The following is a 56,656-nucleotide window of genomic DNA, read 5'->3' on the forward strand; positions in this document are numbered from 1 at the left end:
CAGCCCGACGCCGTCAATTCCGCGATCTGCTGCAACGTCGCACCGACGTCCGACGTACGGGTCGTGGTCATCGACTGCACCGACACCGGCGCATCCCCACCGACCGCCACCGACCCGACCTGGATGCGCCGCGAGGGGCGGCGCATCGCGAGCGGCCGGGCCGGCAGCTCGGGGAGACCCAGAGCGACTGGTTCTCCAGCGGTCATGACGTCACCGGTTCCCGGAGACGGTTTCCCGCGCGGCGCGCAAGGATTCCTTCAGCGACCCCATCGTGGCGAGGACCGCGGTCGGCTCGTAGCCGCAGTGCGCCATGCAGTTGGCGCAGCGCGGGTCCTTGCCGCGGCCGTACTTGTCCCAGTCGGTGTCCTCGATGAGTTCCCGGTACGTCGGGACGTACCCGTCGCTCATCAGATAGCACGGTCGCTGCCAGCCGAAGAGCGAGTAGTTGGGGATCGCCCAGGCTGTACACGGGAAGTCTGCCTTGCCCTCCAGGAAGTCCAGGAAGAGCGGCGAGTGGTTCAGCCGCCAGCGGGCCCGGTTGCCGCCCGCGAAGGACTTCTTGAAGAGCTCGCGGGTCTGCTCGACGCCGAGGAAATGCTCCTGGTCGGGCGCCTTCTCGTACGCGTAGGCGGGCGAGATCATCATCTCGTCGACCTTGAGATCGTCATTGAGGTAGTTGAGGACCTCGATGACGGTCTGCGGGGTGTCGGTGTTGAAGAACGTGGAGTTCGTGGTGACCCGGAAGCCGCGACGCTTGGCCTCCTTGATCGCCGCCACCGCCTCGTCGAACACGCCTTCCTTGGCGACCGATTCGTCGTGCCGATCGCGCAGGCCGTCGATGTGCACGGCGAAGGCGAAATACGGCGAGGGGGTGAATTTCTCGATCTTCTTGCGGAGCAGCATCGCGTTGGTGCAGAGGAAGACGTACTTCCTCCGTGCCACCAGTTGCCGCACGATTTCGTCGATCTGAGGGTGCATCAGGGGTTCGCCCCCCGCGATGGAAACCATCGGGGCACCCGATTCCAGCACCGCGCCGACGGCCTGGGCCACCGGCATACGCTGCTTCAGGACTCCGGCCGGATGCTGGATCTTTCCGCAGCCCTCGCACGCCAGATTGCAGGCGAACAAAGGCTCCAGCTCGACAATCAGCGGGAACTTTTCCCGCTTGCGGAGCTTTTGTTCAATGAGGTACGTCGCAACCTTGATGGTCTGACGGAGCGGCATGGCCATCTAGCTCACCTCCTGGGGAGCAGCAAAGATCGGTGCCATTCATAGAAAGCCGGCAGGACGGCACGAAGAACACGGAAGGCTGATATTCCCCCGCGTACCGTGCCGATGCGGACGAGCTCATGCTCCGGGGCGTCCACGACCACCCGTACAGCCGCAACCGGGCGCGGCCCGGTGCGCAGGGCGGTGCGAAGAGTGGCGGCGGACTCCATGTCCACCGCGATTGCCCCGGTGGCCCGCAGGTCGGCCCGCTCATGTCCGCGTACGACATGGCCGGAACCGGTGAGCGGACCGGTGTGGACGGTGCGGCCCGGCACCGCCCTGGCGAGGGCCTCGGCGAGCAGACCCGCGCCGGTACAGGCCGTCGAGTCCCCGGTGTCCCGGGTCTCGTCGGCGACCACCAGGTCCCCGGGGTGCATGTCGGGTGCGAGCCCGGCACAGAACCCGGAGGCGATGACCGCGGAGCTGTGCGCCCGGTCCTGGGCCAGCGCGCGTTCCACGGCCGTCTCGGCGGCTTTCGGACCCATGCCCGTACGGAGCACGGTCACCGGGCCCGGGGCATCGCCGGCCTTTCCTCTGCCGCTGCGCAGGGCGAGTTGCTCGATACCGAGCGCGCAGGCGATCAGCAGAGGCACTGCGAAGCCGGACGGTCCCGGGGCATCGCCCATCAGGCCCCCTCGCGGGTGGCCGTGCGGCCGGCGAACGGGTCACCGTACACGTACCGCCCGAGCGCGGTGAGAGGGAAGACCTGGCGGTAGAGGTGGTAGTTGATGGAGAAGTCCCAGGGGAACCCGGTGCCGGTGAAGTACGGCTCGTCCCAGGATCCGTCGGCCTGCTGGTTCTCGGTCAGCCAGGCGATGCCGCGGGCCGCCGCCGTGCTGTCCCGCCGGTCGGCGGCGAGGAGGGCGAGAAGGGCCCACGCGGTCTGGGAGGCGGTGGACGAGCCGTGCCCGATCCACTTCTCCTCCCGGTACGAGCGCAGATCCTCGCCCCAGCCGCCGTCGTCGTTCTGCACGGACTCCAGCCAGCCGACCGCCCGGCGGATCGCCGGATGGACAGTGGGCAGCCCGGCAGCGACCAGGGCGGGCACCACCGACCCTGTTCCGTAGACGTAGTTGACGCCCCAGCGGCCGAACCAGGCACCGCTCGCCTCCTGTTCGGCGAGCAGCCACTCGATGCCGCGCCGGGCGGCGGGGTGGTCGGACCGCCCCTCCATGGCGAGCATCTCCACCACGTGTCCGGTGACATCGGCGGACGGCGGGTCGATGACCTCTCCGAAGTCGCAGAACGGCAGCCGATTGGGGAACGGGCTGGTGTTGTCGGCATCGAATGCGCCCCAGGCACCGTTGCGGGACTGCATGCCGAGGTTCCAACGCACCCCGCGTTCGATGGCGGCCTCGATACTGGCCGGGTTGGGGTGCCGGACCCGGCGCAGCGCGAGGACCACCTCGGCGGTGTCGTCGATGTCCGGGTAGTTGTCGTTGTGGAACTCGAACGCCCATCCGCCCGGGTCCAGTCGAGGTCGACGCACGGACCAGTCGCCGGGCCTGACGATCTCCTCGCCGAGCATCCAGTCCGCCGCTTTCACGAGCGCGGGATGGTCGGGTCTGACTCCGGCGTCGGCGAGCGCGATGGTGGCGAGGCAGGTGTCCCAGACCGGTGACTGGCAGGCCTCGATCATGCGGGCGCCGTCCTCGCGCCAGACGGCGAACCGGTTCAGCGAATCCAGACCGGCCCGCATCACCGGGTGGTCGAGGTCATAGCCGAGGAGGTGCAGGGCGATGACGGAGTACACGGCGGGCGGCTGGATGCCGCCCCAGCAGCCGTCGTTCTCCTGGCGTTCGATGATCCAGCGGGCCGCCGCGTTCATGGCGATGCGGCGCAGTCGGCGCGGGGCCACCTTGTGGTAGACGTGCAACGCCTTGTCGAGGCGCTGGAAGACGCCGTCCCAACTGGCCGCCGGAGCGGGGCGCTTGAGCGGGTTCGGGACGAGCGGGTCGGTGTGCAGTTCGTCGAGGGCGAAGGGCGCGGGCCGTACCGGCCGCTTCGCCGAGACGACGGTCAGCGGCACAATGGTCTGCCGGGCCCAGCAGCCGAAGTCGTAGATGTTGAGCGGGAGCCACTTCGGAAAGAACATCAGCTCCGGTGGGAGCTCCGGCAGGTCGTCCCACTTCCACCAGCCGAAAAGGGCCAGCCAGATGCGGGTGAAGACGCGGCTCTCCGCGATGCCGCCCTGCTCCCGGATCCATCCGGAGGCGCGGGACATGTGCGGCTCGTCCGGCCGGTCTCCGGCCAGCCGCAGCGCGACGTAGGCCTCAATGGTGGCGGAGAGGTCTCCCGGGCCGCCGTAGAAGGTGGCCCAGGTGCCGTCGACGAGCTGCTCGCCGCGGATGAAAAGTCCGGCCGCCTCGACAGTGGCCGGGTCCTGAATGCCGAGGAACTGACGGAGCAGCAGGTCCTCGGCGTCCATCGTGACGTTGGTGGCGAGGTCGCCCTTCCACCAGCCCTGGGCGTCCTGCCTGCCGAGGAGATGCTCCACCGAGCGTTCCGCGGCCCGCCGCGCGGCGGCGAGCACGTCGTCCGCGGCGGTGGTTGATTCGGTCGGTTCGCTGGCCGAGGCTGCGCGGGGGTTCACAGCCCCGGTGCTTCCGTCGGTCGTCGCTGTCATGGCTTCCCCTTCGTGCAGTTGGTCCTCTGCTGTGCTGGGGTCTCCGTCGGCCGGCGCCCGGTACGGGCACCGGCCGGCGACTGCGAGTCATATGCGGATGGTGATCATCTCTTTCGTACGACGACGAAGTCCGCGAGCGCCGTGAGCTGCGCCCGCGCGGTTTCCGGCATGGCGACAGCGTGCAGCGCCTCGATGGCGACCGCATGCTGCCGACGGGCCTCCTGGGCGGTCCACTCCCGGCCGCCCGCCTCCTCGATGAGCGCCGCCCGGGCGGCGAACTCCTCCTCGGAGAAACTGTCGAAGTCGCTGCTCTTGGCGTCCGCGGCGAGCAGTTCGCCGAGGCGCTCCGAGGCCGGTCCGCCCGCGGCGAGCGCGGCGACGACCGGCAGGGACTTCTTGCGCTGACGCAGATCGCTCCAGGTCTGCTTGCCGGTGGACTCCGGGTCGCCCCAGATACCGAGCAGATCATCGACGGCCTGGAAGGCGAGACCGAGGTGGTGGCCGTAGGCCTCCAGAGTGTCGGCGGTGCGGTCGTCGGCGCCGCCGAGCACCGCGCCGATGGACACGGCGCAGGCAAGCAGGGCACCCGTCTTGTTGCCCTCCATCTCCAGGCACTCCTCGACGGTGACCCGCTCGCGGTGCTCGTAGGAGATGTCCTGGGCCTGCCCGTCGATGAGCTTGCGACTGGCGGTGGTCAACCGGCGGGCCGCGCGGCCCGCCTCGACCGTGCCGAGCTCCAGCAGGATCTCGTTGGCCAGCGCGAAGAGCGCGTCGCCGACCAGGATCGCCTGGGCGGGGCCGTGCACCTTCCACACGGTGTCGCGGTGACGGCGCTGCTCGTCGCCGTCCATCAGGTCGTCGTGCAGCAGCGAGAAGTTGTGCACGAGTTCGACGGCGACGGCGCCGGGGATGCCGGCCTCGGCTGCGGCGCCCGCCGCCTCCGCGGACAGCAGGGCGAGCGCGGGGCGGACGGCCTTGCCGCCGTCGCCGTCGGCGGGGCGGCCCTGAGCGTCGATCCAGCCGAAGTGGTAGGCGGCGACGGTGTCCATGGGCGGTGCGAGCCGGTCAACGGCGGCCCGGAGCACCGGAGCGGACATGGCCCGTCCGCGCTCCAGAAGCGCGGTGACGTCCGCGGTGTCTGCCACGGTGTCGAAAGCCGGATTCGCCGGGGTCACTGACTCTCCTCTTGTTCCGGTGATACTGCTCATGCCGCCTCCTGCAGCGGATGTTCATGGGTGCGGCCGAGCGAGGAGAGCGCGGCGCCGGCGGCGCTGAACCCGCTGCGGACAGCGCCCTCCATCGTCGCGGGCCAGCCCGTGGCCGTCCATGCTCCGGCCAGATGGAGGCCGGGCAAACGAGTGCGGGTTCCGGGGCGCAGCCGGCCGACGCCGGGTGCGGGGGCGAAGGTTGCCGTCCGCTCCCGGGTGACGAAGAAGTCCCTGATGCCGGCTCCGCGGGCGGCGGGGAGCAGCCGCTCCAGTTCGGGCAGGTAGCGGCTGCGCAGTTCGGCGACGGGCAGGTCGATCTCGTCGTCGGCCGCGGACTGGGAGACCGCGAGGTACTGTCCGGGCCCGGTGAGCCCGGAGGCGTCCGTGCGGTCGAAGACCCACTGGACCGGGGAGCCGAGTGCGGCGAAGAACGGGCGGCGCAGCACCTTGCGGTCGTAGACGACGTGCACATTCAGGATCGGCGAGGTGCCGATGTCGAGCAGCCTGTCCGGCGCGTCGAGTGCGCCCTCGGGCAGCAGGCCGTGGGTCTCGCGCTGCGGGACGGCGAGGACGACGGTGTCCGCCTGGATCCGTTCGGCGCCCGTGTCGACGATCCAGCGTCCGTCGTCGGTACGGGAGAGGCTGTCGGCCTTGGTGCGCAGCTCGGTCCGTACACCTGCGGAGTCGAGCGCCTTGCGGGCCAGCGTGTCGTGGACCTCGCCGAGCGGCACGCTCGCCCAGCCGATGTCGGCGGCGCCGGGCCCGGAGAGAAGTCCGGTCTTGAAGACCTTCGCGGCGAGGGCCAGCGAGGAGTTCGGTGCGGTGGCGTTGAGTGTGGCGACGCCGACCAGGTCCCAGAGGGCCTCGATGGTGCGCGGGGACTGTCCGTGCCGGGCCAGCCAGCTGCCGAAGTCGATGGTGTCGAGCGCCGGGTCGTCCGGGTCGAGGCGGCCGAGTGCCAGCGCGGCGCGCCCGACGGACGCCCGTTCGGCTAGCGAGAGGTGCGGATAGCCGGCGAGGCCGGCGGCGAGGTGGAACGGGACCGGAAGCGCATTGCGGCGCAGCCGTCCGAGCCGGGGCCCCGAGGGGCGTCCGACATCGAGAACGGGCACGTCCAAACGGTTTTGCAGGGGTGCCAGACGGGCACCGTCGACCCGGTCCAGGAACCAGCGGTAGGCGGTGCAGCAGCGCAGATAGACATGCTGTCCGTTGTCGACCGTCAGTTCACCGCGGCGGAAGGAGAAGGCGAGTCCGCCGAGCCGGGGCCGTCCTTCGAGCAGGGTCACGTCAAGCCCGGTGTCGGCGAGACGGAGGGCCGCGGTGATGCCGGCGAGTCCGCCGCCGATCACGACGGCGCGGGAGGAGCGCAGGGCCTCGTCGGTCATGCGTCCCCCCTCCGTTTCCGCCGGGTCGAACCGGCTGGGCTGGTCATGTCGGTCAGGCACGTCGTTTCAGTCAGGGACGCGTCATCCCGTCGGGTGGTTGCCCGCCGAAGAGACCGATGGTCCGTGTTACGCGAGTTGTCCGCGATACGCATCAGACACGCCCCCGGGCCGTCCGGCGCGAAATGTACCGCGCGTCCAGACCCGACAGTCCACGCACCGCGACGTACGCCTTCTCGTGACCCGGCAGCGAGACCCGGCCGCGCAGCACCGCCTCGGGGTCGCGCTCGATCCGGTCGAGCAACCGCCGGTAGATACCAGCCATGGCGGCGACGCAGGCGCCGCTGCGGCGGTCCAGCATCGGCAGCAGCCGGTAGCCCTCGGCGAAGAGGGCGCGGGCGCGCCGGACCTCGAAGTGGACCAGGCCCGCGAAGTCGGAGCCCGGCGGCGGTGTGGCCCGGTGGAAACCGGCGGAACAGCCGAACTTGGCGAGGTCGTCGGACGGCAGATACGTACGCCCGTTGCCCGCGTCCTCGCGGACGTCGCGGAGGATGTTGGTGAGCTGCAGGGCGAGGCCGAGCGTGTCGGCGTACTCCGCGGCCCGGTCCGCGCCGGGCGCACCCGGTTCCGTCCCGAAGACCCCCAGGCTGAGCCGCCCGATGGCTCCGGCGACACACCGGCAGTAGACCTTGAGGTCGTCCCACGTCTCGTACGTCGCGCCGCGCACGTCCATCAGCACGCCGTCGATCAGCTCGTCGAGCCCACCGAGCGGCAGCGGAAACCGGCGTGCGGCGTCGGCGAGCGCGACAGCCACCGGGTCGGTGTCGTCCTCGTCGACCGCGCCGTCCCGGATCCGGTCCAGGAGTGTGCGGGTGCCCTCCAGCCGGGTCCGCTTGGTCTCCCGGTCCAGCTCTCCGTCGCCGATGTCGTCGACCCGGCGGGAGAAGGCGTACAACGCCGACATGGCCTGCCGCTTCTCGGCAGGCAGCAGCCTGATTCCGTACGCGAAGTTACGCGCCTGCTGTCCGGTGACGGCCTCGCAGTAACTGTATGCGGCCTGTACCGGCGCCGACATGTACGTCGTCTGTCCCTCCACGGTCCGGCTCACCCCTCTCTACGCGCTCTTCGCAAGACAACTCCCACCTCGCGCAGCAGGCTGGGCTTGGCGGGCTTGGGCGGTCCGGGCAGTACGTCGAACCCGGCGGCCGCGATCGCGGTGAGGGCGGCACGCCCCCCTCCGACAAATCCGGCGAGAAGCAGCTTGAGCCTGCCGTGGACGCTACCCACCAGGGGGGTGCCTTCATTCAGCAGGTTCCGGGCGCGTTCTGCTTCGTACGCAATCAGTGCGCGCACCGATGCGCCCCCGGAGGGGGTTGCCAGGTCAGCCTCGGTGACATGGAACCGGGCCATGTCCTCGGCCGGCAGATAGATCCGGTCGCGGCCGAGGTCCTCGGTGACGTCCTGGAGGTGCTCGACGATCTGCAGGGCGGTGCAGACGGCGTCGGAGCGGCGGATCCGCTCGGGGCTCATGGTCCCGGTGATCTGGAGGACCAGCCGGCCGACGGGATTGGCGGAGAGCTCGCAGTAGGCGAGCAGGTCCTCGTACGTCCCGTACCGCCGGACCTTCTGGTCCTGCCGGTTCGCCTCGATGAGCCCGAGGAACGGTTCGGGGGTGAGCGAGCAGCGCCGCACCGTGGGGCGCAGTGCACGGAGCAGCGGGTGGCGCGGGCCGTCGCCCGCGGGGTCGAAGACGCGGTGCAGATCGGTCTCGAAGGCGTCGAGCATCGCGAGCCGGTCGTCGGTCTGCGCCGGGTCGAGTCCGAGGTGGCGGGCGTCGGCGCCGCCGGGGGCGAGGTCGCCGTCGCCGATGTCGTCGACGAGGCGGGCGTATCCGTACACGGCCATCAGATCGTTACGCCACGCGCGCGGCAGAAAGAACGGAGCCACAGGGAAGTTCTCGTCCGCGGCCTTCTCGAGCGTGGCGGGTACGGCGGCGTCATGGCGCGCCTGCCGGGCACGAGTCACCACGGGCCGCCCGGCGCGGGGACGGCATATACACCTCGGAGCTGGAGATTTTCCGTCATTGCCGTCACATCTCCCGTTCTACACTGCTGACCCAAAACATCCCATTCCGGACACGCCGCCCGCTCTCCCGAGTGCGGTGGACCGTCTAGGGTCGGTACTCCCAGGCGGTATCGCCCCAGTTGCCACGAATCAGCACCGGTACAGCTTACGTTGTACAACGCTCAGCCATACGCCCGGGTGCAGTGCGCACTGCAACAACGCTGCCCTTCCCGCCAACCTTCCCCGTGCGCAAGGAAATTGACGTCATCCGGCGGGAGGAGATCGCCCCTGGCGTGGCACAGAACCCGGTGCACGCCCGCCGGGTGCCCACGATCCGGACATCGCAGCCGGCCTCCGCCGGAGCACTCCGGCGGAGGCCGGCTGCGATGAGTGAGAACGGCGGTGGGCCTACTTTCCGGTCTCCCGCTCGTACGCCTTGAGGACCTCGTCGGTCGGGCCGTCCATCAGCAGCTCGCCCTTTTCCAGCCAGAGCACCCGGTCGCAGGTGTCCCTGATGGACTTGTTGCTGTGGCTGACCAGGAAGACCGTGCCCGCCTCCTTGCGCAGCTCGCGGATGCGCTCCTCGGAGCGGATCTGGAACGTGCGGTCACCGGTGGCCAGTGCCTCGTCGATCATGAGAACGTCGTGGTTCTTGGCGGCGGCGATGGAGAACCGGAGCCGGGCGGCCATACCGGAGGAGTACGTCCGCATCGGGAGGGTGATGAAGTCGCCCTTCTCGTTGATGCCCGAGAAGTCGACGATCCCCTGGTAGCGCTCGCGGATCTCCTCGCGCGTCATGCCCATCGCGAGCCCACCGAGGATGACGTTCCGCTCACCGGTCAGATCGCTCATCAGCGCGGCGTTCACCCCGAGCAGCGACGGCTGGCCGTCCGTGTACACCTTGCCGCGCTCGGTCGGCAGCAGACCGGCGATGGCCCGCAGCAGGGTCGACTTGCCGGAGCCGTTGGTGCCGATGAGGCCGATGGCCTCGCCCCGGTAGGCGGTGAACGTGACACCGCGTACGGCGTGCACCTTCCGCACTCCGCGCGCCTCGCCCTTGCCGCGGCGCAGTATCCGGCTCAGCGCGGCGGTGGCGCTGCCCTTGCCTCCGCCGGCGCCGTTGACCCGGTACACGATGTGCACATCGTCGGCGATGACGGTGGGGACGCGCCCCGAAGTGTTGTCCTCAGCCACGGCCGTACCGTTCCTCTGCCTTCCAGAAGTACACGAAGCCCGCGAGGCCGATGAAGGCCGCCCAGGCGAGCCCGGCGATCCACACGTGCGGCGGCAGGTTTTCGGAGCCGTAGCCGTCGATCAGCGCGAAGCGGATCAGGTCCATGTAGATGGCCGCCGGGTTGTACTGCAGCACCCTGCCGACCCACTCCGGCTGGTCCTTGAGCATCACCGTGATGGAGAACATGACACCGGATGCGTACATCCAGGTGCGCATGATGAACGGCATCAGCTGGGCCAGGTCGGGGGTCTTGCTGCCGAGCCTGGCCATGATCAGCGCGAGACCGGTGTTGAAGACGAACTGCATGACCAGCGCGGGCACTATCAGCAGCCAAGACAGCGACGGGTAGCTGCCGAAGCCGACGGCCACGATCACCAGCACGATCATCGAGTACAGCAGCTGCTGGAGCTGCGCCAGCGAAAACGAGACGGGCAGCGAGGCACGCGGGAAATGGAGTGCGCGCACCAGTCCGAGGTTGCCGGAGATCGCCCGCACACCCGCCATCACCGAGCTCTGCGTGAAGGTGAAGACAAAGACACCGGTCACCAGGAACGGGATGAAGACCTCCTTGCTCATTCCCCTGCTGGTGCCGAGGATCAGCCCGAAGATCATGTAGTAGACGAGTGCATTGAGCAGCGGCGTGGCCACCTGCCACAGCTGGCCGAGCTTGGCCTGGCTGTACTGGGCGGTCAGCTTCGCCCGGGAGAACGCCGTGATGAAGTGGCGGCGGCCCCAGAGCTGGCGCACGTACTCGAACAGCCCGGGCCGGGCGCCGCTCACCGTCAGGCCGTACTTAGCGGCCAGCTCGGCGGCGCTCAGGCCGTCGTCGGCGGATGGCGGGGTGCTCAGCGCGACCGCACCGTCATGGGTTGTATCACTCACCAGATGAAACTCTCGTATTCAAGATGCGCAGCCAGTCGCGGTCGCGGTTCAGACGGACAGGTCCCGTAAGAAAAAAATACGCCTCATGCTCTCAGAGAAGAGCTTCTCAGATCACGGGAGGTCGGCCGAGTCTGGTCAGCCGCCATACCGTGCGCCACTTCATCGGACGGCGTGGTCCGCAGGGCTTGGTCCAGCCTTCGCGGAAGCCGCCGAACCATGCCTTCAGCGCGGGGCCCGAGGGCTTGCGGAGCAGCGTCAGCAGCAGCCAGACGCCGAGGTAGACGGGGACCAGAGGCGCGGGCAGATTGCGGCGCGCCAGCCAGACCCGGTTCCTGGCCACCATGCGGTGGTAGACCGCGTGCCGGGACGGGGCGGTGGTCGGGTGGTTGAGGACCATGTCGGCGCGGTAGTCGATCATCCAGCCGGCGTCCAGTGCCCGCCAGGCGAGATCGGTCTCCTCGTGCGCGTAGAAGAAGTCACCCGGCAGCCCGCCGACCTCGGTGAGGACCCGGGTCCGGACGGCATTGGCGCCGCCGAGGAACGTCGTCACCCGCGACGAGCGCATCGGGTCGGCGGCGCGCAGCCGCGGGACGTGGCGGCGCTGGGTGACACCGGTGTCCGGGTCGGCGATCCGGAAGCTGATGATCCCCAGCTTCGGGTCCTGCTCGAACGCCTGCCGGCACAGCTCGGCGGTGTCGGTCAGCGGCAGCAGTCCGTCGTCGTCGAGGAAGAGCAGCGCGTCAACGTCGGCGCCGGACGGGCCGAACGCCTCGATGCCGACGTTGCGGCCGCCGGGGATGCCGAGGTTCTCGGGGAGCTCGACGGTCCGTACCCCCGCGGGGACGTCCGGGACCGGGGCGCCGTTGCCGACGACCACCACCTCGATCCGGTCGCCGTCCTGCTTGGCGACCGAATCGAGGAGGGCGCGCAGTTCGTCAGGGCGGTTGCCCATCGTGATGATGACCGCGCCGAGCTTCATGGGGGTGCTCATTTCAGCCTGCTCGATGCCAGGACCGACACCAGGTGCAACAGCGTCTGTACGAGGGCGATACCGGCCAGCACGGCGACGCCGAGACGGGAGAAGAACAGGTCGCCCCTGACCGCGTCCAGGACCGCCAGGACCAGGATCAGCAGGGATGCCTCGATCCCGAGCACCAGGCGGTGGAACTTCAGCGCCGCGGCGGCCTTGCGGGCCAGCGCCAGACCGGACGAGCGCGGTTCCGACGCCGCTTCCTTGACGGGCGGCAGTCCGCCCTGGTGACGCGCGACGCCGACGAGGTCGGTCTCGGCCTTGATCAGAACAGCGCCGAGGGCGGCGAGGGTGCCGAGGAAGGCCCACAGCCAGTCGATCCGCCCGGAGCCCCACAGATCAGCCGCGCGCAGGCCGAAGCCGACCAGCACCGCGGCGTCGCAGAGGTAGGCGCCGACACGGTCCAGGTAGACGCCGCCGAGCGAGAACTGCTTCTTCCAACGGGCGATCTCGCCGTCGATGCAGTCGAGCAGCAGATAGAGCTGGACCATCACCACCCCGAGGACGGCACCCGTGATCCCGGGCACCAGCAGGGCCGGGGCGGCGAGGACGCCGCAGACCGTCATCAGGTAGGTCAGTTGGTTCGGCGTGATCTTGGTGTTCACCAGGTACCGGTCTATGTGCAGCGAGATCTCCCGCATGTACATGCGCCCGGCCCAGTGTTCACCGCTGCGCCGGTCCTTCACACCCTCCGGGTGAACGACCGGACGGAGTTCAGCTACTGATGGTCTTGGCATAGTCGGCGTACGCGTCCCTGATCTGGTCGGTGGAGAGGTTGAGGCGTTCGAGGATCGTGAAGCGTCCCGGACGTGTCTGCGGGGCGTAGTCGACGGCCTGGACGAACTCGTCGGCGGTGAAGCCGATGTCTTCGGGCAGGACCGGCAGCCCGTGCCGGCGCAGGGTGGTCACCATGAGCAGCGACTCCTCGCGCGCACCTCGCAGATACATGGCGAAGCAGGCGCCGAGGCCGACCTGCTCGCCGTGGCTGGCAGCGCGCTTGGGGTACAGCAGGTCGAAGGCGTGGTTGATCTCGTGGCAGGCGCCCGAGGCCGGCCGGGAATCCCCGGCGACCGACATGGAGATGCCGGTGAGCACCAGGCCCTCGGCCAGTACCTTCAGGAAGGTGTCGTCTCCGACCCCACCGGGGTGGCGCAGCACGGCCTCACCCGCCTGCCGGGCCATGGCGGCCGCCAGCCCGTCGATGTCCTCGCCATTGACCTCGTGGGCGAGTTCCCAGTCGGCCACGCACGAGATGTTGGAGACCGCGTCGCCGATGCCGGACCGCACATAGCGGGTGGGCGCCTCACGGATGATGTCGAGGTCGATGACGACGGCGATCGGGGTGGGGACTCCGTACGAGCCCCGTCCGTTGTCGTTGTCCAGGGTCGCGACCGGCGAACAGAGTCCGTCGTGCGAGAGGTTCGTCGCAACCGCGACCATCGGCATGCCGACGCGCGCCGCGGCGTACTTCGCCACGTCGATGATCTTGCCGCCGCCGAGGCCGACCACGGCGTCGTACCGGTTGCCCTTGATCTCGTCGGCGAGCCGCACGGCGGAGTCGATCGTGCCGTCGGCGACCTCATACCAATGGGCGCCCGGCAGTACCGGGGACAGCCGCTCGCGCAGGGCCCGGCCCGAGCCGCCGCTGATCGCGACGGCGAGCTTGCCGGAGGCGGAGATCCGCTGGTCGGCGAGGAGGCCGGCCAGATCGTCCAGGGCGCCGCGTCGGATGTCGACGACGACCGGGGACGGGATGAGCCGGGTCAGTACTGGCACGCGATCTCACGGCCCTTCGCGAGGTCGTCGTGGTTGTCGATCTCGACCCACGTCACTTCGCCGATGGGGGCCACGTCGACGGTGAAGCCGCGGTTGACGAGCTCCTGGTAGCCGTCCTCGTAGTAGAGGTCGGGGTCGCGCAGATACGTCGCCTTCAGGGCGTCGGCGAGCTCCTCGGCGGCCTCGGGCTCGATCAGGGTCACGCCGATGTACTCGCCGGTCGCCGTGACCGGGTCCATCAGCTTGGTGATCCGCTGGACGCCCTTGTCGCCGTCGGTGATGACCTTCATCTCCTCTTCGGCGAGGTTCTTCACCGTGTCGAGGGCGAGGATGATCTTCTGTCCGTTGCCGCGGGCTGCGAGGAGCGTCCTCTCCACGGAGACCGGGTGCACGGTGTCGCCGTTGGCGAGGATGACGCCCCGCTTCAGGACCTCACGGGCACACCACAGGGAGTAGGCGTTGTTCCACTCCTCGGCCTTGTCGTTGTCGACGAGGGTGAGCGTCAGGCCGTACTTCGCCTCCAGCTCGGCCTTGCGGTCGTACACGGCCTCCTTGCGGTAGCCGACGACGATCGCGGCCTCGGTGAGACCGATCTCCGCGAAGTTGGCGAGCGTCAGGTCGAGCACGGTCTTCTCGCCGTCGACCGGCACGAGGGCCTTCGGAAGCGTGTCGGTGTAGGGGCGCAGACGCCGTCCTGCACCGGCTGCGAGTACGAGGCCGATCATGCGGGTTCTCCTTCGTCGTGAACGGCAGGTGCTCCGGAGGACACCCAGAAGCGGATGGACTCGGCGAGCACCACCACGGCCACGGCCACCGCGAGAGCGGTGAGTGCCACGGTGAAACCTGAATGCTGAGTGAGTACGGCGGCGAGTACGGCCACCACCAGGGTCCGGCCCTCGTGCCCACCGATCGTTCGCACCAGCCAGCGGGGCGGCGCGCCGGTGCCCCCGCGAATGCGGTACACCGTGTCGTAGTGATGGTAGGCGACGGCCGAAATCAGTCCGAAAGCCGCAGGAAGGGCTTGGTCGACATCGCTGCGGGCGGCCAGAGCAAGGATCGCGCAGTACTCCGCCGCCCGGAATATCGGGGGCACGAGCCAGTCGAGTGCGCCCTTGAGGGGGCGGGCGACGGCGACGCCGGAGCAGACCGCGTAGAACACCGCGGCGACGATCATCTGCCGGCTGCCGAACGGCTGCAGCAGAGCGGCGCCGATCAGGGCGGCCGCACCGACGAGGGCCACCACCGGGGCGGCCCATCCGCCTCGGATACGGGGTCCCCTCGCCGCGACGAGACCGGCCAGCGGCCCGGAGTCCGCGAGGTCGGCAAGCGCCTGGGCGGCCCGGTCGGTGCGCTGCGCCTTGCGGGTCAGGGAGCGCAGCAGGCGGCCGGCCGTGGTGTAGCAGGCCGCGAAGGCGCAGCCGATGAGCAGGGCGTAGAAGACGATCCGGGGCGTGGTCACCGCGGTCAGCACCGCGATCATCGCCCAGCGCTCGCCGATCGGCAGCACTATCATCCGGCGCAGCCAGACCGTCCAGCCGACGCTGTCGAGCTTGTCGGAGAGGGCGGCCGTCGGGCTCGAATTGGCGACCGCGTCGTGGTTGGCCTCGTTGAACGAGAAGTCGACGACATGGCGGCAGGTCTGCAGCACCATCGCGCCGAGGGCGAGCGCCCATACGTCGTCGCCGTTGCGGGCCGCGCCGAGGGCGAGGCCCGCGTAGTACGCGTACTCCTTGGCCCGGTCGAACGTGGCGTCCAGCCAGGCACCCATCGTCGAGTACTGCAGCGAGTAGCGGGCGAGTTGCCCGTCGGTGCAGTCCAGGACGAAGGAGAGGAGCAGCAGCAGTCCGGCGGCGACGTACCCGCCGCGGCTGCCGGTCGCCGCGCAGCCCGCCGCGATCAGCGCGGTGAGCAGGGAGGCGGTGGTGACCTGGTTCGGGGTGAGGCCGCGGCGCGCGCACCAGCGGGCGATGTAGCGCGAGTACGGGCTGATGAAGTAAGTGGTGAAGAAGCCGTCGCGGGCCTTCACGGCGCTGCGCAGCCGTACAGCCTCGTCGTCGACCGCGGCCACAGCGGACTGCGCGGTGGCGCGGGCGGCCTGGTCGACGGGGACGGCCGCGACGAGCGAGCCGAGTTCCGGGCGCTGCACGGCGGTGCCCTCGGCCTCCAGCGCGACGGCGAGGCGGCCCGGTACGGTGCGATCGGTGACGGGCACGGTGTCCGCGGCGCCGGCCGGCCCCAGGGGGACGCCCGCACCGACGGCCGCGGTGGCGCTGCGCAGCGCGCGGGCGAGCGCCGGCCGCGCCTCCGGCTGTGCGGTGAGCGCACCGGGGACGGTGGCGACGGGGAAGCGGGGGTCGGTCAGTCCGAGCCGGAGGGCGTGGACGTGTCCGACGAAGCGGGGATCGACGAGCGCGACGCGGGCGTCGGCGGGAGCCGCGGAGAGCAGCTCGGCGGCCTCGGTGACATCAGCAGCGGCCTGCACGTCGAAGCCCAGCGACCTCAGATCGTCCGCGAGCGACGATCCGGGTACCGGTGCACCGGTGAGGATGGCGGTCGACAGACGAACTCACTCCTTGGTGCTGACAGGGCCGGCGCGCGACGGTGCGGCCCGGATGCGGGCCGGCGGCACGTCGGCAGAGGCTATCGGATGAACGGAAGCGGGAGTTCACTGCCCGTTTGTGCTCCGTTCGGGGCGCACCGGCATCATGCGGCGCCGCCCGCGATCATCATCGTCGATCCCGGCCCCGGCTCACAAACCGCGGGGGTACCGGACTCCGCCCCGGCTCACCCGCCGCAGCGGCATAGACCCAGGCTGACGGGTATGACATGGCTGATCACCGGCGGAGCGGGATATACGGGATATATCGGGGCACGTGTGGTGCGCGCCATGGCAGCCGCCGGGGAGCGGGTGGTCGTGCTCGACGACGTGTCGACCGGCATCCGCGACCGGCTCCCGGCCGATGTACCGCCGATCCGCGGCTCGGCCGCCGACCGCGCGCTGCTCGACCGTACGCTCGCCGGGCACGCGGTGACGGGTGTGGTGCATCTCGCAGGTCCGAGGAGCCGGGCCGGACGGCCCGGCGCGGGGTGCGGGAGATGGTCGAGTCGACCTGGGAGGGACAGTGCCTGCGCCACCCCGAGGTACTCGCCACATGATCCGCGCCTGAACGGTACACCGCCCTGACCTGCAATCGTTTCCGCAGGTCAGGGCATATGACAACGGTGTTCAGTGCCGTGTTGCCCGATACCCCCTACCCGTAGTTCACTGGCCTTCTCGGGCCGATACGGGTCCGGTTCCGCAAGACGACCGGAGGCGTCCCCATGGGGGCTGGGCACGATCACGGGCACTCGCACGGCGGGCCGCCGCCCACCGGCACCGCTGCCGCCGCGTACAAGGGACGGCTACGGATCGCGCTGTGCATCACGCTCACCGTGATGGTCGTGGAGATCATCGGTGGTCTGCTCTCCGACTCGCTCGCACTGATCGCCGACGCCGCCCATATGGCGACCGATGCACTGGGGCTGGGCATGGCGCTGCTGGCGATCCACTTCGCCAACAAGCCGGCCGGGCTCAATCGAACCTTCGGCTACGCCCGGGCCGAGATCCTCGCCGCTCTGGCCAACTGCCTGCTGCTCCTCGGCGTGGGCGGCTATCTGCTCTACGAAGCGGTCGGGCGCTTCATCACGCCCGTCGAGACCCGGGGCGGGCTGACGATCGTCTTCGCCGTCGTCGGCCTGGCCGCCAACATGGTCTCCCTGTCGCTCCTGGTGCGCGGGCAGAAGGACAGCCTCAATGTGCGCGGCGCCTATCTGGAGGTGCTCGCGGACGCGCTCGGCTCGGTCACCGTGCTGGTCTCGGCCGGCATCATCCTGGCCACCGGCTGGCAGGCCGCCGACCCGATCGCCTCGCTGCTGATCGGCCTGATGATCGTCCCCCGTACGGTCAAACTGCTCCGGGAGACGCTCAATGTGCTGCTGGAGGCGGCCCCCAAGGGTGTCGACATGGGCGAGGTACGGGCCCACATCACCGCCCTGCCCGGGGTGCTGGACGTCCATGACCTGCACGCCTGGACCATCACCTCGGGGATGCCGGTGCTCTCCGCCCATGTGGTGGTGCAGCAGGAGCTGCTCGACTCGATGGGGCACGAGAAGCTGCTGCACGAGCTGCAGGGCTGTCTCGGCGACCACTTCGACGTCGAGCACTGCACGTTCCAGCTGGAGCCGAGCGGGCACGCGGAGCACGAGGCCGGACTCTGCCACTGAACGGCGATTCAGCGCGGTACCCGAACTGCCGTACGGGCGCGGGTGTAGGGTCCTGCGCAGAGGTATACATGCCTCCCCCTGCCTGAGAGAGGAGCTGAGGTTGATGACCGTCGCGACGGCACCTGCCCGGCGCAGCATCCGGTCCTTCTTCAGCTCCCGGGTTCCCGGCTAGGAGGGTGCTGAAGATCTTGGCCGGATCAGCGAGCGGCGTCTGATGCGTGCAGCTGCAACGCGCCGAAGCGGCCTCATGGCGGAGCTATCAGGCCGTTTTGGCAACGCCGCAGATGTGCGTGCAAGACGCCGGGAGCCCGGCCAAGATCTTCAGTGCCCTCCTAGGTCCTGTCCTCAGGACGGCCCGACGCTCCCGGTGTCCGCACAGACGGCGCAGGCCGTCGCGGCGGGCTATCACGTCCTCGGGGTGCGGGTGCAGCCCGAGAGCGACTGGGACGAGTACTACGTGCCGCTCGCCGAGAAGGTCGCGGCCACCGATGCGCCGGCGCCCGGCATGGCGTGGGCGCTCGGTCGGGTCCACCCGGGAGGAACTGGCCATGCACCGCGACCACGGTACGGAGTACGGCTATGCCGCGTGCGTCCTGCGCCCCGCCGACCCCCGCTGGGCCACCCGGCCGGAAGAGGCGATGATGGCTCTGGTCCTCGACGATTCCGTGCCCGGGCCGACGGGCACGATCCAGTATCCGGCGGCATTCGGGATCTGACGCGCCGTCCGGTCCCACCGCATCCACCAGGTGCGGCGGGACCGGACATGCCAGGACCCGAAGTGACGGACAGGCCGCTTTTGTGCGGCAGACTTGAACAGACTCGAGGGGACCGGCGCACGAGGCCGGGCACCATAGCGAAGGATGGGTATGCCGACCACACCAGCCACCGCGGCGAACAGCTCGTCGAACGGCACAGCAGAAGCGATCATGCTCGAACTGGTCGACGAGAACGGCACCACCATCGGCACGGCGGAGAAGCTCGCCGCCCACCAGGCACCCGGTCAACTGCACCGGGCGTTCTCCGTGTTCCTCTTCGACGAGCAGGGCAGACTGCTGCTGCAGCGCCGGGCGCTCGGCAAGTACCACTCCCCCGGTGTCTGGTCGAACACCTGCTGCGGCCACCCGTACCCGGGCGAAGCACCTTTCACCGCCGCCGCCCGGCGTACGTACGAGGAGCTCGGGATCTCGCCCTCGCTGCTGGCCGAGGCGGGCACCGTCCGCTACAACCACCCCGACCCGGCCTCGGGCCTGGTGGAGCAGGAGTTCAACCACCTCTTCGTCGGGATGGCGCAGGCGGAGCCGGAGCCGGACCCGGAGGAGGTCGGTGAGACAGTGTTCGTGGCCGCCGACGAACTGGCGAAGCGGCATGCCGAGGCACCGTTCTCGGCGTGGTTCATGACAGTGCTCGATGCCGCGCGCCCGGCGATCAGGGAGCTGACCGGCCCGTCCGCGGGCTGGTAGCGGCGAACCGAACGGCGGGCGGGGGACGCGCGGGGAAGGTCAGAGGTACGGGTTCAGCGGCAGCGCGGCCCAGATGATCTTTCCGCCGCCTGCGGTGTGCTCAACATCGCAGGCGCCGCCCGCCTCGCTCGTGATCTCCCGGACCAACAGCAGCCCGCGCCCGCCCGTCTGCGCATAATCCGTCTCCAGCGCCGTGGGCCGGTACGGGTGGTTGTCCTCAACGGAGACTCTGACCCATTCGGCACCGACGGCCACCTCGACGGCGAGCTCCGGGGAGAGCAGCGCGGCGTGCTTCACGGCGTTGGTGACCAGCTCCGAGACGATGAGCAGCAGGCCCTGGGCGATGCCTTCGTCCATCGGCACGCCCTGGCGGTTCAGCAGATCGCGTACGGCGTGCCGGGCCTGCGGTACGGAGACGTCGACGGCCGGCGCGGTGAACCGCCAGACTCCCTCGTACGACACGGGTCTGGCGGGGACACTCCCGCGGCTCTCCATAGTTCCCGCACCCGCTCTCGACTCGACAGTCACTGCACGTCGAAGTACAGAGTGCGGGGAGTAGTTGGTCCGGGCCGTGCTACTGAACAGAAGTCGACCTCTATCGACAGAATTTTTTTCGAATGAGTATGACAGCGTCACTTCTTGGACTGGTTCTGATCTTCTTCTGAGGGCTTGTCCGGCCGGGCCTCGGCCGCCATCTGGTCCGAGACCAGCGAGACGATGCGGCGGCCACCGACCCCGATCCCGATCAGGCCCAGCCCGTCGAAGAGCAACGCCAGCGAGAAGAACAGGCCGAGCACATAGAGGCTGCTGTGCGGCCAGTCGAAGAGCACCAGCAGTCCCAGAAGCAGCCCGAAGGCGCCTTGCAACAGCGTCCAGCCGAACTGCGGCCCGCGCACCACGACGCTCCCCACCAGCCGGAACACCCCACCGGTCAGGAAGAGCAGCGCGGCGAACATGGTGAGCGCCTCGGCCGTGCCGTGCGGATGGCGGATCACGACGACACCTGCGGCGATGTACAGCGCGGCGACCACCACACCGAGCCAGAAGTAGTCGGTGTCGCGGGACTGGATCGCGTGGAGCAGACCGATGAGGCCGCCGATGAGGAGCAGCCAGCCGAAGAGGAGCATCGAGGTGAGCGTGGCGACCTCGGTGTAGACGAGACCGACCAGGCCGGCCACGACGAGGAGAGCACCGAGCAGGACGAGCCCGCCGAAGCTGCGGCTCAGTTTCCTGCCCTGGAGTTCGGGACCGGGCATCTGACAGCTCCTCACGGTGCGTGCCTGCTTCGCACCCCCCTTCTTGATCATAGGTTCGAACGGGATGGATAGCATCCGGCGCATGGACCGTACGGAACCGCAGCTGCAGCTCACCGTCGCGGACGGCATCGCCACCGTCGTCATCAGCAACCCGGCCAAGCGCAACGCCATGACGGCCGCCATGTGGCAGGCGCTGCCCGGACTGCTGGAGCGGATGGCCGCCGACCCCGCCGTGCGCGCCCTGGTTCTGACCGGCGCCGGGGGCACCTTCTGTGCGGGCGCGGACATCTCCTCACTGCGGGACCGGGCGAGCGACCCGGCGTACGATCCGCAGGCTCTGGCGGTGGCGGCCGAGGAGGCCCTGGCCGCCTTCCCCCTGCCGACGCTCGCCGCGGTGCGCGGCTACTGCGTGGGCGGCGGCAGCCAGCTGGCGGCCGCCTGCGATCTGCGGTTCGCCGAGGAAGGCGCTTCCTTCGGCATCACCCCGGCCAAGCTCGGGATCGTCTACGCCGCGTCGTCGACCCGGCGGCTGGTCTCGCTGATCGGACCGGCCGCGGCGAAGCATCTGCTGTTCTCCGGCGAGTTGATCGACACGGAACGGGCGCTGCGGACCGGACTGGTGGACGAGGTACTGCCGGCCGGCGAGCTGGACAAGCGGGTGGAAGCGTACGTACGGATCCTGGCATCGCGCTCACAGCTGACACAGGCGGCGGCGAAGGAGTTCGCCACGGGGCGGGAGGACCGGGACGCGCACTGGGTGGAGCAGGCGCGCCGCAGCGGCGACACCGCGGAGGGTGTCGCCGCCTTCCTGGAGCGGCGGGCGCCGCGCTTCACCTGGACGACCTGAGCGCCGGCCATGATCCGCCGGACATCCCGTAGGGGTGCGTCCGCAGAGTCTCGCCCGGCCCGCGGCGGGCCACGCCCTCCGGGCGGACGGCGTCACTGTGCGGCCACCCCTCGCGGTACGTTGCGGCCACCCCCTACTGGAGGATGAAGCGGCTCTTGGCGCGGAATTCCTCGACGAGCGCGGCCGGGGCCTTCTCCGGTGACCCCGCATCGTACGGCGGCTGGGGGTCGTACTCCGTCAGCAGCTGTACGGCCTGGGCGTGCTCGTCGCCGGCGATCCGGCCGAGCAGGGTGAGCCCCATGTCGATGCCGGACGAGACGCCGGCGGCCGTCACATACTTGCCGTCGATGACGACACGTTCGCCGGTCGGCTCGACTCCGAAGGTCTTGATGAAGTCCAGGGCGAGCCAGTGCGAGGTGGCGCGCCGCCCCTCCAGCAGACCGGCCGCGGCGAGCAGCAGCGAGCCGGTGCAGACGGAGGTCGTCCAGGTGCTGGTCGCATCTGCGGCGCGCAGCCAGCCGAGCAGCGTCTCGTTCTCCATCTGGGCGCTCTGGCCGGGGCCGCCGGGGACGATCACCACATCCGGGGCGGGTACGTCGGCGAGGGGCCGATCGGCGACGAGCGCGAGGCTGCCGCTGTCGTTGCGCACGGGGCCGGTCCGCTCGGCGACGAAGACGGTCTCGGCGCCGGGGGCGCGGGAGAGAACTTCGTAGGGGCCGACGGCGTCAAGGGCCGTGAAGCGGTCGAAGAGGACGATGGCGATCTGCATGGTGGTCCTTTCAGTTGACACTGGTGCTCGTCGTGCTGGTCATGGGCTGGGGACGGAAGCGGCGCCGGTATTCGGCGGGGGCGGTGCCGAGGGCCTTGACGAAGGCACGGCGCATCGCCTCCGGGGTGCCGTACCCGCAGGTGCGCGCGATCCCGGCGACCCCGTCGGTGGTGTCCTCCAGGAGCCGTCTGGCGTGTTCGAGCCGGACACGGTCGACATACCTGCCGGGAGTCATCCCCGTCTCGGTCTGGAAGGCTCGGGCGAAGTGGCGCGGCGAGAGGCGGGCCCGGGCGGCGAGCGCGTCGACGGAGAGGTCGTCGTCGGGGTGCTCGGTGATCCAGTGCTGGACCTCGCGCAGCGGTTCGCGGCGTGCGGTCTGCGCGGTGAGCTGGGCGCTGAACTGGGCCTGGTTCCCGGGTCTGCGCAGAAAGACCACGAGGTGGCGGGCGACGCTGAGCGCCACCTGCCTGCCGAAGTCCTCCTCGACCAGAGCGAGGGAGAGATCGATGCCCGCGGTGACACCGGCGGAGGTGGCCAGCTTCCCGTCACGTACGAAGATCGGGTCCGGGTCGACCTCGACGGCCGGGTAGGCGCGGGCGAGGTGCTCGGTGACCACCCAGTGGGTGGTCACCCGGTGCCCGTCCAGCAGGCCGGCGGCGGCGAGCAGCAGAGCTCCCGTGCAGACCGAGACCAGTCGTTCGGCGTGCGGGGCATGGGTGCGCAGCCAGTCGACGAGTGCCGGATCGGGGTGACGGGTGCCCTGGCCTCCGGGGACGAGGACGGTATGGGGCGGTTCGGCGTCGGCAAGAGTGCCGTCCGGAACGAGGGTGAGGCCGACGCTCGTGCGGACCGGTGCCCCGTCGAGGGAAGCGGTGCGGAGCTCGTACGTGACGTCCGGGAAGTGGGAGGCACCGGCGAAGACCTCCATGGGCCCGGTCACGTCGAGGCTCTGAACGCCGTCGAAGAGGACGACGAGTACGGATCGCTGCGTCATGTCTGCCATCCTGAGCGGCCTCGACGATGGCTGCAATGACGAAGAACCCACCTTTCCTGCCATGCCGGTCCCGGTCGAAATCGGGCGTGGCCCCGGGGTTATGGGGCGTTCCAACCAGTCGGTAACGTGCGGGCATGAGTACTCTGCCGCCGCGCGCCGGACGCCGCTGCCACAACGCCATCAACCCGCTGCACTCGACGGTCTACTTCTCCCCCGACCTCGGCAAGGAGCTCGGAGAGCTCGGCATCCACGACTCGAACGCCGCCTACTTCGTTGCACGCGCAGCGGCGCTCGGCGCCGTCGGACCAGGCACGGTCACCGCCACCTTCTACAACTTCAACCACGAACTCGTCGCCCGGCACCTCCCCGCGGTGTGGTCCGTCGCCTCGCCGCAGGCGGTCCTGGACGCCCGGCTGCGGGCCGCGGACACGACGCTGCGCCGGCTGCTCGGCCCGGAGATCATCGAATCCCCCGAGCTGGCCGAGGCCGCGGAGCTGGCGCTGCGCGCCGCCGAGGCGTGCACGCGACACGCCCGGCCGCTCTACGCCGCCCACGCCGATCTGCCGGTGCCGGGGCAGCCGCATCTGGCGTACTGGCACGCCGGGACGCTGCTGCGCGAACACCGCGGTGACGGCCATCTCGCCGCGCTCCTCGCCGCCGGTCTCGACCCGGTCGAGGCCCTGGTCAGCCACACCGCGACCGGAAAGGGAATGTCCCCGCGCTGGGTGCTCGCCACCCGCGGCTGGCGCCGCACGGACTGGGAGGACGCGGCCGAACGGCTGTGCGGGCGCGGACTCCTGGACGGCGAGGGCGAGTTGACGGAGGCGGGCGTCGCACTGCGGGCGGAGCTGGAGGACACCACGGACCGGATGGACCTGGCACCGTACGAGCATCTGGGAGCGGAGGGCGTGGAGCGGCTCACCGAGCTGGCGCGCGGATTCCTTCTCACGGCGGCTTCTGCGGGTGCGTTCCCGGCCGATCTGATGGGCAAGGGCTGATCCCGCCGACCCGCCGACCCGCCGACCGGCGGACAAGTGGGGTGGTCGGGCGACACGGCGCCCGGCCACCCGGCACAATGCAGACGGAAGGGGCCCCGCCCCGGTAAGCACAGCCAGTACAGCCCAGCACAGCCAGTACGAGAAGGCGAGTCGGTAGAACCGTGACGACGTCCATCGAAGGCAGGATCGCCGAGGAGCTCGGCGTACGCGAGCGGCAGGTGAGGGCGGCCGTAGAGCTGCTCGACGGCGGGTCGACCGTGCCGTTCATCGCGCGCTACCGCAAGGAAGCGACCGAGATGCTCGACGATGCGCAGTTGCGCACGCTCGAGGAACGGTTGCGGTACCTGCGGGAACTGGAGGACCGGCGGGCGGCGATCCTCGACTCCGTGCGCGAACAGGGCAAGCTCGACGAGGCCCTGGAGGCGCAGATCCGGGCCGCCGACACAAAGGCGCGGCTCGAGGACATCTATCTGCCGTTCAAGCCGAAGCGGCGGACGAAGGCGCAGATCGCCCGGGAAGCAGGGCTCGAACCGCTCGCCGACGGCCTGCTGGGCGACCCGTCCGTCGAACCGCTCGCCGCTGCCGCCGCCTTCGTCGACGCCGGCAAGGGCGTCGCGGACGCCGCCGCGGCTTTGGAGGGCGCCCGTGCCATCCTCGCCGAGCGGTTCTCGGAGGACGCCGACCTGATCGGCGAGCTGCGTGAGCGCATGTGGTCGCGCGGGCGGCTGGCCGCGAAGGTGCGGGACGGCAAGGAGGAGGCGGGTGCGAAGTTCGCCGACTACTTCGACTTCGCCGAGCCGTTCACCGCGCTGCCCTCGCACCGGGTCCTCGCGATGCTCCGGGGCGAGAAGGAGGACGTGCTCGACCTGGTCCTGGAGCCGGAGGAACCCTCGGAGACACCGGGCCCCTCGACGTACGAGAACATGGTCGCCCGCCGTTTCGGCGTGGCCGACCGGGGCCGCCCGGGCGACAAGTGGCTCGGCGACACGGTGCGGTGGGCGTGGCGGACCCGGATCCTCGTCCACCTCGGGATCGATCTGCGGCTGCGGCTGCGGACGGCGGCGGAGGACGAGGCGGTACGGGTCTTCGCGTCGAACCTGCGCGACCTGCTGCTCGCCGCGCCGGCCGGGACGCGCGCCACGCTGGGGCTCGACCCCGGTTTCCGTACGGGTGTGAAGGTCGCCGTCGTCGACGCGACCGGCAAGGTCGTCGCGACCGACGTCATCTACCCGCACGTCCCGGCGAACAAGTGGGACGAGTCCCTGGCCAAGCTGGAGCGGCTGGCGAAGGCGCACTCCGTCGATCTGATCGCGATCGGCAACGGCACGGCGTCCCGCGAGACGGACAAGCTCGCGGGTGAACTGTGCGAGAGGCACCCGGAGCTGAAGCTCACCAAGGTGATGGTGTCCGAGGCGGGCGCCTCGGTCTACTCGGCCTCCGCCTTCGCCTCGCAGGAACTCCCCGACATGGACGTGTCGCTGCGTGGTGCGGTGTCGATCGCCCGGCGTCTGCAGGACCCGCTGGCCGAGCTCGTGAAGATCGACCCGAAGTCGATCGGTGTCGGCCAGTACCAGCACGACCTGTCCGAAGTGAAGCTGTCGCGCTCACTGGACGCGGTCGTCGAGGACTGTGTGAACGGCGTCGGTGTCGACGTCAACACCGCGTCGGCCCCGCTGCTCTCGCGGGTCTCCGGCATCGGCTCCGGTCTCGCCGAGAACATCGTCGCGCACCGGGACACCAACGGGCCGTTCCGGTCCCGGAAGGCGCTGAAGGACGTGGCGCGGCTGGGCCCAAAGGCGTACGAGCAGTGTGCGGGCTTCCTGCGGATCCGCGGAGACGACCCGCTCGACGCGTCGAGCGTGCACCCCGAGGCGTACCCGGTGGTGCGGCGGATGGCGAAGACGGTGGGCGGGGATGTCGCGTCGCTGGTCGGCAACTCGGGCGTGCTGCGGTCGCTGCGGGCGGACGACTTCGTGGACGAGAAATTCGGGCTGCCGACGGTCACGGACATCCTGGGGGAGCTGGAGAAGCCGGGTCGCGACCCGCGGCCCGCGTTCAAGACGGCCACCTTCAAGGAGGGCGTCGAGAAGATCGGTGATCTGGCCCCCGGGATGGTGCTGGAGGGGGTCGTCACGAACGTCGCCGCGTTCGGGGCGTTCGTGGACGTCGGTGTGCACCAGGACGGTCTGGTGCACGTGTCGGCGATGTCGAAGACCTTCGTGAAGGATCCGCGGGATGTCGTGAAGCCGGGCGACATCGTGAAGGTGAAGGTGATGGACGTCGACATTCCGCGGAAGCGGATCTCGTTGACGCTGCGGCTGGACGACGAGGTGGCGGAGGGACAGTCGTCGTCGCAGGGCGGCGGGACGAAGCGGGAGCGGGGCGGCCAGGGCGGTCGGCCGCCGCGGCAGCGGCAGGGCCAGGGTCAGGGCGGTCAGGACCGTGACCGGCGCGGTGGCGGTGGTGGCGGCGGCTCTGCGCGTCAGGCTCCGGCGCCGGTGAACAGCGCCATGGCGGATGCGTTGCGGCGGGCGGGGCTGGCGGATCCGAAGCAGGGCGGAAGGAAGCGCTGACGGTGGGGGCGGGTGAGGGCGGTCCGCTGCGCGGCTGTCCCTCACCCGCCCCCTTCCCGAAACCGTGGGCTCCGCCCCGGACGCCTTTTGTCCTCAATCGCCGGACGGGCTTGGTTTTTCGCCTGCTCGGGCTTGGTTTTCGCCTGCTCGGGCTTGAGTGGGTCAGGCCTCGGTCAGCTTGCCGTCGGCCACCTCGACGCGCCGCGTCGTCCGCACCGCCTCCAGCATCCTCCGGTCGTGCGTGACCAGCAGCAGCGTCCCCGTGTACGAGTCGAGCGCCGACTCCAGCTGTTCGATCGCGGGCAGGTCGAGGTGGTTCGTCGGCTCGTCCAGGACCAGGAGGTTCACGCCCTTGCCCTGGAGAAGGGCGAGGGCCGCCCGGGTCCGTTCGCCCGGGGAGAGGGTCGTGGCGGGCCGCATCACATGGTCCGCGCGCAGCCCGAACTTGGCGAGCAGCGTGCGGACCTCGGCCGGTTCGGTCTCGGGGACGGCTGCGCAGAACGCCTCCAGCAAGGTCTCCGAGCCGTGGAACAGCTTCCGTGCCTGGTCCACCTCGCCCACCACCACGCCCGAGCCGAGCGTCGCATGGCCCGAGTCCAGCGGCAGGCGGCCGAGCAGCGCCGCGAGGAGAGTGGACTTGCCGGCTCCGTTGGCACCGGTGATCGCCACCCGGTCCGCCCAGTCGATCTGCAGCGACGCCGGCCCGAACGCGAAGTCGCCGCGCACGACCTGCGCCTCGCGGAGCGTGGCGACGACCGATCCGGAGCGCGGGGCCGTGGCGATCTCCATCCGCAGCTCCCACTCCTTGCGCGGCTCCTCGACGACATCGAGCCGTTCGATCATGCGCTGCGTCTGCCGGGCCTTCGCGGCCTGCTTCTCGCTCGCTTCGCTGCGGAACTTGCGGCCGAGCTTGTCGGAGTCGGTGGCCTTGCGGCGGGCGTTCTTGACGCCCTTGTCCATCCAGCCGCGCTGCATCTGGGCGCGGCCTTCGAGGGCGGAGCGCTTGTCGGCGTACTCCTCGAACTCCTCGCGGGCATGCCTGCGGGCCCGGTCGCGCTCCTCCAGATAGGCCGCGTACCCACCGCCATAGAGGTTGATCTGCTGCTGGGCGAGATCGAGTTCGAGGACCTTGGTGACCGTACGCATCAGGAACTCGCGGTCGTGGCTGATGACGACGGTGCCGGCGCGCAGCCCGGAGACGTACCGCTCCAGTCGCTCCAGTCCGTCCAGGTCCAGATCGTTGGTGGGCTCGTCGAGGAGGAAGACGTCGTACCGCGACAGAAGCAGCGAGGCGAGTCCGGCGCGGGCGGCCTGGCCGCCCGAGAGCGCGGTCATCGGCAGGTCGAGGCCGACCGTCAGACCGAGGTCGGCGGCGACCTCCTCGGCACGCTCGTCGAGGTCGGCGCCGCCGAGGGCCAGCCAGCGTTCGAGTGTCTCGGAGTACGCGTCGTCCGCCCCCGGTGCCCCGTCGACGAGGGCCTGGGTGGCGGCGTCCATCGCCGTCTGGGCGTCGGCGACGCCGGTCCGGCGGGCGAGGAAGTCCCGCACGGTCTCGTCCCGGCGGCGCTCCGGCTCCTGCGGGAGGTGGCCAACGGTGGCGGTGGGCGGGGAGAGCCGCAGCTCGCCCTCCTCCGGCCGGTCGAGCCCGGCGAGCAGCCGGAGCAGAGACGATTTTCCGGCTCCGTTGACTCCGACGAGACCGATCACGTCACCGGGCGCGACGACGAGGTCGAGTCCGGCGAAGAGTGTGCGGTCGCCGTGTCCGGCGGCGAGGTCCTTGGCGACGAGAGTGGCAGTCATCAGGGTGTCGATCCTAATCGGCGGACGGCTTCGCTCTCGACGGGTGTCGGAGAAGCCCGCGGGGCACCGGACGCGGCGCGGTTCCGCGCGAGTGCGGGTGCGGATCGCGGGGGCGGACCCGCCCAGGTCGCCGATCGTCGCGGCACGGAGGCGGATCTCCTGAACGACTGGTGGTGCGTTCGAGGCATCGTGTGCGGCGATCGGCGGCTCACCGGGGCCATCGACTCCGTGCTCAGTGGTGGTTCACGGGTGCCACGAGCACGCTCCCGGTGGTGCGTGCCACGATGAATGACTGTCCGTTGACGGCCCGTGCGTCCAGGGGAATTCGGTGCTGCCCCGGCTCCAGTACGCCGTCGAAGACCTCCTGCGCGTGGGTGCGGTACAGCCGGTCGAGGCGGTACGCGACCAGGCTGACCCAACAGGCCGAGGTGACGTCGACCTCGGCCGTGCCGTCCGCCGCCGTCAGCCGGACCAGGCGGCGCCGGGCCGGTGCGCTGCGGTCCAGGGCATGTTCGATCTGGGCGACCAGCACCGGAATCACCGGGGCCAGGCCGTCCACGTAGGCGACGTCCGCGGCGGCCCGGGTGAACGCGTGACGCACGGCAGCGCGTTCGTCCTCGGTGATCGCCCGGCCGAAGGCCACCGCGCGGTAGCCGCGGAGTTCCTCGGCCGGCACCTGGGCGGCGTCCGCGGCGATGTCGGCGCCGATCCCGATGGTGCGGAGCGCGGCGGCGAGCTTGGCGAGTACGGCGACGCGCGCGCCGATGAGCAGCACTCGCTGCCCGGCGGGCGCGTCCGGGCCCGGTTCCGTGCCGTCCGCCGCCTCGGACGGCAGGAGGCGTTCCAGTTCCTGCCGGTACTGGTCGCCGTCAAAACGGAACGGCCCTATGCCGTGGTAGCCACCCTGTTCCAGGTCGACGGTCTCGTACGTCTGCCAGGCGAAGTCGCGCCAGACGAAGTCGGTGCCGTCGCGTTCGATGACGGCGGTGACCGCCCCGCATGCGAGGCTCTCGCACTCGGGACACCCGTAGATCACATAGCGTCCGTCGGGCAGTGGGGCGTCCGCTTCGAGGAGCAGGCGCCGCACGTGGGTGGTGAAGATCGCGGGCGGTACGTCGGAGGCGAGCGGGGAGACGGCGTCGAGGTCAGACAGATGGAACAGCAGCGGACGGCCGTCGATGACGAAGTCCATGAAGTCCCGGTGCACCTGGTAGTCACCACGGGCCAGAACTCCACCGGCTCGCATCGCCGGCGCAAGGCCGAAAGTCGCGTACTCGGCAGACATGCTCCGAGTATTCCCAACGCGGACCTGTTGTGCGCACGGCAGCACGGATTCCAGCGGAGTTCGTCGGCAAAGGCCGCTGACCGGAAATCACGTCTCCCTGGGGGTCACCACTGACCAGGTCTTTCCGTTAGCGTCCGGCCATGAGCGACACACGGGCAGAGGTGACGGGGAGAACGGACGTGCCGGACGTGATCGTGGTGGGTGGTGGGATCAGCGGGCTGACCACGGCCCTGGTGCTGGCCGAGCGCGGCCACCGGGTGCGGGTCTGGTCCCGGGAGCCGGCCGCGGCGACGACGTCGGCGGTGGCGGGGGCGTTGTGGTGGCCGTACCGGATCGAGCCGGAGAAGCTGGTCGGCGACTGGTCACTGACATCGCTCCGGAGATACGAGGAGCTGGCCGGGCGCCCGGACGAGACAGGGGTGCGGCTGGTCTCCGGTCTGCTCGGGGGCGAGCGGCTCGCCGCTCTCGGTTCGTGGGCAGGGCAGTTGAAACACGTGAGCGAGGTCGCGGAGGGGCTGCGGGCCCGGCTGCCGCTGATCGACATGCCGACGCATCTGAGCTGGCTGGAACGGCAGTTGGCGGCGGCCGGCGGCGTTGTCGAGCGGCGTACCGTCACCTCCTTCGACGAAGCCGCCGCCGAGGCGTCGACGGTGGTCAACTGCACTGGTCTCGGGGCGCGCGAGCTGGTCCCCGATGCCGGGGTGCGCCCGGTCCGCGGCCAGCTGGTGCTGGTGGAGAACCCGGGGATCGAGGAGTGGTTCACCGAGGCGGACCCTGCCTCGGACACGACGACGTACTTCCTCCCGCAGCCCGGGAAGCTGGTTCTCGGCGGCACGGCCGAGGTGGACGACTGGAGCACGGAGCCCGACCCCCGTACCGCCGAGGAGATCGTGGCCCGGTGTGCCCGGATCCGGCCGGAGATCGCGGGGGCGCGGGTCATCGGGCACCTGGTGGGTCTGCGTCCCGCACACGACACCGGTGTGCGGATCGAGGTCGAACCGCTGCCGGGCGGCGGGCGGTTGGTGCACAACTACGGGCACGGGGGTGCGGGGGTGACGGTGGCCCTGGGCTGCGCGCGGGCGGCGGCCGATCTCCTGTCCTGAACCGGGCCGCGGGGCGGGGCGCGGGCGGCCCGGCGGCGGGCGCCGGGGCGCCGGGGCCTCAGTCGGACGGCGTTCCGGCCTCGGACGGGCGATCGCGGTGGTCCGTGATCGGGCCCGGGCCGAGGTCGATGCGGATCTCGAATACCACCCGGTCGGTCGTGGGGCTCGCGTCGGGTCGCGCGTGCCTGGCGCAGAGCGCCGAGAGTGGTGGAGTAACGGCGGGACTTGGCGGAGAAGTGACCGCGGAAGCCGAGCATGTGCGCCCAAGCCCAGAGCAGCCGCCCGTCCGGTGCACCAAGGTCCCGGAGGAGATGACCGACCTGGTCTTCTCGCACACCGACGCCGACCGCCTCGCACCCGGTTGCTGAGCACCACCCGCACGTTCCGAGCGGCGGGGCCGGTTCGAGCCTTCCGCCTGGACCACGGACACCTTCTGGCACGTATCCACAGATTGGGCACTGTGATGAAAACCAGCGTGCTGAACAGCCGCAACGCGATCTGCGTGATCGCCCACGACAAGGACAGCGGCACGATCGCCGCCGTGCACTACGCCGCCCGCAACTGATCCCCGCAGCCGGCCTGGACCCTCCCCGGTGGTAAGGCCGAGCCCGGCGAAGCCCTCGATGAGGCCACCGCCCGCGAACTCAAAGAGGAGACCGGCCTGCTCGTCGACCCGGCACATCTCGCACTCGTCCACGTCATCCACGTCGAACAGGGCTGGGACCAGGCCGGGCAGTTCGTCCTGTTCGTCTTCGCCACCGACACGTGGACCGGCGAACTGACCAACACCGAGCCGGACAAGCACCTGGCGGCCCAGTGGATCGCCGCCAACCGCCTGCCCGAGCCCGCGTTCCCGACCACCACGCAGGCCCCGGCCGCGTACCGGAACGGAGGCCCCTCCTTCTCTCGTTACGGATGGTCGGTTACCGCTGGGTGACGAACTGGCGCCAGAGTCATCGGCGGGTCTGGTGTAGGGCTCGCCGGTTTTGACAGTGCATCCGACGTCGTGGTGGGGGACGGATCTGCGGTTCTTCGAGCCTGGGGGCCGGGGCCGGGTCGTGAGGGTTTCGGTGCGGCTGCGGGACGGAGCGCTTGGCTGTGGAGGTTCCGGAACTCGCGGCGGACGCGTGCGGGGGTGAGGCGGTTCGAAACGACGCTTTTCGGCCGCGGATGCCGGTGTCAGGAAATGGACCGGAGGCGGCCCAAGGGGCGGCGCGGGAGCCGGTTCAGGGCCTCGGCAGTGGCGTCGTCCTCGGGGAGGAAGATCACAAGCTGCTGGGAGTCGGCGGGCAGTTCGAGGATCTCGCGGAGCAGCCGGAGCTGATGCCCGCCGGGGTGGTTGAGCCGGAGGACGCCGCGGCGCGGCACCTTGTCCCGGTTCAGCCGGCGGGTGAACTCGTCGCCGGCGACGGGGGTCAGCCCGGCGGTGAGCCACTCCAGGTTCTCCAAGGACGGCGCCTGCCACAGGTCGAAGGTCTGCTCGTCCGCGATGTCGTCCCAGTCGGCGAAGAAGGTCCGGGCCCGCGGGTCGGTGAAATGGTAGTGGTTGAGGTTGGGACGGTCGGCATCGAGCAGCCCGGTCCCGCCGGTGACCGCCCGGTAGCCGGAGGTGTGGGCGAGCACGTCACCCAGCCGGTTGGTCACGATCGCCACACCCGGTTCGAGGAGTTCGAGGGTGCGCAGGACGGGCGCGCGCACCCGCCGGGAGGGTGGCACGGGCCTGATGTCGACCGTGCAGGAGTCGCTGGTGATCTTGGCGAGGTATCGCAGGTGGTTGCGCTCCGATGCGTTCAGGCACAGCGCGTCGGCGAGCGCGTTGACCACCGCCGGTGAGGGGTTGCGGTCGCGGCCCTGCTCGATCCGGGCGAGGTACTCGACGCTGACGTCGGCCCGGTTGGCGAGGTCCAGCCGACGCAGCCCCGGCGACCGGCGGCGTTGCCGCTCCGGCAGCCCGAGGGACCCCGGTTGGACGGCGTCCCGCTTGGCTCGGATGAAGTTGCCCAATGGTGTGCCCACGTTTTGAGGGTAGGGGCCCTGCTGCCGATCGCGAGGAGCCGAGGGTGGCCCTGTGGGGGCTAGCCTGAGGAGGATCTGGATACCCGCCGTCCCGCCGGCCGATGCTCAAGGCATGGAGAACACGTCGACGCGACGCGCTGGTCAAGTGCTGTTGTTGTGGGGGCTGCTCGTGGTGGCCGCCAACCTTCGGGCGAGTCTGACCGGTGTCGGGCCCCTCTTGAACCGCGTGCAGTCCGACCTGGGCCTGGCTCCGGCCGCCGCGGGCCTGCTGAACACGCTGCCGTTGCTGGCGTTCGCGGCCCTGTCGCCGCTGGTGCCAAGGCTGGCCACGCGGTGGGGGGAGGAACGGCTCCTCGGCGGCGCGCTAATGGTGCTGACAATCGGCATCGCGGTCCGATGGATCCCCACGGCGGCAGGCCTGTTCATCGGCACCGTGCTGATCGGCGCGGGCATCGCGGTGGGCAATGTACTGCTGCCGAGCCTCATCAAGCGCGACTTCCCGTCCAAGGTCGGCCTGCTGACCAGCGCCTACGCCATGGTGATGGGAGGGGTGGCAGCGCTGGCCTCCGGAGTGGCGGTGCCGATCGCCGAGGCCGCTCCCGGTGGCTGGCACACCGCGCTGGGCTTCTGGGTGGTCTTCGCCCTGGTGTCGGTGCTGGTGTGGCTGCCGCAGATGCGGACTTCCGGGCCGGCCGGGCCGGCGCGGAGCGGGCAGCAGCTGCCCTGGAGCTCCGGACTGGCCTGGGCGGTCACTGCCTTCATGGGACTGCAGTCGCTGGGCTTCTATGTCGTCATGACCTGGCTGCCGCAGGTTCTCCAGGACAACGGGGTCAGCCCGGCGACGGCCGGCTGGCTGCTCTTCGGGTTCCAGGTCGTCGCCGTGCTGACCAGCCTGGCGGTGCCCCGGGCGATGCGCTGGGCGCGGGACCAGAGGGGGTTGGCGACGGCCTGTTCCGTGGTCCTGCTGGTCGGCTATATCGGCCTCTTCGCGGAGCCTCGGTGGGCACTGCTGTGGACTGTGGTCCTCGGCCTCGGCGGCGGCGCCTGCCTGGTGCTCGCCCTGGCGTTCATCAGCCTGCGGGCCCAGGACGCGGCCTCGGCCGGCGGGCTGTCCGCGATGGCGCAGTCCGTCGGCTATCTGCTGGCGGCCGTCGGGCCGGTGGTCTTCGGCCTCCTCCACTCGCTCAGCTCCGGTTGGAGGGCACCGCTCCTGCTAATGGTCGTCGTCGCGGCCGCCCAGACGGTAGCGGCCCTGGTGGCCGGGCGCGGCACGGTGGCCCCCACGCGGAGGCCGGGGCCCGAACTCGCCGCTCCAGCGGCCGAACATAGCGCGTCAACCGGACGTTGATCGCTGCGCGGGGTGCGGGGCCGACGCGGCACACCGAGGACGCGGGAGTGTGTCAACTTGGCGCCGAGAGTCACCGGGTGCGGCATCGGGCGGGAGAGTCGGTCAAGGCGGGTCACCCTCAAGGTGTCGCCCTCACGCGGCAACTGCGATGACGCGGTCGAGCTCCGGCCGGGACGCCTTCGCGCCGGCGGCGACGTCGACATGGCTGTTGTCGCGTTGCACTCCTTGGCGGAGTAGGGCTTCTACCTGATGATCCGAGTGTTGGTCGGCCGTCGATGTGCGGCAGTAGCCGACGAGCATGTGCCGGAACCCATCGGCCGGACCGTTCATCGACGTTGATTCCCGAGGTAAGTTGCCGACACTGCCCGCCTGCGGGTTCGTGATCGTGCCCCCGGTGTCGGCAGACGGGTCGTCTGCCGACACTCGCGAGTCGATGCGGCCGGCCGGCAAGGAGACTTTGCGGTCAGGACTCCGCTGATGCTTGCCTCTCGTGGCCGCCCGGCCGGTCCTGACCATCTTGCTGCTCGGTGCGGTAGCGCCGCTGCTGTCAGGACGGCCGTCCAGTTTCCGTTCCGCGTAGCGCGAGATGGGCGACTTCACCTTGCGGGCGCTGACGCGAGACCGCCGGGCGGGCAACAGCGCAGACAGGACGCGGCGGCCGATTGCCCCGATGCCCTGCTCGAAGATTCCTTCCGCGCAGACCAGCAGGTCGCGGGACCCGCCCATGACCGACGAGGCTCGCGCCAAGCGCACCCAGACCCTTGCCGCCGCCGCGAAGGCCAAGTCCCAGGCCAAGACCGGCGCGGCAGAGAAGGCGATCCGCACCCTGGTCAAACGCGGTGAACTGATCACCTTCCAAGCCGTCCAGCGCGAGGCCGGCGTCTCCCACGCCTTCCTCTATAACCACCCCGACCTGCGAGGACGCATCGAACGACTCCGGGCCCAGGCCCGGCCCGTTCCCGCACCGGCGCCTGCGGCCAACGAGCAGAGTACTCTCATCCTCGCGCTGACCAGCCAGATCACCCGCCTGAAGAAGCAGCACCGCGAAGAAGTACAGGCTCTGCGAGACGCGCTCGAACAAGCCCACGGCGAGAATCTCGACCTTCGCCGCGAACTCGCCCGCCGCGGAGGAGTCGCAGCATCCCCTCAGTGACGGCCCACCCGATCAGCCAACCACGTGGCATGCTCACGGATTCGGGATAGATCATCGGGAAAACAGCTCTCCCATCCTTCGTCCAACCTCTTCCAAGCCACCGGCTGCCCGGCTTCCGGAACAAACGAGGCCGCTGCATCAACGACGGCGGCATACGACAGCCCGAGCGTGACCGGCAAGTCCGGGTGATAGGAGCGAACCGCAACCGCTGCCGGCTCAGGCAGCAGTTCCACCCGAAGGCCCGTCTCCTCGAAAAGCTCCCGGATGGCGCCCTCGCGCGGTGTCTCCCCGGCCTCGACCTTCCCGCCCGGAGGAACCCAACCCCGCCAACGGTGCTTCACCAACACCACCCGGGCAAGATTCTTGTCGAACACCCAGACCTCGGCTGCAAGAGGCTCCATCGGTCCCCGCCGGGCAGCAGTCAGCCACCGGCAGGCCCCGTCGAACTCGGCTATCGCCTGTTCAGCGTCGTTCACCGCCGCTTCGACGGCCCGCTCATCGACCACCTTCTGATTCATCGGGCCAACATACGAGGCTGCACTGACAACGCAGCCACGTCACATCAATCTCATGAAGGTCCCACCCAGCGGCAATATGCCGAATCTCGAACCGAACCCTCGATAACGCCGGGGACCGGAAAATCCCACTTCTGCGAAGCCCTCGGACAAGCCGCCGTCGATGCCGGGATGACCGTCACCTGGTTCACCATCGAAGACCTCGGGGCCCTGGTCCGGCGTCACCGCGTCGACGACTCCGTGGCCAAAGCCGTCGCCCGCATCACCCGCACCGACTTGATCATCGTCGATATCGCCCTCCTACCGATCTCCCCGGACGCCGCAGAAGGCTTCTACCGCCTGGTCGATGCTGCCTACGAACGACGCAGTCTGGCCGTCAGCAGCAACCTCCACCCGGCCGGCTTCGACGAGATCATGCCCAAGACCCTCGCGACCGCGACCGTCGACCGGCTCCTTCACCACGCCCACGTCGTCATCACCCAGGGTGACAGCCACCGCCTCAACGAGGCCACCACCAAAGGCGGCGTCGTTCCCCTGAACTGGCCCCACTCACCGGGGAGAAAAGCTGTCCACCTAGGGATCTCTGACGTCCACCAGCGGGGAGACCAGTTGTCCGCCAGCGGGGAGATCGAACTGTCCCTTGACAAAGGCTCAGGTCTTGGACGGGCCAGGCAGCTAGGTACGGTGCACACATGCCCTCTGAGTCCTCGCCCAGTTGTCCCGAGTGTGACACGCCGATGCGGTCCGGCGGCTTCGTCCTGTTCCGGAGGGGTGGCGACGGCAAGCGAGTCTGCCCATTTCTGTGGCGGTGCCCAGGTCGGCACGCCTGGTGAAAGTGGGCGGACTGTCCCGACGATCCTCTAAAGCCGTGCCCGTACCCGCAGATGTTCCGATCCTGACATCGATGGCTGACATCAACAACGGCGTACAGCGGCACCCATGAGCGACCCGGCACGACAGTAGGACGGCCGGACGGGCGGCGAGCAGAGCGCCAGGGATCGAACTTAGACCGACCGGCACATGGGGGGCGGCGTCGGGGGGCTGGGCACGCACATCTGCCGCGTTTTCGTCAATCACCATGGCTCCGCCATGTCTCAATCCTCCGCCTTGCAGCTGCACGCACCCAGCCCCGCTCCTTCTCCCACCCCCCATGTGCCGGTCGGTCTTACAAAGCAGTGCCACACGCATCGCATGGTTCACGGCATCAACAAGTCGTATCGGCTTGACCACTTGTGAGGTGATAGGTCGCCTGCTCGTCCAGGAGGAGCGGAATCAGGTTCCGGGCCGACTGCCGCAACGGTACGTACGCTCCGTCACCGTCGGGCCGGGAGGTGACGCCGTGCAGGGCGAGTTCGTCCTTGACGTCGGCGAACTGGGCCGCGCTCAGGCGGTAGCCGCACGGCGGGTCCTGGAGGATCTCGACAGGTTCGGCCGGTTCGTTGTCCGCGCCCCCGAGGTAGACGGGACCGCGGTCGGCGTACCCGGCCGCGCGGGACGCGGCGCTGGCGGCGCGGATGGCACCGCGTCGTTCGTCGGCGAAGCGGAACAGACCGTCGAGCGCGACGAGTTGTGAGTCGACGCGACGCCGGCTGTTGAGGGCCGGGTCGGCCTTCTCGGCGTCGGTGAGCGCATCGACGCGGGACTCGATGAGCAGGCCCACCGCGTGCTTGATGCCCGAGGTGTTGCGCAGGATGCGCTCCTGCCCGTCGCCCGCCGTCTGCTTGATCGGGTCTCCGGTGACCGGGTCGGTCCAGATCCCGTAGAGACCGCTGCTGTAGCCGGCGTCCTTGGCGGTGGGCCGCACGTACTGTTCCGCGAGGGTCCGCGATTCGTTGTGCACCCGGTCGGTGGCGTTGAGGTTGCGGGGCCAGAGGACGAACAGGTCCTTGTCGTAGTACGGCGGGGTGGCACCGTACTCGTGCAGGTCGTAGATCACCTCCGGCTTCCGGTCGCGGATGACCGCTGCCATGGCGCGCGCCTCGGCGGTCTGCAGGGCGATGTGGTCGCGGTTGATGTCGACGCCGTCGGAATTGCCCCGGGTGTTCGCGGCGCGCCCGTCGGGGTTGGCGGTGGGCACCACGAGGACGTCGGTGTGCGAGAGGAAGGTGCGGGTCGCCCGGTCGTCTGCGTACGCGAGATCGCGAATGGTGGTCAGACACGCCTCGCGGCCGGACGGCTCGTTGCCGTGCTGACTGCAGATCAGCAGGACCGTGGTGGCCGCGGTGCGGTGGTTGCCGATGCGGACGAGCTGGAGCGGGCGGCCCTGTTTCGTCGTGCCGATCCGGTCGACGGAGACCCGGTCGCTGCCCCGGTCGACGGCGGCGAGGAAGGACTGCTCCTCGGGCTGGCCGGTCCAGTGGGCCCCGTTGCTGGTTTCGAAGCCGGTACGGGGCGGGGTGTGCGCGGCCTCGGCCGGCGCGGCGGCCAGGGGGACGGCCAGCGCCGTCGCGGCAACGGCGATGGCGAGGTTGCGGAGGAGCGGGATACGGGGCGTCATGAGCGGCTGCCTCCCGGGATGCGGTGTGCGGGACGCGGCGGTGCCACGCCTTCGGGACGGGATGCGTGGGGGGTGGCTGTCGCGTGCGCGGGGCCCGCGGTGGCGCGTACGAACGCTGCGGCGCCGCCGACGAACGGCAGCTTCGCGGACGTGCGGCCCAGATCGAGGGTGAGCGTGGGGGTGGAGGCCGGCGGGTCGATGAGGTCCTGGTCGGTGCCCGCGACGATCAGGGCGAGGCGGTGTCCGGCCGGCACCACGTGATCGCTCGCGGCCAGATCGACCGTGATCGTGTAGCGCTTGCCCGGGGTGAGCGGGCGGCCCTTGCCTGCGGAGGCGTACGTACCGAGGTCGGCCCAGCCGCGGCTGAAGACGGTCCGGTCGACCGCGGCGGTCCTGGCCGTTGTCTTCTTGAAGCAGGAGCTGTCGCCGGCCGTGCTCGCACCCCAGCAGGTGCGGTCGGTGAGGGTTGTGATGCCTTCGCCGGATGCGCCGTAGTCCCGGATGGTGTCGGGGCCGACATCGACGAGGACGGCCGAGAGATGGGCGGTCGAGGTGGTCGGGGTCGCGGTGACGGTCACCTTCGACGAGCCGGAGAGCCGCAGGTCGTGGGCGAGCGGCGCGGTGAGGAACCCGGCTTTGGCGCCCGTCGACCGGTCCAGGTCGGCGGCCCAGTCCGTCTCGCTCTGCTTCGGGTCGTCGGTGAACGTCTCGGTGGCGCCGGGCCGGGCGGTCCTCCGGGTGAGGGTGCCGACACCGGGTTCGGTGCCGGTGCCGGGGTGCACGGTGGTGGCGGCGGTGGTGCGCGGCGGCCAGACCTTGTCGGTGGACCACTCGTCGGGGTGGCGTTCGATGTCGGCCATCGGTGCGTGGTCGATGCCGTTGTCGTAACCGAGGAGGTAGTGGTCGAACCAGCGGTGCAGCGTGTCGACCCACTCGGCGCGCCGGTAGTCGAACGGGTCGACATGACCGGTCTGAGAGAGCCAGATCTTGCGCTCCACACCCTGCGCGGCAAGGGCGTCCCACCACTGGCCGAGGTGCTTGGTGCGGACGTTGAGGTCCTGCATCCCGTGCACGGCAAAGACGCTTGCCTTCACCTTGCGGGCGTCCTTCACGTAGTCGCGCTCGCTCCAGAGATTCGTCCAGTCGCCGGTACGGGGCGCCTCGTCGACGAGTTTCTGCTGCACGGCCGCGCAGCGCGCCCGCGCCCCGGGGCTCTCGACATAGTCGGAGAGCCATTCGGGACCACCGTCGTAGAGGGGGGCGCCCTGGGCGAAGTAGTAGTCGTACCAGGAGGAGATGGAACCGATCGGGACGATGGTCCGCAGCCCGTCGACGCCGGTCGCCGCCACACCGTTGGCGATGGTGCCGTCGTAGCTCTTGCCGATCATGCCGGTGCGGCCGTTGGACCAGCCTGCCGAGGTGCGTTCGGTGCCGGTGCGGGTGGTGTAGCCGCGGGCCCGGCCGTTCAGCCAGTCGATGACGGCTGTCGCCGACTGGATGTCGGAGCGGCCGCCGAGGTCGACGCAGCCGTCGGAGCGATTGGTACCGGCCAAATCCACGGCGACGAAGGCGTAGCCGCGCGGGACGAAGTAGTTGTCGTAGTAGAGCGGGAACTGGACGGGGTCGCCGTTGGCGTCGTACGTCTTCAACTGGCTCTCGTTGCCCCGCCCGCAGCACGAGTAGTAGGGGCTGGCGTCCATGATCACGGGTATCTTGCGGCCCTGTTGTGCGGGTTCGCGCGGCCGGACGATGTCGACGGCGACGCGGTCGCTCTTCCCGTTTCCGTCTCCGTCCAGGCCCGTGTCCACCCAGACGGACTCACGGACGGCGTTCCCGTACGAGTAGACGGGTCTGCTCTCCCGCGGGCTCGAGCCCTGTGCACCTGCCGGCGAGAGCAGGACGGTCATCAGGGCGGCCGAGGCCGCCACCACCAAGGATCTGTACGTCAAGCGGGTGCCCCGCGCACGTATCGGCATCTGCGGAAGGTACCCCGGTCAACTCCTGTGCGACAGAGGGCGATCGCACGCCGATGTGACGGAAGGACAGTCAAGGTGTCATGTCGGCCGAATGGCGATCGTGTGACAGGAGTGGCCATGGACACGACCAGACCGGGGAACGCTGAATAGAGTCGAAAGACCGGTCGGAAAGATCATCCGCCCCGAAGACTTGGAGCATTCGTGCACCGCAGACTCATCGTCCCGAGCGCACTCGCGGCCTTCCTGCTGCTGGCGGTCCCGGCATCGGCCGCCCAAGGCACCGCGGGCGCCCCGGGTATCGGCGACCCCTATTACCCGGCCAGTGGCAACGGCGGCTACGACGTGTCCCACTACGACCTGCGGCTGAAGTATCAGCCCGCGACCGATCTCCTGGAGGGCACGGCGACGATCCTCGCCACCCCCACCCAGGATCTCTCGCGCTTCGACCTCGACTTCGGGCTCGACGTCTCCGAGGTGCGGGTGAACGGGAAGACGGCGAAGTACGCGAAGAGCGGAACCCAGGAACTGGAGATCACGCCGGCCGGCACCCTGGCGAAGGGCCGGGCCCTCTCGGTGGTCGTGCGGTACGCCGGGAAGCCGTCCGAACTGAAGATCGGCGGCTGGACCGCCTGGGCCCGTACCCCGGACGGCGGTGTGGCCGCGCAGGAGCCCGAGTCGGCCGTGTGGTGGTTCCCCAGCAATGACCACCCGTTGGACAAGGCTACGTACGACGTGTCGGTGTCCGTCCCGGACGGGACCCAGGCGATCAGCAACGGCGTGCTGCAGTCGCAGAGTTCGAAACTCGGCTGGACGCGCTTCAACTGGCGCTCCAACAAGCCGCAGGCCACGTATCTGGCGACGCTCGCGATCGGCAAGTTCGACATCACCAGGGACACGACGGCGGACGGGCTGCCGGTCCTCAACGCGTACAGCAAGGACCTCGGCGACAACGACGGGGCGGCGCGCGCCAGCGTCGAGCGGACCACCGAGGTCGCCGAGTGGCTCACGGATGTCTTCGGTCCGTATCCGTTCAACGCCCTCGGCGGCTACGTGCCCAATGTGACCAGCGGTTTCGCTCTGGAGACGCAGACCCGGCCGTTCTACAGCCCGAAGCAGTTCGCCAATGGCGCGAATGTCTCGGTGGTCGTCCATGAGCTGGCGCACCAGTGGTACGGCGACAGCGTGTCCGTCGACGGCTGGAAGGACATCTGGATCAATGAGGGCTTCGCCCGGTACAGCCAGTGGCTGTGGTCGGAGAAGGAGGGCGAGGGAACGGCGCAGGAACTGGCGGACTACACGTACGCCCTCCATCCGGCGGACGACGCGTTCTGGACGGTGAAGCCGGGAGACCCGGGTCCGGACAACCAGTTCCACGGGGCCGTCTACGACCGTGGGGCGCTGGCCCTCCAGGCGCTGCGGAACAAACTGGGTGACGAGACCTTCTTCGCGCTGCTGAAGGGCTGGCCGGCCGAGCATGCCTACGGGAACGCGAAGGTGAGCGACTTCGTGACGTACGCGGAGCGGGTGTCGGGCACGCCGCTCGCCAGGTTCTTCGACACCTGGCTGTACCAGCCGTCGCGGCCGGAGGCTCCGGCGTGGGGCGCGGCACGGACCGCGCGGAGCGCCGGGCAGCCCGCCTCCTGGAAGAAGATCGCCGCGACGAACACGATCCACGACCGGGGCTGATCCTCAGGGGCCGCCGGCCCAGACCGCTCGCGGCCGGTTCCCGTGCGCACGAGCGGAGGCCTGACGGGCGGCACCGACCACGCCGCCCGTCCACTCCCGAGGACCTTCAGTGAGAAGCGCCCCGGACCGCCCTGCGGTGCTCCGCCCGCGCCTCGCGGGCGAACCGCAGATAGCGCAACCGCTCGGGAAGCACGGGCACCACGACCCGGACGACACCGCAGAACCGCCGCAGCTTCCGCTCCTGCGCGTCCGTCCACTCCAGTCCGATCGCCTCGCGCGCGTCCGGCGGCATCAGCCCGATGGTGATGAACCTACGGAACCGGGCCAGCGGCGGGAGCACAAGCGGCCACAGTGCCTTGAGCAGCAGTCTGACGGGCAGCGGGCCCCGGTCCGGCGGCGGTACCGGCCGGTCGGTGGCGACCAGCTCCTCGACGACGACGGTCGCCTCGATCTGGTCGGCGAGCATCTTGCGGTAGTACGGCCAGAACTCCTCGATCGACTGCGGCATGTCCCGGTCGTGGATGCCGAGGACCCGGCCGACCTGAAGCCATTCCCGGTACAGGGCCCGTTCCTGCGCCTCGGTGAGGGGGCGAACGAGATAGCGCGTGGCGTGCCGGTAGACGGGGAAGCCGGTGGCGTGCACCCATGCGTAGTTCTCCGGTGACAGCGCGTGATAGCGGCGCCCTCGGCTGTCCGCGCCCTGGATGGTGCGATGCAGCTTCCGCAGCCTGCGCCCCTCCTCGGCTGCTTCCTCGCCCCCGTACACCCAGAGGAGGAGCGAGCGCAGGGACCGCTCGCCGCGCCCCCACGGGTCCGTACGGAACACCGAGTGCTCGTCGACGCCCGCGCCGACCGCGGGGTGCGCGACCTGGAGGGTGAGGGCCGCGGGGAGCATCAGCAGGGCGCGGACGTCCCCGGCGAGGCTCCACAGCACTCCGCCGGGCGGCGGCGGATCGGGATACCGCTCCCGATCCCTGTCCCGGGGTGCTTCGCTGCTCATGCGGGTGCTCCCAGCGGTCGGTGGCGTGCGGGCCGGTGCCCGGCTGGTGTGTGTTCCAGTATGCGATCGTGGGCGAACCGGCGAGCGGCAGGGGCGGCGGGCCGGTGATCAGAAGGGCACGGGCTTCCGGAGTGCTCTCGGCCGCGGCGGCAGCGGTGTACGGGTCCCGACCCGGCCAGCGAGTCCGCGTGCACCATCGGCGGACTGGCCGCCAACAACTGCGCGGTCAAGGGATCCGACCGCCGCCGTTCGCCTTGCGGCGCACCGGTTTCCTCCCGGCGATCGGCAACACTGGATCCACGGATGTGCTCAGTTGTTTCCGCCGAGCCTCGGTAGCGTCCTCCCGTCTGTTCGCTGGTTGGCGTGCGCGGAGTCGGCGTGAGGTTCCGCGTCCGGGAACGGGGCAGCGAACGCGTCCGGGGGGCGGGCGGGAGGTCCCACACCCCTCGCGGGGGCGGCGCCTGCGCTCCCTGCTGAGCCCGCGGAGCGTCGCCGGCCAGGTGTTCCTTCTGCAGCTGGCGGTCGTGGTGTTGCTCGTCGCCGCGACGGTGGTGGCGCTGGCGGTGCAGGCCCGGCGCCAAGGCACGGAGAAGGCCCGCGACCGGACGCTTGCCGTCGCCGAAGCGTTCGCGAACTCCCCAGGGATCGTGGAGGCGCTGGACAGCCACGATCCGACCGCGGTGCTGCAGCCGCGCACCGAGAGGGCCCGGGAGCGGTCCGGCGTCGACAGCATCGTTATCATCAGCACGGACGGTATCCGATACACCCACCCCGACCCGCACAAGATCGGGAAACATGTCGTCAAGGCCGATCTCTACAAGCAGGCGGTGAGGGGCAAGACCCTCACGGACACCGAGGTGACCCCGCTGGGCCTCAGCGTGTTCGCGGAGGTCCCCGTCTTCAGGCCTGACGGCTCGGTTGCCGGCGAAGGTGAGGGCGAAGGCGTCACCGGCGCCACCTGTCTGTACGTGATCTACGATCCGGTCTCCGGGGTGTGCAACATCGCCCGCGCCGGTCACCCGGGTCCCGCCCTCATCCACCCCGATGGCACTGTCACCTTCCCCTATGTCCCCGTCTCCCCGCCTCTCGGGTCTGGGTGGCAGCCTCCCGTTCGAAACCGCCGCATTGCAGCTGCCGGAGGGCAGCCGACTGGTCCTCTACACCGACGGACTGATCGAGAATCGCCACCAGGACCTCGACGCCGGCCTGGGACTCCTCCGCGATGTCCTGTCCCACCCCGACCGCAGCCCGGAACAGATCTGCCAGGCGGTCTTCGACGCACTGACGCCCGAGCGCCCCAGCGACGACATCGCCCTGCTGGTCGCCCCGCACGCGGCTGCTGGACGCGGAACGGGTCGCCGACTGGGACGTTCCCTCCGACCCCGCAGCCGTCTCCCGGATGCGCGCCGACGTCACCGGCCGGCTGGAGACCTGGGGCCTGGACCAGGTGGCCTTCACCACCGAGCTGATCGTCAGCGAGCTGGTCACCAACGCCATCCGGTACGGCACCCAGCCCATCAGGCTCCGCCTGCTGCACGACCGCAACCAGCTGATCTGCGAGGTCGCCGACGGCTCCAGCACCTCCCCCCACCTGCGCCGGGCGGTCACCACCGACGAGAGCGGCCGCGGCCTGTTCCTCGTCGCCCAGTACGCCCAGCGCTGGGGCACCCGGTACGGCACGCGCGGCAAGGTCATCTGGACCGAACAACCCCTTCACGTCGCCGCAGCGGAAACCGGTGCAGGCCTCTGCGACAACCTGTTGGATCTTTGGCCTGACACAGAGCTGTGACGACGGCGTGTTCGGTGCGCAGGAGTCGCACACTCGCCCAGGTCCCGCAGCTGCTCTGTGCTCTTGTCGCGAAGACGCTGCTCGACTTCCCGCATCGACACAGCAGAGGAGTTGCATGCGATGCTGCCGGACGCTTTCACAACAGTGGTGAGACAGCAATACTGTTGAACCGGATTGATGCAACGGATGCGGCCGTGCCCACGTACAGCCGCGACCGAGGACAGCAGTGCCCAGCGGTCAGCAGCGAGGAGCAGACATGGCGACCGAAACCGAGGAGCCGACGCTCACCGTCGACGAGCTGGCGGCGCGCGCCGGAGTCACCGTACGCACCGTGCGTTTCTACAGCACGCGGGGGCTCCTGCCGCCGCCGGTGATCGGACCGCGCCGGATCGGTCGCTACGGGCACGAGCACCTCTCGCGGCTGGCGCTGATCGAGGAGCTTCAGCACCAGGGCATGACCCTGGCCGCGATCGAACGCTATCTGGAGCAGCTTCCGCCCGATCTGAGCGCGCACGACCTGGCCATCCACCGGGCGCTGGTGGCGTCCTGGGCGCCGGACTCGGCGGAGCACACGACCCGGGCGGAGCTGGAGCGGCGGGCGGGACGGGCGCTGACCGAAGGGGACATCGACCGGCTGGCCGCGATGGGCGTTCTGGATCGCGCGGAGGCGGCGGCCGGCAGCTACCGGGTCGACCCCGGGCTGCTGCGTCTCGGCGTCGAGCTGCTCGACGTACCGATCGCGCACGAGACGATACTCGCGGCCCGCACGGTGCTGCTGGAGCACACCCGTTCCGCCGCGCACGAGCTGACGCGGCTGTTCCGGGACGAGGTGTGGAATCCGTACCGGGAGCGGGAGTCGGACCCGGAGCAGGTGGCGGCGATGAAGTCGCTGTCGGCCCATATGCAGCCGATGGTGCTGCAGGCGCTGGTGACCGCGTTCCAGCGGTCGCTCAAGGAAGAGCTGCGGGCGGCCTTCACGGCGGAGTGAGCCCCGCCGCGGACAGGGGCTCACTGCCGGTGGACGGTCCGTTATGAGGCGTCCTCCCACAGCTTGGTGCTGTGGGCGTCGATGAGCGCGCCGATCCGTTCGAGGAAGACGTCGGCGGGTTGCGGGTCGAGGCGGTGTCCGTCGCGCAGCCGTACGGCGACGAGGTCGTCGACGGCTTCCTTCGCTCCGATCACCGCTTGATACGGCACCAGGCGGTCCTCCCGGATGCGGGCGCCCAGGGTGCCGCGTTCCGGCCCGGCGATCTCGGCCCGCAGCCCGCGCTCGGTGCAGCGCGCGGCCAGCGCGACGGCGTTCGGCAGTTCCGCCTCGGAGATCGGCAGGATCGCCAGCTGGGTCGGGGCGAGCCAGGCCGGAAACGCGCCGCCGTGTTGTTCGATGAGATGGGCGACGGCCCGCTCCACGCTGCCGATGATGCTGCGGTGGACCATGACCGGCCGGTGTTTCGCACCGTCCGCGCCGATGTAGTGCAGGTCGAACTGCTCGGGCTGGTGGAAGTCGACCTGGACGGTGGACAGGGTGGATTCCCTGCCCGCACCATCGGTGACCTGGACGTCGATCTTCGGGCCGTAGAACGCGGCCTCGCCCTCCGCCGAGTCGTACGGCAGGCCGGAGCGGTCGAGTACCTCGGTGAGCAGGGCGGTGGACCGCTGCCACTTCTCGGGCGCGGCCACGTACTTGCCGCCGGGGCCGGGGAGGGAGAGCCGGTAGCGGGCCGGGCGGATGCCCAGCGCCTCGTACGCGCTGCGGATCATCTCCAGGGCGTCCCGTGCCTCGCCGGCGACCTGCTCCAGGGTGCAGAAGATGTGCGCGTCGTTCAGCTGGATGGCGCGGACGCGGGTCAGCCCGCCGAGCACGCCGGAGAGTTCGGAGCGGTACATGCCGCCCAGTTCGGCCATGCGCAGCGGCAGCTCGCGGTAGCTGTGGGAGCGGGAGCGGTAGATCACCGCGTGGTGGGGGCAGAGACTCGGCCGCAGGACGACCTGTTCCGAGCCCAGGTCCATCGGCGGGAACATGTCGTCGCTGTAGTGCGACCAGTGCCCGGAGATCTCGTACAGCTCCCGCTTGCCCAGTACCGGCGAGTACACATGGCGGTAGCCGGCCCGCCGCTCGGCGGCGCGGATGTACTCCTCCAGGGTATGCCGCACGGTCGCCCCGTCGGGCAGCCAGTAGGGAAGTCCCGCGCCGATCAGCGGGTCGGTGTCGAAAAGGCCCAGCTCGCGGCCGAGCTTGCGGTGGTCGTGCATGGCGGTCTCCTCGTGGTCATCGGGCGAGTGACCACAAGCCGAAGCCCCGGGGCACTCGCCCCGGGGCTTCGGACTGAGACATCGGTCAGCGCGCCGGGACACTCTCCGGCGTCGTCGTCATCGCAGCGCGCTTCATGGCGCTGACGCTAGCAGGGTGTCCCGCTGTCCACCCGGTTTTTTCCGCCCGGAGGGTGCGGATGGCGCAGCCTCCGGCCGGTACGTGGTCCGCGGGGGGCGCCGGTCAGTCGTGGAAGGTCTCGCCCTTCTCGGCCTTCTCCACCAGCAGCGCGGGCGGCAGGAACCGGTCGCCGTACTTCTCGGCGAGTTCCCGGGCGCGCGCCACGAAGCCGGGCAGGCCGCCCTCGTACCCGTTGATGTACTGGAGCACGCCTCCGGTCCACGGCGGGAAGCCGATGCCCATGATGGAGCCGATGTTGGCGTCGGCGACCGAGATGAGGACGTTCTCCTCCAGGCAGTGGACGCTGTCCAGTGCCTCGGAGAAGAGCATCCGCTCCTTCATGTCCTCGAACGGGACATCGGCATCCGTCCTGGTGAAGTGCGTGCGCAGCCCCGGCCACAGCCCGGCCCGCTTGCCGTCCTCGTCGTAGTCGTAGAAGCCCGCGCCGCCGCTGCGTCCGGTGCGTCCGAACTCGTCGACCATCCGGTCGATGACCGCGTCCGCGGGGTGCCCGGCCCAGGTGCCGCCCGCCTCCTCGACCGCGCGCTTCGTCTCGTTGCGGATCTTGCGCGGCAGGGTCAGCGTCAGCTCGTCCATCAGCGAGAGGACCTTGGCCGGGTAGCCGGACTGCGCCGCGGCCTGCTCGACCGACGCGGGCTCGACGCCCTCGCCGACCATGGCGACGCCCTCGTTGATGAACTGGCCGATGACGCGCGAGGTGAAGAAGCCGCGCGAGTCGTTGACGACGATCGGCGTCTTCTGGATCCGGCGGACCAGGTCGAAGGCGCGTGCCAGTGCCTCGTCGCCGGTCTGCTCGCCCTTGATGATCTCGACCAGCGGCATCTTGTCGACGGGCGAGAAGAAGTGCAGGCCGATGAAGTCGGCGGGGCGCGTGACGCCCTTGGCGAGGACCGTGATCGGCAGGGTCGAGGTGTTGGAGCAGAGCAGCGCGTCGGGCTCGATGATCTCCTGGATCTCCTGGAACACCTTGTGCTTGAGCGCGGTGTCCTCGAAGACCGCCTCGATGACGGCGTCGCAGCCCGCCAGATCGGCCGGGTCGCCGGTCGCAGTGATGCGGGCCAGCAGTTCGTCGCGCTTCGCCTCGGTCGTGCGGCCCCGGGAGAGCGCCTTGGCGAGGAGCTTCTCGCTGTATGCCTTGCCCTTGGCGGCCGCCTCCGTGGAGACGTCCTTGAGGACGACGTCGATGCCGGCGCGGGCGCAGGAGTACGCGATCCCGGCGCCCATCATCCCGGCGCCGAGGACGGCGACCTTGGTGACCTGGCGCTCCGCGATGCCCTTGGGGCGGTTGGCGCCGGAGTTGACGGCCTGGAGGTCGAAGAAGAACGCCTGGATCATGTTCTTCGAGATCTGGCCGGTGACGAGCTCGGTGAAGTACCGGGCCTCGATGGTCAGCGCGGTCTCGAAGTCGACCTGGGAGCCCTCGACGGCGGTGGCCAGGATGTTGCGGGGCGCGGGCATGGGGGCGCCCGCGAGCTGCTTCTTCAGGTTGGCCGGGAAGGCGGGCAGGTTGGCCGCGAACTTCGGGTTCGACGGGGTGCCGCCGGGGATCCGGTAGCCCTTGACGTCCCAGGGCTGCTGGGACTCGGGGTGGGCGTCGATGAAGGCGCGGGCCTTGTCGAGCATCTCTTCGGGCGTGGCCGCCACCTCGTGGACGAGGCCGTTCTCCAGGGCGCGCTTCGGGGTGTACTGGGTGCCCTGGAGGAGGACCTTCAGCAGCGCGTCGGCGACGCCCATGAGGCGTACGGTGCGGGTGACGCCGCCGCCCGCGGGCAGCAGGCCGAGGGTGACCTCGGGCAGGCCGATGCGGGAGCCGGGCGCGTCGAGGGCGACGCGGTGGTGGGAGGCGAGCGCGATCTCGTAACCGCCGCCGAGGGCCGCGCCGTTGATGGCGGCGACTACGGGGATGCCGAGGGTCTCGATGCGGCGCAGCGAGTTCTTGATGGCGGTCCCGACGTCGAAGGCGTCCTGGGCGTTCTCGGGACCGACCTTGATCATGTCCTTGAGGTCGCCGCCCGCGAAGAAGGTCTTCTTGGCGGAGGTGAAGATGATGCCGCGGATGGAGTCCTTCTCGGCTTCCGCGCGGTCGGCGATGGCCGCGATGGAGTCCTTGAAGGCCTGGTTCATCGTGTTGGCGGACTGGTTGGGGTCGTCGAGTACGAGGGTGACGACGCCGGTCTCGTCCTGTTCCCAGCGGATGGTCGTGCTCTCGGTCATTGCTGTGTTCTCCGTAAGCAAGGGGTGGCCGGGGACGGTCAGAGACGCTCGATGACGGTGGCGATGCCCATGCCGCCGCCGACGCAGAGGGTGGCGAGGCCGTACCGCTTGTCCTGACGCTCCAGTTCGTCGATGAGCGTGCCGAGGATCATCGCGCCGGTGGCGCCGAGCGGGTGGCCGAGCGCGATGGCGCCGCCGTTGACGTTGATCTTGTCGAGGGAGAGCCCCATGTCCCGGGCGAAGCGCAGCACGACACCGGCGAACGCCTCATTGATCTCGACGAGGTCGATGTCATCGATGGTGAGTCCGGCCTTGGCGAGGGCCTTGCGGGTGGCGGGCGCGGGGCCGGTCAGCATGATCGTCGGCTCGGAGCCGGAGACCGCGGCGGAGACGATCCGGGCACGCGGCGTGAGTCCGTACCGCTCGCCGGTCTCCTTGTTGCCGATGGCGACGAGAGCGGCGCCGTCCACGATGCCGGAGGAGTTGCCCGCGTGGTGGACGTGGTCGATCTTCTCGACCCAGTGGTACTTCTGCAGCGCCACGGCGTCGAAGCCGCCCAGCTCGCCGATGGTGGCGAACGAGGGCTTCAGCGCGGCCAGCGAGTCGGCGGTGGTGCCGGGGCGCATGTGCTCGTCGTGGTCGAGGACGACAAGGCCGTTGCGGTCCTTGACCGGGACGACGGAGCGCGCGAAGCGGCCGTCCTTCCAGGCCTCGGCGGCCCGCTCCTGGGAGAGCGCGGCGAACTCGTCGACGTCGCGGCGCGAGAAGCCCTCGATGGTGGCGATGAGGTCGGCGCCGACACCCTGCGGGGCGAAGCCGGTCTCGTAGCTGGTCATCGGGTCCATCGCCCAGGCGCCGCCGTCGGAGCCCATCGGCACCCGGGACATCGACTCGACACCGCCCGCGAGGATCAGATCCTCCCAGCCCGAACGGACCTTCGCGGCAGCCAGGTTGACAGCTTCCAGACCGGAGGCACAGAACCGGTTCTCCTGGACGCCCGCCACCGAGTCCGGGAGTCCGGCGGCGATGGCGGCGATCCGGGCGATGTCGGAGCCCTGGTCGCCGAGCGGGCTGACCACGCCGAGGACGATGTCGTCGATGGCGGCCGGGTCCAGGCCCGGGAAGCGGCTGCGCATTTCGTGGATGAGGCCGACGACGAGGTCGATCGGCTTGGTGCCGTGCAGGGCGCCATTGGCCTTGCCGCGGCCGCGCGGGGTGCGGATCGCGTCGTAGACAAACGCTTCGGTACTCAAGACAGCAGCCTTTCGAGGGTGGTCGATCGTCAGGGGTCAGGCAAGCAGCGAGCGGCCGATGATCTCCTTCATGATCTCGGTCGTACCGCCGTAGATGGTCTGGATGCGGCCGTCGGTGAACGCCCTGGCGACCCGGTATTCCGTCATGTAGCCGTAGCCGCCGTGGAGCTGGAGGCAGCGGTCGGCGACGCGCTTCTGCAGTTCGGTGGCCCACCACTTGGCCATCGACGCGTGCACGGCGTCGAGCTTCCCGTCCGAGTGGTCGACGATGCACCGGTCGAGGAAGGCCCGGGTCACGGTGCACTCGGTGGCCATCTCGGCGATCTCGAAGCGGATGTGCTGGAGCTTGGAGAGCGGCCGCCCGAAGGCCTCGCGCTCCTTCACGTACTGGGTGGTGATCTCCAGGAGGTACTCGGCGGCGGCGATGCCGGCGACCGCTATGCCCATCCGCTCCTGCGCCAGATTGGTCATCAGGTGGATGAACGCGCCGTCGCGCTCACCGAGCAGGTTCTCCTTGGGGACGCGGACGTCGTTGAAGAACAGCTCGGCCGTGTCCTGGGACTTCTGGCCGATCTTGTCGAGGTTGCGGCCCCGCTCGAAGCCGTCCGCACCGCGTTCGACGACGATCAGCGAGAGCCCCTTCGCGCCGCCCTCCGCGGTGGTCTTCGCCACGACGATCACCAGGTCGGCGAGGATGCCGTTGGAGATGAACGTCTTGGAGCCGTTGATCAGCCAGTGGTCGCCCCTGTCCTCGGCGGTGGTGCGGATGCCCTGGAGGTCGGAGCCGGCGCCGGGTTCGGTCATCGCGATGGCGGTGATGATCTCGCCGCTGCAGAAGCCGGGCAGCCAGCGCCGCTTCTGCTCCTCGGTGGCAAGGCCGGTGAGGTAGGGGCCGATGACGTCGTTGTGCAGGCCGAGCGCGAGCCCGGGGGTGCCGGCCCGGGTGAACTCCTCGGCGAGGACGGCGCTGTAGCGGAAGTCGGTGGTGCCGCCGCCCCCGTACTCCTCGGGCACGGCGAAACCGAGCAGTCCCTGTCGGCCGGCCGCGAGCCAGGCCTCGCGCGAGACGATGCCGTCCTTCTCCCACTGCTCGTAGTGCGGAAGGACTTCCTTGGTCAGGAAGGTCCGGACGGTCTCGCGGAACGCGTCGTGCTCCTCGGTGAAGATCTGCCGCTGCACTGCGGGCCCCCTAGAGCCAGTTCTTGACGGTGGAGATCAGCCGGGCCGGGTCGGGACCGGCCGGGATGACGTTGAGCATGGTGACGCCGGAGGCCTCGCGCGGGTCGCCCGCGTAGTTCAGCGGCAGGGAGAGTTCCATCAGTCGGTGGGGTCCTTCCGGGGCCGGTGGATGCACGGTACGTCCCAGTCCCGGGCGACGCCCTCGGTGTCCGCGCCGGGCCGCGCGGGTCCGCTGCGCACGGAGACGGGGGTGGCGGAGAAGCGGGGTGCGGGGGCGGGCTGGGTCAGGCCGCTGTGTTCGACGAAGGTGGAACGGGCCGCGAGGTGCGGGTGGTGCGGGGCCTCGCGGAGCGACAGGACCGGGGCCACACACGCGTCCGTGGCTTCGAAGACCTCGGTCCACTCCGCGCGCGTCCGGGTCCTGAACCGGTCGGCGACGACCCTGCGCAGCTCCTCCCAGCGGGTGAAATCCCTGCGGTCCGGGGCCCGGTCCTCGATGCCGAGGAGCTTGATGAACTCGTCGTAGAACTGCTGCTCCAGCGGGCCGACCGCCATGTACTGGCCGTCGGAGGTCTCGTACGACCCGTAGAACGGGCAGCCGCCGTCCAGGAGGTTGGAGCCGCGCCGGTCCTGCCAGCCGCCGGCTGCCAGCATCCCGTGGATCATCGTGGCGAGATGGGCGGCGCCGTCGACGATCGCCGCGTCCACGACCTGGCCCGCGCCGCCGGGAGTGCGGGCGTACTGGAGGGCGGCGAGGACGCCGACGACGAGGTAGAGCGAGCCGCCCGCGTAGTCGCCGACCAGATTGGCGGGGACGGTGGGCGGCTCGCCGGGCTTGCCGATCATGGCGAGGGTGCCGGTGAGGGCGATGTACGCGATGTCGTGCCCGGCCCGTTCGGCGAGCGGCCCGTCCTGGCCCCAGCCGGTCATCCGCCCGTACACGAGCCGCGGGTTGCGTGCCAGGCAGGCGTCGGGGCCGACGCCGAGGCGCTCGGCGACGCCCGGCCGGTAGCCCTCGATCAGGATGTCGGCGCGTTCGACCAGGTCCAGGACGCGGTCCGGGCCGTCCTCGGCCTTGAGGTCGACGAGCACCGAGCGTTTGTTGCGGTTGGTGAGGTCGTACGCGGGGTCGATGCCGAGCCCCGCGCCGCCGGGCCGGTCGACCCTGACGACGTCGGCGCCGAGGTCGGCCAGCAGCATCGCGGCGAACGGGCCGGGGCCGATGCCCGCCAGCTCGACCACGCGCACACCCGCCAGCGGGCCGTGCTCTGTCGTTGCCATCGAACCCCCAGCGGTGTGACACAACTGATGTAACAGCGACGATGCTAAGAATGCTCCGCGCTCCGCACAACCCTTTTGGCCGAGCAAGCGCTTAGTTGTTGCTTGAGGATCCTCCCCCACGAGCGCCGCCCACCTGTACACCGCCACGAACCCCTCCGCTAACCTCTGCCTGCTACATCGGCGCCGGCCCCTGCGGAGGCACTCGTGAACAGGCAGAACGGGGCGCAACGCCCCTATGACATAGTCCTCTTCGGCGCCACCGGCTTCGTGGGTGTCCTCACCGCCGAATATCTCGCCGCCCACGCACCCGACGGCTGCCGCTGGGCGCTGGCCGGCCGCAGCCCGGCCAAGCTGCAGAAGCTGCGCGAACGCCTGGCCGCCATCGATCCGCGCTGCGCGGACCTTCCGCTGGTGCATGCCGACGCCGACGACCCCGGTTCACTGCGCGTACTCGCCGAATCGGCCCACGTGGTGGCCACCACCGTGGGCCCCTACGTCTGGTACGGCGAGCAACTGGTCGCCGCCTGCGCGGAGGCAGGGACGGACTACACGGACCTGGCCGGCGAGGCGGAGTTCGTGGACCTGATGTTTCTGGAGCACGATGCGCGGGCCCGCGAGACCGGGGCGCGGCTCGTGCACGCCTGCGGCTTCGATTCCGTACCGCACGACCTCGGCGTCTACTTCACCGTCCAGCAGCTGCCGCGGGACGTGCCGCTGACCATCGACGGGTTCGTCCGCAGCAACGCCGTCTTCTCCGGCGGTACGTTCGCCTCGGCGCTCACCGCGATGGGTCGCGGCCCGCAGATGCTGCGCGCCGCGCAGGAGCGCCGGCTGCACGAACCGCGCCTGGTCGGACGCCGCGCCCGCGCCCGCTTCGGCACCCCGCACTTCAGCGCCGAGACCGGCACCTGGGCGCTGCCCCTGCCGACTCTGGACCCGCAGGTCATCGAGCGCTCGGCGCGGGCGCTCGCGCGGTACGGCCCCGACTTCCGCTACCGCCACTTCGCCTCGGTGAAGACGCTGCCGATGGCGCTGGGTGGCACGGCCGCGATCGGCGCCCTCGTGGGCGCCGCGCAGCTGCCCGCCGCGCGCAGCTGGCTGATGGACCGGTACGAGCCGGGTGAGGGCCCGGACGCGGAGCGCCGGAAGCGGAGCTGGTTCACGGTGCGGTTCGTCGGGGAAGGCGGCGGACGCCGGATCTTCACCGAGGTCTCCGGCGGCGACCCCGGCTACGACGAGACGGCGAAGATCCTCGCCCAGTCCGCGCTCTGCCTCGCCCTCGACGAACTCCCGCCGACATCCGGGCAGGTCACCACGGCCGTCGCGATGGGCGACGCACTGCTGGAGCGGCTCCGCGGGGCCGGGCTGCGCTTCCGGGTCGCGGCGACGCGCTGAGCGGATTCGCGCCGGGACGGCCGCGGTCGGCGGGCCGTCCCGGCGTCAGAACATCCAGGACGCGAGCGTGCAGATCATCGAGACCGTCCAGACGACCCCGGCAAGGACACCGAGAGTCATCCCTATGGCGACGCGCCGCTGGGCGACGTAGACGGTTCCGGCACGTGTGGACGTTCGATGATCGGTCATACGCACCAGCGTGCCGTTCATGATCGGCAAGTGGTATCCGTACACATACTCAGATACTCGGACGCGGGCGTACTCGGACACGGGCTCCGTCGGACGCTCAGGCGGTCGCCTCCCGGAGGACCCGCCCGCAGAGTGCGTCGGCCCTGCGGGTGGTCTCCGGCTGGCGGAAGTCCCTGGCCAGCAGGAGTGTGTGCGCGCAGGCGTTGTCCAGACCGGTCCGGTGGCCGACGGACACGTACACCGGCTTGGTGCCGTCCTGGGTGCGCAGCGCCCGGCCCACCTCCTCGTCCCCGTCGACGAGCGGGGAGAAGTCGCCGCGCCGGGGACCCGGCTGTTCGTACGTGAAGGTGAACGGGTTCTTGGCGACGCCGATGACCGGCAGCCCGGTGAGGACGCCGAGGTGGCTGGCGAGCCCGAACCGGCGCGGGTGCGCCCTGCCGTAGCCGTCGCAGACGACGAGGCCGGGGTCGACCGGGAGGGATTCCAGCGCGGCCAGCACGGTCGGTATCTCCCGGAAGGCGAGCAGCCCCGGGACGTACGGGAAGGTCACCCGGCCGGTGGCGGTGGCCTCGGCGACGACGTCGAGGGTGGCCGCGTCGAGCACGACCGCCGCCGCCACGACGAGGTCGCGCTCGTCGTCGTAGGCGACGTCCACACCGGTCACCCGTCCGGTGCCGGGCGGCGGTCCCGGCTCGTCCAGCACCACGCGGGCGCGGAGAGTGTCCTGGATGGCGCGGGCTTCGGCTGCGTCGGCCGGCGTGCGGAGCGTCGTCATAGTGCCTTCCAGCTTAGAAGTCCCGTCCAGTCCTCCCTCGATGAGCCTGGTTGCAGTGCCCTCCCGGCCAGCTCTGCCGGTCACGGCACTAGTTCATCCGGGCGATCCGCCCCTTCTCCCCCGCCGCCCAGCAGCCGCCGTCCTGCGTGCAGTCCACGGTGTCGTACGAACCCGTGTCGACGGTGCGCCAGGTGCGGCCACCGTCCGTCGTCAGGTCCGTCCCGGTCGGCCCGACGGCGAGTGCCGTGGAGCGGGTGTGCGGGACCCAGGAGACGCCGGAACGGTAGGCGGTCGGCGGGGTGGTGGACCGCTGCCAGGTCCGGCCTCCGTCGCCCGTGACGGCCGCGGCGTCCGGAGAGGCCTGGCCGGCACGGTAGTCGCCGCCGACGGCAATGCCGTGCGTACGGTCGCGGAAGGCGAGACCGAAGACGCCGCGGGCCGGGTCCCCGGCCGGGATCGTCGATTCGGTGGCCGTCCAGGTCAGCCCCCGGTCGGCGGAGTGCAGCACCCGTGCGGTGGCCGCCCCGCCGGTCGCCAGCCAGACGTCCTTCGGCCCCGAGCTGACCAGGCACTGGCCGCTGGCGGCGAAGCCCGCCTCGCCCGCCTGGGCGGCCGGCATGCCCGCTGTGGGCAGTACGTTCCAGCTGCGGCCGCCGTCCGCGGTGGACAGGATCCGGTACCTGCCGTCGACCGGATCGCTCATGGCGAGCCCGTGGCGGCTGTCGAAGAAGGTGAGGCAGTCGTAGAAGGCACGGGCATCGGTATTGCGGAAGGACTCGGTCCACGTCGCTCCACCGTCGTCCGTACGGAACACCCGCGACGCCTCGCCCTCACCGATGGCCAGCGCCACCGCACGCCGCGCGTCGAACGCCTCGATGTCACGGAATTCCAGTGCCGCCTCCGCCGCTCCCGCCGGCGACACGTCGCGCCAGTGACGGCCGCCGTCGGAGGTGCGCAGCACCGTTCCCTTCGAGCCCGCGGCCCAGGCGGTGCGCCGGCTGACGGCGGAGAGGCCGCGGAAGCGGGCGTCGGTTCCCGTCTCCGTGAGTGTCCAGCCTGTCCGGTCGCCGGGTCCGTGCCGCTCCCCCGGCGCTGCCTGCGCTGCCGGCGTGACAAGTG

The 56,656-nt window shown here is 70.2% G+C and carries 47 protein-coding genes and 6 pseudogenes (1 of these 53 cut by a window edge); 16 read left to right on the forward strand and 37 right to left on the reverse strand.

What is annotated here, in order from left to right:
• The 15 genes from ACGFSA_RS26725 to ACGFSA_RS26795 all read right to left on the reverse strand — a co-directional run.
• On the reverse strand, positions 1–206 hold a 206-nt coding region (locus tag ACGFSA_RS26725), incomplete at its 3' end, for a flavodoxin-dependent (E)-4-hydroxy-3-methylbut-2-enyl-diphosphate synthase (RefSeq protein WP_393308375.1).
• A 4-nt stretch (positions 207–210) separates the two neighbouring features.
• A complete protein-coding gene (gene hpnH, locus ACGFSA_RS26730; protein ID WP_393308377.1) occupies positions 211–1,230 on the reverse strand; it encodes an adenosyl-hopene transferase HpnH in 1,020 nt (339 codons plus the stop codon).
• A 5-nt stretch (positions 1,231–1,235) separates the two neighbouring features.
• Positions 1,236–1,895, reverse strand: coding sequence for a 1-hydroxy-2-methyl-2-butenyl 4-diphosphate reductase (locus ACGFSA_RS26735; RefSeq protein ID WP_393308379.1), 660 nt, complete (start codon positions 1,893–1,895; stop codon positions 1,236–1,238).
• Positions 1,895–3,895, reverse strand: a complete 2,001-nt coding sequence (gene shc / locus ACGFSA_RS26740) for a squalene--hopene cyclase (protein ID WP_393308381.1) — start codon at positions 3,893–3,895, stop codon at positions 1,895–1,897. Before shc ends, ACGFSA_RS26735 begins: the two co-directional genes overlap by 1 nt.
• A 104-nt stretch (positions 3,896–3,999) precedes the next feature.
• The gene (locus ACGFSA_RS26745) at positions 4,000–5,103 is read right to left on the reverse strand and encodes a polyprenyl synthetase family protein (RefSeq protein WP_393308383.1); all 1,104 of its coding nucleotides are present in this window, start codon (positions 5,101–5,103) and stop codon (positions 4,000–4,002) included.
• Positions 5,100–6,488, reverse strand: coding sequence for a hydroxysqualene dehydroxylase HpnE (gene hpnE, locus ACGFSA_RS26750; protein WP_393308385.1), 1,389 nt, complete (start codon positions 6,486–6,488; stop codon positions 5,100–5,102). The genes ACGFSA_RS26745 and hpnE overlap by 4 nt, the downstream gene beginning before the upstream one ends.
• 151 nt (positions 6,489–6,639) lie before the next feature.
• Positions 6,640–7,560 (reverse strand): presqualene diphosphate synthase HpnD, encoded by a 921-nt coding sequence (gene hpnD, locus ACGFSA_RS26755; protein WP_393308475.1) that lies wholly within the window; start codon positions 7,558–7,560, stop codon positions 6,640–6,642.
• Between the two features lie 29 nt (positions 7,561–7,589).
• Positions 7,590–8,510, reverse strand: a complete 921-nt coding sequence (gene hpnC / locus ACGFSA_RS26760; protein ID WP_393308478.1) for a squalene synthase HpnC — start codon at positions 8,508–8,510, stop codon at positions 7,590–7,592.
• Between the two features lie 447 nt (positions 8,511–8,957).
• Positions 8,958–9,743 (reverse strand): ABC transporter ATP-binding protein, encoded by a 786-nt coding sequence (locus tag ACGFSA_RS26765; RefSeq protein WP_393308387.1) that lies wholly within the window; start codon positions 9,741–9,743, stop codon positions 8,958–8,960.
• Entirely contained in the window at positions 9,736–10,665 is a 930-nt protein-coding gene (locus ACGFSA_RS26770) for an ABC transporter permease (protein WP_393308389.1), read from the reverse strand. Before ACGFSA_RS26770 ends, ACGFSA_RS26765 begins: the two co-directional genes overlap by 8 nt.
• 106 nt (positions 10,666–10,771) lie before the next feature.
• Entirely contained in the window at positions 10,772–11,656 is an 885-nt protein-coding gene (locus ACGFSA_RS26775; protein WP_393308391.1) for a glycosyltransferase family 2 protein, read from the reverse strand.
• On the reverse strand, positions 11,653–12,432 hold the full coding sequence (locus ACGFSA_RS26780) for a CDP-alcohol phosphatidyltransferase family protein (RefSeq protein ID WP_393308393.1): 780 nt from the start codon (positions 12,430–12,432) through the stop codon (positions 11,653–11,655). Before ACGFSA_RS26780 ends, ACGFSA_RS26775 begins: the two co-directional genes overlap by 4 nt.
• Positions 12,410–13,471, reverse strand: a complete 1,062-nt coding sequence (locus ACGFSA_RS26785; RefSeq protein WP_393308395.1) for an iron-containing alcohol dehydrogenase family protein — start codon at positions 13,469–13,471, stop codon at positions 12,410–12,412. The genes ACGFSA_RS26780 and ACGFSA_RS26785 overlap by 23 nt, the downstream gene beginning before the upstream one ends.
• A complete protein-coding gene (locus ACGFSA_RS26790) occupies positions 13,459–14,196 on the reverse strand; it encodes a sugar phosphate nucleotidyltransferase (protein ID WP_393308397.1) in 738 nt (245 codons plus the stop codon). The genes ACGFSA_RS26785 and ACGFSA_RS26790 overlap by 13 nt, the downstream gene beginning before the upstream one ends.
• Positions 14,193–15,953, reverse strand: a complete 1,761-nt coding sequence (locus ACGFSA_RS26795) for a DUF5941 domain-containing protein (protein WP_393308399.1) — start codon at positions 15,951–15,953, stop codon at positions 14,193–14,195. Before ACGFSA_RS26795 ends, ACGFSA_RS26790 begins: the two co-directional genes overlap by 4 nt.
• A 339-nt stretch (positions 15,954–16,292) precedes the next feature.
• On the opposite strand from ACGFSA_RS26795, the pseudogene ACGFSA_RS26800 reads away from it, so the two are divergent.
• The 4 genes and pseudogenes from ACGFSA_RS26800 to idi form a co-directional block, all read left to right on the forward strand.
• Positions 16,293–16,532 (forward strand): annotated as a pseudogene (locus ACGFSA_RS26800) (NAD-dependent epimerase/dehydratase family protein); the annotation flags it as partial.
• Positions 16,533–16,792: 260 nt separating this feature from the next.
• On the forward strand, positions 16,793–17,734 hold the full coding sequence (locus tag ACGFSA_RS26805; protein ID WP_393308401.1) for a cation diffusion facilitator family transporter: 942 nt from the start codon (positions 16,793–16,795) through the stop codon (positions 17,732–17,734).
• Positions 17,735–18,092: 358 nt separating this feature from the next.
• Positions 18,093–18,372 (forward strand): annotated as a pseudogene (locus ACGFSA_RS26810) (transferase); the annotation flags it as partial.
• 228 nt (positions 18,373–18,600) lie between these two features.
• Entirely contained in the window at positions 18,601–19,194 is a 594-nt protein-coding gene (gene idi, locus ACGFSA_RS26815; protein WP_393308403.1) for an isopentenyl-diphosphate Delta-isomerase, read from the forward strand.
• Positions 19,195–19,233: 39 nt separating this feature from the next.
• Here the strand turns inward: idi and ACGFSA_RS26820 are convergent, their stop codons facing one another.
• Both ACGFSA_RS26820 and ACGFSA_RS26825 read right to left on the reverse strand, forming a co-directional pair.
• Complete coding sequence (locus ACGFSA_RS26820; RefSeq protein WP_393308405.1) at positions 19,234–19,689, reverse strand: ATP-binding protein; 456 nt, start codon at positions 19,687–19,689, stop codon at positions 19,234–19,236.
• Between the two features lie 137 nt (positions 19,690–19,826).
• Entirely contained in the window at positions 19,827–20,450 is a 624-nt protein-coding gene (locus tag ACGFSA_RS26825) for an HdeD family acid-resistance protein (RefSeq protein ID WP_393308407.1), read from the reverse strand.
• 82 nt (positions 20,451–20,532) lie between these two features.
• Between ACGFSA_RS26825 and ACGFSA_RS26830 the strand changes: the two genes are divergently transcribed.
• Positions 20,533–21,297, forward strand: coding sequence for an enoyl-CoA hydratase/isomerase family protein (locus ACGFSA_RS26830; RefSeq protein ID WP_393308409.1), 765 nt, complete (start codon positions 20,533–20,535; stop codon positions 21,295–21,297).
• 133 nt (positions 21,298–21,430) lie between these two features.
• Here ACGFSA_RS26830 and ACGFSA_RS26835 read toward each other — a convergent pair whose 3' ends face one another.
• Together ACGFSA_RS26835 and ACGFSA_RS26840 are read right to left on the reverse strand one after the other, a co-directional pair.
• The gene (locus ACGFSA_RS26835) at positions 21,431–22,066 is read right to left on the reverse strand and encodes a DJ-1/PfpI family protein (RefSeq protein ID WP_393308411.1); all 636 of its coding nucleotides are present in this window, start codon (positions 22,064–22,066) and stop codon (positions 21,431–21,433) included.
• A 10-nt stretch (positions 22,067–22,076) separates the two neighbouring features.
• Complete coding sequence (locus tag ACGFSA_RS26840) at positions 22,077–23,060, reverse strand: GlxA family transcriptional regulator (RefSeq protein ID WP_393308413.1); 984 nt, start codon at positions 23,058–23,060, stop codon at positions 22,077–22,079.
• A 134-nt stretch (positions 23,061–23,194) separates the two neighbouring features.
• Here ACGFSA_RS26840 and ACGFSA_RS26845 point away from each other — a divergent pair, with 134 nt between their 5' ends.
• Together ACGFSA_RS26845 and ACGFSA_RS26850 are read left to right on the forward strand one after the other, a co-directional pair.
• Positions 23,195–24,058 carry a hypothetical protein gene (locus tag ACGFSA_RS26845; protein WP_393308415.1) on the forward strand — a complete coding sequence of 288 codons (864 nt, stop codon included), beginning with the start codon at positions 23,195–23,197 and terminating at the stop codon, positions 24,056–24,058.
• Positions 24,059–24,219: 161 nt separating this feature from the next.
• Positions 24,220–26,631 (forward strand): Tex family protein, encoded by a 2,412-nt coding sequence (locus ACGFSA_RS26850; RefSeq protein ID WP_393308417.1) that lies wholly within the window; start codon positions 24,220–24,222, stop codon positions 26,629–26,631.
• Positions 26,632–26,793: 162 nt separating this feature from the next.
• Here ACGFSA_RS26850 and ACGFSA_RS26855 read toward each other — a convergent pair whose 3' ends face one another.
• Positions 26,794–28,431 carry an ABC-F family ATP-binding cassette domain-containing protein gene (locus tag ACGFSA_RS26855; RefSeq protein ID WP_393308419.1) on the reverse strand — a complete coding sequence of 546 codons (1,638 nt, stop codon included), beginning with the start codon at positions 28,429–28,431 and terminating at the stop codon, positions 26,794–26,796.
• Between the two features lie 232 nt (positions 28,432–28,663).
• Positions 28,664–29,716 (reverse strand): oxidoreductase, encoded by a 1,053-nt coding sequence (locus ACGFSA_RS26860; protein WP_393308421.1) that lies wholly within the window; start codon positions 29,714–29,716, stop codon positions 28,664–28,666.
• Between the two features lie 140 nt (positions 29,717–29,856).
• Here ACGFSA_RS26860 and ACGFSA_RS26865 point away from each other — a divergent pair, with 140 nt between their 5' ends.
• On the forward strand, positions 29,857–30,819 hold the full coding sequence (locus ACGFSA_RS26865) for an FAD-dependent oxidoreductase (protein WP_393308423.1): 963 nt from the start codon (positions 29,857–29,859) through the stop codon (positions 30,817–30,819).
• A gap of 167 nt (positions 30,820–30,986) precedes the next feature.
• Here ACGFSA_RS26865 and ACGFSA_RS26870 read toward each other — a convergent pair.
• Positions 30,987–31,100: pseudogene (locus ACGFSA_RS26870) on the reverse strand (replication initiator); the annotation flags it as partial.
• 299 nt (positions 31,101–31,399) lie between these two features.
• Here ACGFSA_RS26870 and ACGFSA_RS26875 point away from each other — a divergent pair.
• Positions 31,400–31,756: pseudogene (locus ACGFSA_RS26875) on the forward strand (NUDIX domain-containing protein); the annotation flags it as partial.
• A 242-nt stretch (positions 31,757–31,998) separates the two neighbouring features.
• On the opposite strand, the gene ACGFSA_RS26880 reads toward ACGFSA_RS26875, so the two are convergent.
• Entirely contained in the window at positions 31,999–32,835 is an 837-nt protein-coding gene (locus ACGFSA_RS26880) for a helix-turn-helix domain-containing protein (protein WP_393308425.1), read from the reverse strand.
• Positions 32,836–32,947: 112 nt separating this feature from the next.
• On the opposite strand from ACGFSA_RS26880, the gene ACGFSA_RS26885 reads away from it, so the two are divergent.
• On the forward strand, positions 32,948–34,183 hold the full coding sequence (locus ACGFSA_RS26885) for a CynX/NimT family MFS transporter (RefSeq protein WP_393308427.1): 1,236 nt from the start codon (positions 32,948–32,950) through the stop codon (positions 34,181–34,183).
• Between the two features lie 132 nt (positions 34,184–34,315).
• Here ACGFSA_RS26885 and ACGFSA_RS26890 read toward each other — a convergent pair whose 3' ends face one another.
• The gene (locus ACGFSA_RS26890) at positions 34,316–34,909 is read right to left on the reverse strand and encodes a recombinase family protein (protein WP_393308429.1); all 594 of its coding nucleotides are present in this window, start codon (positions 34,907–34,909) and stop codon (positions 34,316–34,318) included.
• Here ACGFSA_RS26890 and ACGFSA_RS26895 point away from each other — a divergent pair.
• On the forward strand, positions 34,908–35,336 hold the full coding sequence (locus ACGFSA_RS26895; RefSeq protein WP_393308431.1) for a DUF6262 family protein: 429 nt from the start codon (positions 34,908–34,910) through the stop codon (positions 35,334–35,336). The two genes, ACGFSA_RS26890 and ACGFSA_RS26895, sit on opposite strands and share 2 nt — an antisense overlap.
• On the opposite strand, the gene ACGFSA_RS26900 is transcribed toward ACGFSA_RS26895, so the two are convergent.
• A complete protein-coding gene (locus ACGFSA_RS26900; protein WP_393308433.1) occupies positions 35,330–35,854 on the reverse strand; it encodes an NUDIX domain-containing protein in 525 nt (174 codons plus the stop codon). The two genes, ACGFSA_RS26895 and ACGFSA_RS26900, sit on opposite strands and share 7 nt — an antisense overlap.
• 111 nt (positions 35,855–35,965) lie before the next feature.
• Here ACGFSA_RS26900 and ACGFSA_RS26905 point away from each other — a divergent pair.
• Positions 35,966–36,391 (forward strand): annotated as a pseudogene (locus tag ACGFSA_RS26905) (ATP-binding protein); the annotation flags it as partial.
• A gap of 664 nt (positions 36,392–37,055) precedes the next feature.
• Here the strand turns inward: ACGFSA_RS26905 and ACGFSA_RS26910 are convergent.
• Complete coding sequence (locus ACGFSA_RS26910) at positions 37,056–38,348, reverse strand: M14 family metallocarboxypeptidase (protein WP_393308435.1); 1,293 nt, start codon at positions 38,346–38,348, stop codon at positions 37,056–37,058.
• A complete protein-coding gene (locus ACGFSA_RS26915; RefSeq protein WP_393308437.1) occupies positions 38,345–40,324 on the reverse strand; it encodes a Xaa-Pro dipeptidyl-peptidase in 1,980 nt (659 codons plus the stop codon). Before ACGFSA_RS26915 ends, ACGFSA_RS26910 begins: the two co-directional genes overlap by 4 nt.
• A 201-nt stretch (positions 40,325–40,525) precedes the next feature.
• On the opposite strand from ACGFSA_RS26915, the gene ACGFSA_RS26920 reads away from it, so the two are divergent.
• Complete coding sequence (locus ACGFSA_RS26920; protein ID WP_393308439.1) at positions 40,526–42,010, forward strand: M1 family metallopeptidase; 1,485 nt, start codon at positions 40,526–40,528, stop codon at positions 42,008–42,010.
• Positions 42,011–42,116: 106 nt separating this feature from the next.
• Here ACGFSA_RS26920 and ACGFSA_RS26925 read toward each other — a convergent pair whose 3' ends face one another.
• The gene (locus ACGFSA_RS26925) at positions 42,117–43,010 is read right to left on the reverse strand and encodes an oxygenase MpaB family protein (RefSeq protein WP_393308441.1); all 894 of its coding nucleotides are present in this window, start codon (positions 43,008–43,010) and stop codon (positions 42,117–42,119) included.
• A 563-nt stretch (positions 43,011–43,573) separates the two neighbouring features.
• On the opposite strand from ACGFSA_RS26925, the pseudogene ACGFSA_RS26930 reads away from it, so the two are divergent.
• Together ACGFSA_RS26930 and ACGFSA_RS26935 are read left to right on the forward strand one after the other, a co-directional pair.
• Positions 43,574–44,799 (forward strand): annotated as a pseudogene (locus ACGFSA_RS26930) (SpoIIE family protein phosphatase).
• 256 nt (positions 44,800–45,055) lie between these two features.
• Complete coding sequence (locus tag ACGFSA_RS26935; RefSeq protein ID WP_393308443.1) at positions 45,056–45,787, forward strand: MerR family transcriptional regulator; 732 nt, start codon at positions 45,056–45,058, stop codon at positions 45,785–45,787.
• Between the two features lie 41 nt (positions 45,788–45,828).
• Here the strand turns inward: ACGFSA_RS26935 and thrS are convergent, their stop codons facing one another.
• The 6 genes from thrS to ACGFSA_RS26965 form a co-directional block, all read right to left on the reverse strand.
• A complete protein-coding gene (gene thrS, locus ACGFSA_RS26940) occupies positions 45,829–47,154 on the reverse strand; it encodes a threonine--tRNA ligase (protein WP_393308445.1) in 1,326 nt (441 codons plus the stop codon).
• Positions 47,155–47,293: 139 nt separating this feature from the next.
• Positions 47,294–49,465, reverse strand: coding sequence for a 3-hydroxyacyl-CoA dehydrogenase NAD-binding domain-containing protein (locus tag ACGFSA_RS26945; protein ID WP_393308447.1), 2,172 nt, complete (start codon positions 49,463–49,465; stop codon positions 47,294–47,296).
• Between the two features lie 38 nt (positions 49,466–49,503).
• Positions 49,504–50,718: an acetyl-CoA C-acetyltransferase gene (locus ACGFSA_RS26950; protein WP_393308449.1), complete on the reverse strand. Its 1,215-nt coding sequence runs from the start codon at positions 50,716–50,718 to the stop codon at positions 49,504–49,506.
• A 36-nt stretch (positions 50,719–50,754) separates the two neighbouring features.
• Positions 50,755–51,897, reverse strand: a complete 1,143-nt coding sequence (locus tag ACGFSA_RS26955; protein ID WP_393308451.1) for an acyl-CoA dehydrogenase family protein — start codon at positions 51,895–51,897, stop codon at positions 50,755–50,757.
• Between the two features lie 10 nt (positions 51,898–51,907).
• Complete coding sequence (locus ACGFSA_RS26960) at positions 51,908–52,036, reverse strand: hypothetical protein (RefSeq protein WP_393308453.1); 129 nt, start codon at positions 52,034–52,036, stop codon at positions 51,908–51,910.
• Positions 52,036–53,178 carry a CaiB/BaiF CoA transferase family protein gene (locus ACGFSA_RS26965; protein WP_393308455.1) on the reverse strand — a complete coding sequence of 381 codons (1,143 nt, stop codon included), beginning with the start codon at positions 53,176–53,178 and terminating at the stop codon, positions 52,036–52,038. Before ACGFSA_RS26965 ends, ACGFSA_RS26960 begins: the two co-directional genes overlap by 1 nt.
• 204 nt (positions 53,179–53,382) lie before the next feature.
• Between ACGFSA_RS26965 and ACGFSA_RS26970 the strand changes: the two genes are divergently transcribed.
• Positions 53,383–54,573 carry a saccharopine dehydrogenase family protein gene (locus ACGFSA_RS26970; protein ID WP_393308457.1) on the forward strand — a complete coding sequence of 397 codons (1,191 nt, stop codon included), beginning with the start codon at positions 53,383–53,385 and terminating at the stop codon, positions 54,571–54,573.
• Positions 54,574–54,618: 45 nt separating this feature from the next.
• On the opposite strand, the gene mmpA is transcribed toward ACGFSA_RS26970, so the two are convergent.
• The 3 genes from mmpA to ACGFSA_RS26985 form a co-directional block, all read right to left on the reverse strand.
• Positions 54,619–54,762, reverse strand: a complete 144-nt coding sequence (gene mmpA / locus ACGFSA_RS26975; RefSeq protein ID WP_393308459.1) for a morphogenic membrane protein MmpA — start codon at positions 54,760–54,762, stop codon at positions 54,619–54,621.
• 97 nt (positions 54,763–54,859) lie between these two features.
• Positions 54,860–55,537, reverse strand: coding sequence for an endonuclease V (locus ACGFSA_RS26980; RefSeq protein WP_393308461.1), 678 nt, complete (start codon positions 55,535–55,537; stop codon positions 54,860–54,862).
• A gap of 88 nt (positions 55,538–55,625) precedes the next feature.
• On the reverse strand, positions 55,626–56,656 hold the 3' portion of the coding sequence (locus ACGFSA_RS26985) for a WD40/YVTN/BNR-like repeat-containing protein (protein WP_393308463.1). Its footprint extends 37 nt past the window's final position; 1,031 of the gene's 1,068 nt are visible here — the last part of the coding sequence; the start codon falls outside the window, past its right edge — the gene reads right to left on this strand; its stop codon occupies positions 55,626–55,628.

The sequence above is a fragment of the Streptomyces sp. NPDC048496 genome (genome assembly GCF_043200055.1).
Classification (GTDB): domain Bacteria; phylum Actinomycetota; class Actinomycetes; order Streptomycetales; family Streptomycetaceae; genus Streptomyces.

Excerpts from the sequence above, each read along its gene's own strand:
- hpnH (WP_393308377.1), bottom strand. The coding sequence starts at position 1,230 with ATGGCCATGCCGCTCCGTCAGACCATCAAGGTTGCGACGTACCTCATT.
- ACGFSA_RS26735 (WP_393308379.1), bottom strand. The coding sequence starts at position 1,895 with ATGGGCGATGCCCCGGGACCGTCCGGCTTCGCAGTGCCTCTGCTGATC.
- shc (WP_393308381.1), bottom strand. The coding sequence starts at position 3,895 with ATGACAGCGACGACCGACGGAAGCACCGGGGCTGTGAACCCCCGCGCA.
- ACGFSA_RS26745 (WP_393308383.1), bottom strand. The coding sequence starts at position 5,103 with ATGAGCAGTATCACCGGAACAAGAGGAGAGTCAGTGACCCCGGCGAAT.
- hpnE (WP_393308385.1), bottom strand. The coding sequence starts at position 6,488 with ATGACCGACGAGGCCCTGCGCTCCTCCCGCGCCGTCGTGATCGGCGGC.
- hpnD (WP_393308475.1), bottom strand. The coding sequence starts at position 7,560 with ATGTCGGCGCCGGTACAGGCCGCATACAGTTACTGCGAGGCCGTCACC.
- ACGFSA_RS26775 (WP_393308391.1), bottom strand. The coding sequence starts at position 11,656 with ATGAGCACCCCCATGAAGCTCGGCGCGGTCATCATCACGATGGGCAAC.
- ACGFSA_RS26780 (WP_393308393.1), bottom strand. The coding sequence starts at position 12,432 with ATGCCAAGACCATCAGTAGCTGAACTCCGTCCGGTCGTTCACCCGGAG.
- ACGFSA_RS26790 (WP_393308397.1), bottom strand. The coding sequence starts at position 14,196 with ATGATCGGCCTCGTACTCGCAGCCGGTGCAGGACGGCGTCTGCGCCCC.
- ACGFSA_RS26805 (WP_393308401.1), top strand. The coding sequence starts at position 16,793 with ATGGGGGCTGGGCACGATCACGGGCACTCGCACGGCGGGCCGCCGCCC.
- idi (WP_393308403.1), top strand. The coding sequence starts at position 18,601 with ATGCCGACCACACCAGCCACCGCGGCGAACAGCTCGTCGAACGGCACA.
- ACGFSA_RS26820 (WP_393308405.1), bottom strand. The coding sequence starts at position 19,689 with ATGGAGAGCCGCGGGAGTGTCCCCGCCAGACCCGTGTCGTACGAGGGA.
- ACGFSA_RS26825 (WP_393308407.1), bottom strand. The coding sequence starts at position 20,450 with ATGCCCGGTCCCGAACTCCAGGGCAGGAAACTGAGCCGCAGCTTCGGC.
- ACGFSA_RS26830 (WP_393308409.1), top strand. The coding sequence starts at position 20,533 with ATGGACCGTACGGAACCGCAGCTGCAGCTCACCGTCGCGGACGGCATC.
- ACGFSA_RS26835 (WP_393308411.1), bottom strand. The coding sequence starts at position 22,066 with ATGCAGATCGCCATCGTCCTCTTCGACCGCTTCACGGCCCTTGACGCC.
- ACGFSA_RS26840 (WP_393308413.1), bottom strand. The coding sequence starts at position 23,060 with ATGACGCAGCGATCCGTACTCGTCGTCCTCTTCGACGGCGTTCAGAGC.
- ACGFSA_RS26845 (WP_393308415.1), top strand. The coding sequence starts at position 23,195 with ATGAGTACTCTGCCGCCGCGCGCCGGACGCCGCTGCCACAACGCCATC.
- ACGFSA_RS26855 (WP_393308419.1), bottom strand. The coding sequence starts at position 28,431 with ATGACTGCCACTCTCGTCGCCAAGGACCTCGCCGCCGGACACGGCGAC.
- ACGFSA_RS26860 (WP_393308421.1), bottom strand. The coding sequence starts at position 29,716 with ATGTCTGCCGAGTACGCGACTTTCGGCCTTGCGCCGGCGATGCGAGCC.
- ACGFSA_RS26865 (WP_393308423.1), top strand. The coding sequence starts at position 29,857 with ATGAGCGACACACGGGCAGAGGTGACGGGGAGAACGGACGTGCCGGAC.
- ACGFSA_RS26885 (WP_393308427.1), top strand. The coding sequence starts at position 32,948 with ATGGAGAACACGTCGACGCGACGCGCTGGTCAAGTGCTGTTGTTGTGG.
- ACGFSA_RS26895 (WP_393308431.1), top strand. The coding sequence starts at position 34,908 with ATGACCGACGAGGCTCGCGCCAAGCGCACCCAGACCCTTGCCGCCGCC.
- ACGFSA_RS26890 (WP_393308429.1), bottom strand. The coding sequence starts at position 34,909 with ATGGGCGGGTCCCGCGACCTGCTGGTCTGCGCGGAAGGAATCTTCGAG.
- ACGFSA_RS26900 (WP_393308433.1), bottom strand. The coding sequence starts at position 35,854 with ATGAATCAGAAGGTGGTCGATGAGCGGGCCGTCGAAGCGGCGGTGAAC.
- ACGFSA_RS26910 (WP_393308435.1), bottom strand. The coding sequence starts at position 38,348 with ATGACGCCCCGTATCCCGCTCCTCCGCAACCTCGCCATCGCCGTTGCC.
- ACGFSA_RS26915 (WP_393308437.1), bottom strand. The coding sequence starts at position 40,324 with ATGCCGATACGTGCGCGGGGCACCCGCTTGACGTACAGATCCTTGGTG.
- ACGFSA_RS26925 (WP_393308441.1), bottom strand. The coding sequence starts at position 43,010 with ATGAGCAGCGAAGCACCCCGGGACAGGGATCGGGAGCGGTATCCCGAT.
- ACGFSA_RS26935 (WP_393308443.1), top strand. The coding sequence starts at position 45,056 with ATGGCGACCGAAACCGAGGAGCCGACGCTCACCGTCGACGAGCTGGCG.
- ACGFSA_RS26945 (WP_393308447.1), bottom strand. The coding sequence starts at position 49,465 with ATGACCGAGAGCACGACCATCCGCTGGGAACAGGACGAGACCGGCGTC.
- ACGFSA_RS26960 (WP_393308453.1), bottom strand. The coding sequence starts at position 52,036 with ATGGAACTCTCCCTGCCGCTGAACTACGCGGGCGACCCGCGCGAGGCC.
- ACGFSA_RS26965 (WP_393308455.1), bottom strand. The coding sequence starts at position 53,178 with ATGGCAACGACAGAGCACGGCCCGCTGGCGGGTGTGCGCGTGGTCGAG.
- mmpA (WP_393308459.1), bottom strand. The coding sequence starts at position 54,762 with ATGACCGATCATCGAACGTCCACACGTGCCGGAACCGTCTACGTCGCC.
- ACGFSA_RS26980 (WP_393308461.1), bottom strand. The coding sequence starts at position 55,537 with ATGACGACGCTCCGCACGCCGGCCGACGCAGCCGAAGCCCGCGCCATC.